Source organism: Accumulibacter sp. (assembly GCF_023806625.1).
In the GTDB taxonomy this organism is placed as follows: domain Bacteria; phylum Pseudomonadota; class Gammaproteobacteria; order Burkholderiales; family Rhodocyclaceae; genus Accumulibacter.
The window spans coordinates 1-54,007 of record NZ_JAMTDX010000114.1 but is presented as its reverse complement, the minus strand read 5'-3'; the positions used below and the strand labels follow the sequence as shown (position 1 = coordinate 54,007).

Sequence of the window (54,007 nt, the reverse complement as noted above, 5' to 3'; positions counted from 1 at the left end):
TGTAGTCCTTGACCTTCAGGATGCCGGGGTGGTCGATGCCTTCGAGGATCTCGAACTCGCGCCGCGCCTGACGTACGCGGGCGGCACGGGCCTCGGGGGTGGAGGCGGAAGCGACGGTGTAGATGCGCACACGGCGATGAACCGTGTCGATGCTGACGTGCCGGGCCTCCCAGTCCTGGAAGCCTTCGCCTTCGCAGAGCAGCTTGCCCAGCCGGTAGTCGCCGACCTGGCGGTGCTTGTTCGACGGGCGGATGCCGGCCTCGGTGAGGCCGCGGGCGATGGCGCGCGCCTGCTGCGAGTCGACGGTGGTCGTCGAGCGGCTGGTGAGGCCATTGGCCAGGGCGCCGACGATTCCCGGGTCGTCCACGGTGCCTGGCCGGCCGCGCTGGAAGGTCGCCGTCCTGGCCAGCCCTTCGAGCCGGCAGGACAGGCTGGTCGACGAGAGAAAGATCGCCGGCTCGACGAAGGGCAGGCGGATCCGGGCCCGGGTGATCGCCGGCTGGCGGCGCAACAGGCTGGCCAGGCGCTTGGCCTTGCGATTGGCGAGGAGGAGCGGGTTGTCGACCGTGGTCGACCGGCCGTCGGTCTTCCAGGTCCAGCTGTGCACGTCGCCGATCAGGTCCCCCGGGCGGCTCTTGATCTCGACGAGGAAGAGGCCCGCCGGCGAGAGCACCAGGGCATCGACCTCGCTGACCCTGCCCTCGTCGTCGATGAATTCGAAGTTGGTCCACACGTGCCAGGGATCGCGGTCGGGCAGCTGGCTGCGGAGCCAGTCGAGCGCCTCGCGTTCCCACGCGAAGCTGGACTCGGCGATGACGTGCCAGCGGGCGGCGCCCAGGCTCATGGACTCACCTGGCTGCCGTCCTTCACGTACTCGAACAGGTCGCCGACCTGGCAGTCGAAGAGACGGCAGAGCTGCTCGATGGCCGGGAGATCGACGCGTGTCGTCGTCTCCCTGTAGAGCGCGGTGATCGTGCTGCGGTTGAGCCCCGTGTGTCGCGAAACGTCGGCGATGCGAAGCTTGTCCCGGCCCATGAGGGTGGATAGGTGGCAGCGGATCATTTTCGGCGGTCCTGGGGTGATGCGCAGGATAGCAGAATCCTTTCCAGCGCATGACCCGGGATCGAAACTTCCGGACCGTCGGCTGCTTCGGCGTGTCCGACGGGTCCGCAACGGGTTGCCTTCCGCCGATCGGTGAGGCGCCGTCGGGCGTCGGCCGGGCCGACTCGGCGAGCGGGAGGCCGAGAACGCTGCCCGCCGATGGGGGCTACCGGGTCCGCTCTTCGTCGTCGTGCCGGTCGCGGCGCGTTCCGTTCACCTGCGCCCAGAAGGCCGTCTTTCGTCCGTGACGCGCACGGATCTCCGCCGCGAATTCCTCGTGCGACGGCAGCGGCAGCAGGCCGACACCGCTGCCCGCGATCTCGCAAAGTCGGGCCCAGTAGCGCGCCGCGTGGCCGTAGGCGCGCGCGTAGGCCCGATCGAGGATGCCCTTCAACAGCGCGCGGTAGACGACGGTCTCGCCGCGCGGGCATTGGTCGGTGCGCAAGGCCTGGGCCAGCGGAACCAGGCTGCCGTAGTGATTGCCGTCGATGCGCCCGGGTTCGGCGAGCAGCCTGGTCTCGGCCGCAGCCGGGTCGCCGAGTTGCAGCAGCAGCGTCGCCGCGGCTGCCAGGTCGTCGTGGCGCAGTGCAAGTTCCCGGGCGTGGGCGAGGGCTTCGCGCCGCGCCGCCTCGGGCAGGTGCTCGAGCCAGCGTTCGAAGTAGTAAAGCGACAGCGTGCGCTCGAACATCCGTTGGCGGATCGGCGAACTCTCCGCGAAGCGGCCGAGTCGCTCCAGGGCATCGGCGAGCAGGTCCTGCCGGCTGTCGTCGAGGTGGCTCCAGGGATCCTGCAGCCAGGCCAGCGCGTCGGCCGGCCGGTCGGCATCGAGGTAGGCCCGCGCGAAGGCCTGTCGCTGCACGGGGTTGGGGTTCGGGCTGTAGCGCAGCGAGGCGCGAACCATGATCTCGGGGTCGCGCAACGATTCGGACAGCAACGACAGCGCACCGGAGAGGCGGAAGACTTCGAGCGGCGGGCCTTCACCAGCCGGGGATGTCTCCAGGGCCTGCGCCAGCTGCGATTCGAACCGGGCGACCAGCCCGCGCTGCGCCCGCTCGTCGAGCAGCAGATCGGCACGCCGCAGCAACTCGTCGCGCGCTCCGTATTGGTCGGCCCGGTAGAGCTTGAGCAGGCGCTCGGGCCAGACGTCCGGCGGGGTCTCGCAGCGCGCGGCGGCCTGCAGCCAGTGGCGACAGGCGGCACGCACGGCGTCGCCGATCACGCCGTCGGAGTCGTCGGCGCGATCGAACCACTTCGCATCCGCCTCGATGAAGGCCTCGAAGAGCGCGAGGGCGGCCGGCGCATCCCTGGGCAGCAACTCGCGCGCCACCTGGTCCAGCCAGCCGTCGAGCAGGCTGCCGAAATCGCCCGCCTCGCGGTAGCCGTAGAACTTGGTCGAGCGCTTCCAGGCGGACAGCGTCTTCTTGAAGCTGGCGGCGAGCTTGTCCGGCCGATCCGCCAGTTGCATGCGCGCAAGGCGTGCCTGAACGGCCTCGTGGTCCTTCGCGAGTTCGAGCAGCACGGCGACCAATTCCCCGGCGTCCTGCCGGCGGAGGAAGCTTTCCAGATCTTCGTTGGGAGGTTTCGCCATGGGGTGTCGTTGTGGACTGCGCTTCAATTCGACGGCCTGCCCTGGCTCAGGTTCCAGCGCGTGCCCTGCCAGTTCGAGATTTGCCGCTCGGTGCCGCAGGCGAGGCAGCGCCAGACGACGTCCTCCTCGGTGAGGCCGGTGTCGACCCGGCGATCGTCGCGCCTGCGGCACCGGAAGCACGCGGGTCCCGGCGTGTCGCCGGGGCGGTCGCAGTCGGAGGCGTGGGTGAGCACCGCGGTCAGGAAGCCGGCCATCCTTCGCGCCCGGCCGCGCTCGGGAGCGATCCTGGCTCTGGCGCAATCTCGCCCCGCAACTCCCGAATGGCTTCGGCCCGCTGCATCAGCTGTTCCCGCAGTTCGGTGTTCTCCACAGCCAGACCTTCGCGGCGCGTTACCAGCGACCGCAACCACCTCGTCCCGTCCTCCGGCAGCGACGACGGCCACTCAGCGGGGACAATCGGTCATGGCGAGATCATGCCGCACCTTCAACCTCGGTTAACAGCGACCTGCACTGAGGACTTCCACCACTTTCTGAGAAGTTGCGACTTGTCGACAGTCCTCGACAGACCCTGAGAGGCGCCGAATCATTCCCACTCGATCGTCGCCGGCGGCTTCCCGGAGATGTCGTAGACGACCCGGTTGATGCCGCGGACTTCGTTGATGATCCGGTTCGAGACCTTGCCGAGCAGGCTGTGCGGCAGTTCGGCCCACTGCGCGGTCATGAAGTCCTGGGTCTCGACGGCGCGCAGCGCGACGACGTGCTCGTACGTCCGGCCGTCGCCCATCACGCCGACCGAACGGATCGGCAGGAAGACGGCGAAGGCCTGGCTGGTCTTGTCGTACCATCCGGCGGCGCGCAGTTCGTCGATGAAGATCGCGTCGGCGCGGCGCAGCAGGTCGGCAAATTCGCGGCGCACCTCGCCGAGGATGCGCACACCGAGGCCCGGCCCGGGAAACGGGTGGCGGTAGACCATCTCGCGGGGCAGGCCGAGGGCGATGCCGAGTTCGCGCACCTCGTCCTTGAACAGTTCGCGCAGCGGTTCGAGAAGCTTGAGCCTGAGCCGTTCCGGGAGACCGCCGACGTTGTGGTGGCTCTTGATCGTGTGCGCCTTCTTCGTCTTGGCTCCGGCAGACTCGATCACGTCGGGATAGATCGTTCCCTGGGCCAGCCAGCTGGCCTTGCCGAGCCGGGTGGCCTGATCCTGGAAGACCTCGACGAACTCGCGGCCGATGATCCTGCGCTTCTGCTCGGGGTCGACGACGCCCTCGAGGTGCTTCAGGAACTGCTCCGAGGCATCGACATGCACGACCCTGACGCCGAGGTTGCGCGCGAAGGTCTGCATCACCTGTTCGGCTTCGTTGAGCCGGAGCAGGCCGTTGTCGACGAAGACGCAGGTCAGCTGGTCGCCGATCGCCCGATGAATCAGCGCCGCCGCGACCGACGAGTCGACGCCTCCGGAAAGGCCGAGGATCACCTCCTCGGTGCCGACCCGGGCACGGATCTGCTCGACGGCTTCGGCGACGTAGTCGGGCATGTTCCAGTCGTGACCGCAGCCGCAGATGTCGCGAACGAAACGGGCGATGATCTCGCGGCCCTTGAGCGTGTGCGTGACTTCGGGGTGGAACTGGACGCCGTAGAAGCACCGGGTCTCGTCGGCCATCGCGGCGATCGGCGTCGATTCGTTGCTGCCGATCACCGCGAACCCGGGTGGCAGCCCGGTGACCTTGTCGCCGTGGCTCATCCAGACGTCGAGGAGCCCGTGCCCGAGCGCGTTGCGTCGGTCCTCGATCCCCGAGAACAGCGCGCTCTGGCTCCGCGCGCGCATCTCGGCGTAGCCGAACTCGCGCTTCGCCGAACTCTCGACCTGCCCGCCGAGCTGGGTCGCCATGGTCTGCATGCCGTAGCAGATGCCGAGGACCGGCACGCCGATTTCGAAGACCGCCTGTGGTGCGCGGAAGTCGGCGGCGTCATAGACCGAGTTCGGGCCGCCCGAGAGGACGATCCCCCGCGGTGCGAAGTCGCGGACGAACTGGTCGCTGACGTCGTAAGGATGCAGCTCACAGTACACCTGCAACTCGCGAATGCGCCGGGCGATCAGCTGGGCGACCTGCGACCCGAAGTCGAGGATGAGGATTTTCTGATGGGACATCGTCAGGTCTCGGATGACCGCGGGCGAGCCCGGCGCCGGCTGGCAGCCGGTGCCTGCTCAGTCGACGTGGTAGTTCGGGGCTTCCTTGGTGATCTGCACGTCGTGGACGTGCGATTCACGCACGCCGGCGGCGGTGACCTCGACGAAGCTCGCCTTCTCGTGCATTTCCTCGATCGTCAGGCAGCCGAGATAGCCCATCGACGAGCGCAAGCCGCCCATCAGCTGATGGATCACCGCGAGCACGGATCCCTTGTACGGCACACGGCCCTCGATTCCTTCGGGAACGAGCTTGTCGAGGTTGGCCGTCCCGTCCTGGAAATAGCGGTCGGCGGCGCCCGCGGCCATCGCTCCGATCGATCCCATGCCGCGATACGACTTGTACGACCGTCCCTGGAACAGTTCGACCTCGCCCGGCGCCTCCTCGGTTCCGGCGAACAGACCGCCGAGCATGACCGCGTCGCCTCCGGCAGCGATGGCCTTCGAGATGTCGCCCGAGTAGCGGATGCCGCCGTCGGCGATCAGCGGCACGCCGCTGCCCTCGAGCGCGTCGCAGACCGACTGGATCGCGGTGATCTGTGGCACGCCGACGCCGGCGACGATCCGCGTCGTGCAGATCGAACCGGGACCGATGCCGACCTTGACCGCGTCTGCGCCGTGATCGAGCATCGCGCGCGCCGCTTCGGCGGTGGCGATGTTGCCGCCGATGACCTCGACCGCCGGGAAGTTCTTCTTGAGCCAGCTGACGCGGTCGAGCACGGTCTGCGAATGTCCGTGCGCGGTGTCGACGACGAGCACGTCGGCTCCGGCCTCGGCGAGCAGTTCGGCGCGCTCCTCGGTGCCCGGACCGACGCCGAGCGCAGCGCCGACGCGCAGGCGTCCGGCGGCGTCCTTGGAGGCGTCGGGATGTTCGGTGGTCTTGATGATGTCCTTGACGGTGATCAGGCCGCGCAGCTCGAAGGCGTCGTTGACCACCAGGACGCGCTCGAGGCGGTGCTTGTGGATCAATGCCTTGCCTTCTTCGACCGTGGCGCCCTCATGGACGGTGACCAGCCGCTCGCGTGGCGTCATGATGTTCCTGACCGGCTGGTCGAGCCGGGTTTCGAAGCGCAGGTCGCGGTTGGTGACGATGCCGACGACCACCTGGCCATCGACCACCGGGACGCCCGAGATCCGGTGCAGCCTGGTCAGCGCGAGGACGTCGCGAACCGACATGTTCGGCGGAACGGTGATCGGATCCTTGAGTACGCCCGACTCGAAGCGCTTGACCCGCGCGACCTCGGCGGCCTGAGCCTTCGGACTGAGGTTCTTGTGGACGATCCCGATGCCGCCTTCCTGGGCCAGGGCGATTGCCAGGCGGCTTTCGGTGACCGTGTCCATCGCCGCCGAGACCAGCGGCAGGTTGAGGCTGATGTTTCGCGTCAGCCGGGTTCGCAGCGAGACGTCGCGCGGGACGATCGTCGAATGTGCGGGGACGAGGAGGACATCGTCGAACGTCAGCGCCTTCTGGACGACACGCATGGCCTTTGATCCGGGGTCACAAAAACGTATTATACCGCCTGACCCTCGGAGGCTGAACGACGATGAAGCCCTTCCTTCCCGCTCTCGTGGCGCTGTCCCTCGCCTCGGCGGCCAGCGCGCAAATCTATCAGTGGCAGGACGAGAACAACCGCACGGTGATCTCCGACCGGCCGCCGTCGGGGCCGGTCAGGCAACAGAAGAAGATCGACGCACCAGCGCCGCCAGCGACCGCCGAAGCCGCGAAGACGACTGCCGATCGCGAACTCGATTTCCGCAAGCGTCAGAAGGAGGCCCGCGACACCGCCGACAAGGCGGAGAAGGAGCAGCAGACGACCGCTCAGCGCAAGGAGAACTGCGATTCGGCGCGCAACTGGCTCCAGGTTCTCGAATCGGGCGAACGGGTGGCGAGACGCGACAGCGCGGGCGAGCGCTACTACCTCGACGACGCGCAGCGCCAGCAGGAGATCGTCAAGGCCCGGCAGGCCGTGCAAGAGACCTGCAAGTGACGATCCAGGCGACCGCGTCGCCCTGGCTATTCGCCTTCACTCTCGCCGGCGCCCTTGCGCATCACCTTGCCGGCTGCCGCGCGCTGGCGGCGAACCTCCTTCGGGTCGGCGATCAGCGGCCGGTAGATCTCGACGCGGTCGAGGTCGCGCAGCGTCGCGTCCGGTTTCGTCAGCTTGGCATAGACGCCGAGACGGTTCTTCGCCAGGTCGATCTCGGGGTATTTCTGGAGCAGGCCAGAGGCTTCGATCGCCTGGCGGACCGTGCTGCCCTGCGGCAGTTTCAGGCTCACCAGCGGCTGTTTCGTGGGCAGGGCGTAAACCACCTCGATGGACAGCAGTTCAGCCATTCGCCGTTCCATAGACTTCGCCGGCGCGCTTGACGAAGGCATCGACGAAGGTGTTGGCAATCTGGCTGAAGACCGGCCCGATGACCTTCTCGAACATCCGGCTCGAGAACTCGTAGGAGAGCTGGAACTCGATCTTGCAGGCCTCGGGGCTGAGCACCCTGAAGCGCCAGAAACCGTCGAGTCGACGGAAAGGACCGTCGATCAGCGTGATTTTCATCGACGTGGGGAACTGCTTGTCGTTCTCGGTGGTGAAGTGCGAGCGGACGCTGCGGTAATTGATGTGCAGTGTGGCGACGGTCTTGCTGTGGTCGCGGAACTGGCAGTGCGTCTGGCTGCACCAGGGCAGGAATTTCGGATAGTCCTCGACCCGGTCGACGAGGTCGAACATCTGCTGCGCAGAACGCTCGATGAGCAGCGACTTGTGGACCCTGGCCATGGCCTGGCAAACCTTCCGCATCCTGTAGAATCCCGGATTCTAGCACCCTGGAGCGCTGATCTTCCCGGAAAGGGCACCATGAGCATCGTCGCCAACAAGAAGGCCTTTCATGATTACTTCATAGAGGAGCGGATCGAAGCGGGAATTGCTCTCGAAGGCTGGGAAGTGAAGGCGATCCGGGCTGGCCGGGCGAGCATCAAGGAGTCCTACGTCGTCCTGCGCGAGGGCGAGGTCTTCCTCTTCGGCATGCACGTCACTCCGCTGCTCGCGGCATCGACGCACGTCCGGCCCGATCCGGTGCGTACGCGCAAGCTGCTGCTGCATGAGCGGCAGATCAGCAAGCTGATCGGCCAGGTGGAACGCGCCGGCTATACGCTGATACCCCTCGATCTGCACTTCCAGCGCGGGCGGATCAAGGTCGACATCGGTCTCGCCCGGGGCAAGAAGCAGCACGACAAGCGGGAGGCCGAGAAGGATCGCGAGTGGGTGCGCGAAAAGGCCCGGCTGATGCGCGTCAAGGCGTAGCGCGGGGGCCGAGCGGCGCGCGCGACGCAACCGGGACAGTGAGGCAGCGCCGGTCGATCGGGCCGACCGGCAGGGTCATCGACTTGGTCGGGAGGTATCGCCATGGCAGAAGCAGGCTCCAGACAATATCCGGCGAAGCCGGCCCGTGTCTATCTTTTCGGCACGTGCCTGATCGACCTGTTCCGGCCTGACGCCGGTCTCGATGCCGTCCGCCTGATCGAGCGCGAGGGCGTCGAAGTGGCCTATCCGGCCGACCAGACGTGCTGCGGCCAGCCAGCGCACAGCAGCGGCTTTCCCGAGCAGGCACGGGCCGTGGCGCTCGCCCAGTTGCGCCTCTTTCCCGAGCCGTGGCCGGTGATCGTTCCTTCCGGTTCGTGCGCAGGGATGATGCGCCACCATTACCCGAAGATCTTCGCCGACGACCCGGCGCTGCTGCGCGAGGCCGAAGCGCTCGCCGAGCGGGTCTTCGAGCTCACCGAGTTCCTCTGTCACGTGCTCAGGGTCAGACTCAGCGATCGCGGGACGCCGACGCGCGTCGCGCTGCACACGTCGTGCGCCGCGCGCCGGGAGATGGGTACACACCTGCACGCGCGGGAACTGCTCGAGCAGCTGGCCGGCGTCGAACTCGCCGTCCACGCGCACGAGGCGGAATGCTGCGGCTTCGGTGGAACGTTCTCGTTGCGTCATCCGGCGATCTCTTCGGCGATGGCCGCCGACAAGGTCGAAGCGCTGCTCGCCAGCGGCGCCGAGTGCTTCGTTTCGGCTGATTGCGGCTGCATGCTGAATCTCGACCACACGCTCGAAAGGCGCGGGGATCGCTTGTGTGGGGAGCATCTGGCCAGTTTCCTGTGGCGGCGGACAACGGCTCATGAGGAGCAGCGATGAGCGCCCGCGAGAGGATTCTCGAGCGCCTGCGCTCGGTGCCGGTGGTGCCCCTGCCGGAGCCCGACCTCGGTGCGTTTCAGGCGGATCCCGCGGCCGTTTCGACGCGCAGCAGCCGGACGGCGCGTATCGAGCGCTTCTGCGAGCGGATGAACTTCTGGCACGGCCAGGTGATTCGCGTCACGCGACGCAACTGGGCTGCCAGCCTGCGCGATCTCTGCGCCGACAGAGGCCTCCGGTCGCTGGTCCATGGCCAGGTCACCGAATTCGCCGACGAACTGCGCGCGGCCGGGCTTCCGGGGCTCAGGGTGTTCGACCGGCCGGTCGACTCGTGGAAGGCAGAGCTGTTCGCCGAGGTCGATGCCGGCCTGACCTCGACGCGCGGCGCGATCGCTGAAACCGGCACGCTGATCATCTGGCCCGACGAACGCGAGCCGAGGCTGCTCTCGCTGGTTCCGCCGATCCATTTCGCGCTGCTCGACGCCGACCGCATCCACGACAGTCTTCCGGAGGCGATGCGCGAGCAGGGCTGGGCCGCGGCGATGCCGGCCAATGCGCTGCTCGTCTCGGGTCCCTCGAAAACCGCCGACATCCAGGTGACCCTGGCTTATGGGGCGCACGGCCCGAAAGAGCTGATCGTCCTGCTGATCGTCGACGAGGAGGAGGCGCGATGAGTGCACGACCGCTGAAATTCGTGCCGGCGAGCGAGTTCAGGGCCCGCGCCGCGGCGGCCGTCGCCGATCCGCAGCTGCGCCAGAGCTTCCGCCGGGCGATGGACTTCCTGATCGAGCGCCGCGCGGCCCAGTTCCCGGACGCGGAGGTGCTCGACCGGCAGCGTCGGCTCGCCGAGCAGATTCGCCAGTACACTCTGGCACGGCTGCCCGACCTGCTCGAGCAACTCGAGCGCAGGCTGGTCGACAACGGCATCCAGGTCCATTGGGCCGAGACCGCCGAGGAAGCCTGCACGGTGATCATCGACATCGCTCGCCGCCACTCGGCGAAGCTGATCGTCAAGGGCAAGTCGATGGTCAGCGAGGAAGTCGAGCTCAACCATGCGCTGGCCGCAGTCGGCATCGACGCGCTGGAAAGCGACATGGGCGAGTACATCGTCCAGCTCGACGGCGAGAAGCCTTCGCACATCATCATGCCGGCGATCCACAAGACCCGCGAGGAAATCGCCCGCTTGTTCGCCGACAAGGTTCCCGGCGCTGCGTACACGGAGTCGGTCGACGAGCTGATCGGCATCGGCCGGGCCGTCCTGCGCGAGAAGTTCATAAGCGCCCGGATCGGCCTTTCGGGAGTGAATTTCGCGGTTGCCGAGACCGGCACCCTGTGCCTCGTCGAGAACGAGGGCAACGGCCGGATGTGCACCACCGTGCCCGACGTACATATCGCGATCACCGGCATCGAGAAAGTCGTCGAGAAGCTGGAGCACGTTCCGCCGCTCTTCGGATTGCTGACCCGCTCGGCGACCGGCCAGGCGATCACCACCTACTTCAACATGATCAGCGGGCCGCGGCGGGCCGGCGAACTCGACGGGCCGCGCGAGGTGCACCTCGTGCTCGTCGACAACGGTCGCACGCAGGCGTACGCCGACGCCCAGTTGCGCGCGACGCTGCAGTGCATCCGCTGTGGCGCATGCATGAACCACTGCCCGGTGTATACGCGGATCGGCGGCCACGCCTACGGGACGACCTATCCCGGCCCGATCGGCGGGATCGTCTCGCCGCATCTGCTCGGCCTCGCCGCGACGCACTTCATGCCGACGGCGTCGAGCCTCTGCGGTGCGTGCAGCGAGGTCTGCCCGGTGCGCATCCCGATTCCGGACCTGCTGATCAGACTGCGCGGCGAAGCCCAGCACGATGCACTGCACGGCCATCAGCCGCTGCTTGGCCAGGGCGCCGCGCGCAACCCTCTGCTCGACCTCGTGTGGACCGCCTGGGCGGTGCTGTACACGCATCCGCAGCTCCATCGCGCGTTTCTCTGGCTGGCGACGCGTCTTCGCTGGCTGACCCCGCCGCGCCAGTCGGGATGGACGGCCAGCCGGACGCCGTTGAAGCCGGCCGCGCGCACGCTGCACGAGCATATGACCAGTCGCCGCCGGTAGCCCCCTCGCCGGGCGGGAAACAGTCGATCAGAGGCCTGCCGAGAGCAGGAACTCGATGGCTTCGGACCACCATCGCTGGTCGAGGCGGTCGAACCAGTCGTTGTGCCCGGCGCCGCGGATGACCACCAGGCGCCTGGGTTCGCTGAGCGCGGCGAACAGGGCCTGGCCGAAGCGGGCGGGAACGATGGCGTCGTCTTCGGCGACGGCGACGAGGATCGGGCGACCGAATCCGGCGAGATGCGCGGTGCTGTCGTACTGGTCGCGGAGGAGCCATTTCACCGGCAGGAGCGGGTAGTGGTGGCGCGCGACGTTCTCCAGACGGTCCCACGGCGTGAACAGCAGCATTCCGGAAACCGCCGCCGCCTGCCTGGCGCTCGCCGCAGCGGCGACGCCCGCGCCGAGCGATTCACCGATGATCAGCAGCGGTCCGGAGAAGGCGCGACGTGCGTCGGCGATCGTCCGTTCGGCGTCGGCAACCAGGCTGCTTTCGCCGAGTTCTCCTCCCCGCGGTCCGTAACCGGGGTATTCGGCGAGGATCACACGCAGCGCGAGGCCATTGAGCACGTCCGAGTAGTACTGGCGATGGGCGGCATGTCCGGCGTTGCCGTGGAAGACGATCACCGTCGCCCGCGCCGGACCCGCCGGTTCGGCGAGCAGGCCGCGGAAGTCGCCGGCACTCGGCCAGGGCGTCAGGCCGCCGCCGGTCATTTCGGCGACCGGCGCCCGATCGGGGAAGTAGAGCAGGTGGTTCTGGAACATGGTCAGTCCGGCGAAGGCGAGAAGACACGCCGCGAGCATACTGATGGCGATCCGCGAGAGCATGGCGGTCATCGTCGCCGCTGGCCAGGCGGATCACGGCGTCCTTCGGGGCAAAGCGGATCGCCGCAGATGCGCCGGGTCATGCCGTGTGCTTCCTGAAGTAGCGGGGCTCCTCGAAGAGTGAGGGGACCTCCACGCGGCCGATCTCCGGCCTGTCGGGGATGACGTAGAGGATCGGGGTGATCAGTTCCTCGAAAATGCCGCGCAGGCTGCGCGCTCCGGTCTTGTATTCGACGGCAATTTCGGCGATCTGCTCGAAGACCCGCGGCTGGATGCTCAGTTCGACGCCTTCGCCGCGAAAGATCTCGAGGTACTGGCGGTAGATCGAGTTGCGCGGCACGCTGATGATGCTGACCAACATCTCCCTGCTCAGCGGGTGCAGGCTGGCGATCACCGGCAGGCGACCGGTGAACTCGGGAATCAGACCATATTCGAAGAGATCGGTCGGCTTGATCCGCCGGTTCAGCCGGTCGAGGATGTTCCGGTTGTCGTCGGCGCTCGTGGCGATGAAGCCGAAACTGTGCGTTCGCGCCATGATGTTCTCGATGCCGACGAACGCACCCCCGCAGATGAACAGGATGTTGCTCGTGTCGATGTACTGGCTGTCGCCGAGCTTGACCGGCGATCCTTCCATGATCTTGAGCAGTGCGTGCTGGACGCTCTCGCCCGAGGTCGCGGTCAGCTGGGCGGGGGTCGCCTTGAGCTTGTCGATTTCGTCGATGAAGACGATCCCGTGCTGGGCTCTGGTGACGTTGCCACCGGCCTTGTCGACCAGCCGCTGCAGGGCGGCCTCGATCTCTTCGTTGACGTACTTCGTCTGCGCCAGAGAGGTGGCATTGGCGGTCACGAAGGGAACACCGAGCATTCGCGAGAGCGTGTCGCAGAGCAGCGTCTTGCCGGTTCCCGAAGGGCCGACGAGCAGGACGTTGCTCTTCGCGAAGGTGCCGGGGTCACCGTGGAAGGTGGCGATCTTGCGGTAGTGCGAGTAGACGGCGACGGCGAGGATCTTCTTCGCCTCGTCCTGGCCGATGACGTACTGGTCGAGAAATTTGACGATCGCGCTGGGCGTGGTCTCTCTGCTGAGCAAGGCCGGCTTCCGTAAGCGGGGAGGGGTCCGGCGGGCAATGACTCACCGGCGACGAGCAAGCGCTATCTTATTCCGAAAAGCGGCTCGTTCGTGCCGTCATCTCGCCGCCGGACGGCCGCCGAGAATTTCGTAGGACAAAGCGGCGAGCAGCGTGCACGCGGCCACGGCGGCGGCGAGTGCGCTGCCGTCGGCCGAGAGCCCCTGGCCGACGGCGACGCCGACGAGCGCGGCCACACCCATCTGCACGACGCCCATCAGCGCCGAGGCCGATCCGGCCATCGCCGGATACGGCGCCAGCGCCCGGGAGATCGCGTTCGGCATGACCAGACCGGTGGCCGCCGTGCACAGGAACATTGGCGCGAGCAGCGCCCAGATTTGGCGAACTCCCGCGAATTCGAGGCCGGCCATGCCGGCTCCGGCGAGCGCACCGAGCCAGGCGCCGTATCTCAGCAGGCAGGTGCTGCCGACTCGCCGGACGAGTCGGCCCGAGGTCACCGAGCCGAGAAGGTAGCCCGCGACGACGAGTCCGAAACACGCGCCGAAAGCCTGCGGGCTCAGGCCGTGGCGGTCGGCGAGAACGAAGGACGAGCCGGAGATGAAGGCGAACAGTGCGCTGTACGAGAAGGCGAGGCAGAGCAGGCAGGCGAGATACCCGCGATCACCGAGCAGGCGGGCGAAGCCGGCGATCATCCGGTCTGGTCGGGTGGCTTCGGGATCGCGATGGACGTTGCTCTCGGCGAGCATTCGGCCGACGGCAACGAGTTGGACCAATCCGATCAGCAGCAGCACGACGAAGTTCGACTGCCATCCCAGCCAGACGGTCAATAGACCGCCGATCGTCGGGCCGAAAAGCGGCGCGAGGGCCATCGCTGCGCCGATGTAGGCGATGATTCGCGCCGACTCGCTGGCTCCCCAGACGTCGCGGACGACCGCGCGGCCGATCACCGGGCCGGCACACGCGCCGAGCGCCTGGACGAAACGGGCGAAGACGAGCCTTTCGATACTCGTCGACAGCACGCAGCCGAGCGAGCCGAGACAGTAGAGAACCAGTCCGGCGAGCAGCACCGGCCGCCGTCCGAAGCGATCGGAGAGCGGTCCGTAGATGATCTGCCCGCAGGCGAATCCGGCGAGAAAGACCGAGAGCGTCAGTTGCACCTCGGCCGCTCCGCTGGCGAACGCGCGGGCCAGTGTCGGCAATGCCGGCAGATACAGATCGGTCGACAGCGGACCCAGCGCGACCAGCGTGGTCAGCAGTGCCGCGAGCGCAATCGAGGGGCAGGGGCGGTTCATCCGGCGCACACTGCACGCAGTCGCCGGTCAGCGCGGGACCGCGGGTGATCGGCCCGGAAGATCAGCTCCTCGCGGCGTCCTCGCCCGGCAGGGTGGCTAGCGGTTCTTGAAGTCGAAAAACATCTTGAAGCAGCGGGCGAAGGCGAGCGGTGTCTCGCAGTGCTGAGCCCACAATTCGGCGGTGATCGAGAAAGCGACGTCGCCCTCGGCCTCGCGGTCCTTGACCCAGACCAGCCGGCGATCGCTGAACACTCCGGTCGGCAGCCGGCTGCGGATGAACTCCCAGACCTCGTCCAGAGTGTCGAAATTGCCGAGATCGCCGGCTCCGTCGCCGCCTTCCTCCTCTTCCACGAACACCTGATAGCGCATAGACACCTCGCCACAAAAGAGTCGCTTCGCCGGGCTTTCCTTCTCGCCGGCGATCAGCCTGCCATTATCGCCGAATCACCCCGGCACAGGGCGACGGCGCGGGCTTCCCGGTGGTGCCCGGTCACCGCTTCGATCCGCTCGCTCGCCAGCCGCCGCCACGCGTGCCGGGACCCCGCGAGATCGCTCGACGCCGGCGTGGCGGGTTCACCCCGCCTGCAGGGCGGCGAGTTCCTCATCGCTGAAGCCGGCAGCCCGGCGCGCAGCGAGGTTGAACGGCCCGCGCGGCCTCGGCGCCTGGAAACGCTCGGCGAGGTCGGCGTAGCAGCCGATCGGGTCGAGACCGCGCGCCCGGCAAAGCCACCCGAACCAGCGGTTGCCGATCGCCACATGACCGATTTCATCGTCGAGGATGACTTCGAGAATCGCCGCACCTGCTTCGTCGCCGGCGCTTCGCAGCTTGTCGCGAATCAGCGGGGCCGCGTCGAGGCCGCGTGCCTCGAGTGTCCTTGGCACCAGAGCCAGTCGGGCGAGCAGGTCGCCGCTGGTCTTGCGGGCCATTTCCCAAAGACCGTCGTGGGCGGCGAAGTCGCCATAGGCAAAACCCAGCGTCTGCAGGTGGCGGCCCAGCAGCCCGAAGTGCGCGGCTTCGTCCCGGGCGACACCCAGCCAGTCGCGGTAGAAGTCCTCGGGCAGACCGTCGAAGCGCCAGGTGATGTCGAGAGCGAGGTTGACCGCGTTCAGCTCGATGTGGGCCAGCGAATGGATCAGTGCGCCGCGCCCCGCGGTCGTGTGCACCGAACGCTGCGGGACCAGCGCCGGCGGCACGAGGCGTGGCCGTGCGCACCGTCCGGGGATTTCTCCGGGAGTCAGGCCGGTGGCCTCGGGACTGGCGAATCGGGCGTCCGGGGCGTCGAGATCGATCGCCTCGACGGACGCGCACTTGACCCACGGATCGGCTTCACGGAGCCCGTCGAGGGCGAGCTGGCGGAGGTTCATCCGGCCGTTTCCGCGCACGGAGCGGCGACGAAGCCGTAAAGCGTGGCCACGTCAACGCGGCGCAGCCGGATCAGCGGCAGGCAGTGGCCCTGCCAGCAGAGATGAAGGGGCTGGCTCTTCGCGGCGGGCGGTCGCTCGATGAAGCCGAGCAGACTCGCCTCGTCGGCGCTCTCGCCGTCCGCCGAGCGGATCAGGCGGACGATCGACGGCAGATCACGGTCACAGACCAGCCCGATGCCCTGCGGGATTTCGAGCAGCAGGCTGCCCTCGTCGTCGAGCGCCGCGCCACGAATCTCGCTGACCACCGTTCCGACGTGCGTCTCGAGACAGGTCTCCGAGGCGAGGTGGACAACCCATGGCGTGTACTCGAGGTCGACGAAGACTCTCTGGGGACCGTTCTCGACGAAGTAATTCCCAGACTCGTCGTGTGTGTATCGGCGGTTCAGGAAGTCGATCAGGCCGGCGTGGCTGACCGGCTCGCTGCGCAGTCGCCAACGGCCTCGGCGATCGAGGGAGAGCCAGCCGTAGCACGCCGGCACGGCCGGCCAGCGCCGCCCCGCTCCAGCATGCTCTGGCGGGCTGTCGCCGCGGTGCAGCGGGTTCACCGACTGCCCCGATCGACCGTCATCGTTCAGAGCAGTTCCTCGACGTCGCCGCCGATCACCCCGGGCGTGACCGCCGGGGCGTAACGCCGGACGACCTGTCCCTGGCGGTCGATCAGGAACTTGGTGAAGTTCCACTTGATCGCCTCGCTGCCGAGCAGTCCGGGTGCTGCCTTCTTCAGGTGACGGTACAGCGGATGGGCATCGTCACCGTTGACGTCGACCTTGGCGAACATCGGGAAACTGACCCCGTAGTTCTTGCGGCAGAAGCTGGCGATTTCTTCGGAGCCGCCCGGTTCCTGTCCGCCGAACTGATTGCACGGAAAGCCGAGCACGACGAATCCGCGTTCGGCGTAGCGCCGGTAGAGCGCCTCGAGGCCTTCATACTGTGGCGTGAAGCCGCAGTGGCTGGCGGTATTGACGATCAGCAGGACCTTGCCGGCGTACTCGCCAAGGGACTGGCTGCCCCCTGCGAGGCGCTCGGCGGTGAATTGATGGATGCTTGCTTCGCTCATTTTCAAAGTGGTCTCCACGCGGCGCACAGTCGGTCGGCGAGCGACGCGCGAGCGCGCGCCAGCACCGGGAATCACTCGTCCAGTTCATCGAGCGGCACGCAGGCGCAGAACAGGTGGCGATCCCCATAGACGTCGTCGATGCGATTGACACTCGGCCAGAACTTGTTCGCGGCAACCCAGGGCAGGGGGAATGCCGCTTCCTTGCGGCTGTACGGCCGGTTCCAGTCGCTTGCCGCGAGATCGGCCTGGGTGTGGGGCGAATGCTTCAGCGGGTTGTCGTCTGCCGGCCACTCGCCTGATTCGATCCGCCGGATCTCGTCGCGAATGCCGATCATCGCGGCGACGAAACGGTCGAGTTCGGCCTTCGACTCGGACTCGGTCGGTTCGACCATCATCGTTCCCGGCACCGGGAAGCTGACTGTCGGTGCATGGAAGCCGTAGTCCATCAGGCGCTTGGCGATGTCGATCTCCGAGACGCCGGTCTGTGCCTTGATCGGTCGGATGTCGAGAATGCATTCGTGGGCCACGCGGCCGTTCCTGCCCCGGTAGAGAACGGGGTAATCGGCGTCGAGGCGGCTGGCGATATAGTTGGCGTTGAGGATCGCGACTTCGGTGGACCGGGTCAGGCCCTTGCCGCCCATCATCGCGATGTACATCCACGAGATCGGCAGGATCGACGCCGAGCCCCAGGGTGCCGCGGCGACCGCTCCCTGTCCTGCATGCGGGCCGCTCACCGGCTGCACGCAGTGGTTGGGCATGAACGGCGCGAGATGCGCCTTGAGACCGATCGGCCCCATTCCGGGGCCACCGCCGCCGTGGGGGATGCAGAAGGTCTTGTGCAGATTGAGGTGGCTGACGTCGGCGCCGATCAGCGCCGGTGAGGTCAGCCCGACCTGCGCGTTGAGGTTCGCCCCGTCCAGATAGACCTGCGCGCCGTGACGATGGACGAGTTCGCAGGCTTCGCGGATCGATTCCTCGAAGACGCCGTGTGTCGAAGGGTAGGTGACCATCAGGCAGGCGAGGTTCGTCGCGTGCTCGTCGGCCTTCGCGGCGAGGTCGGCGAGATCGACGTTGCCCGATTCGTCGCAATCGACGACGACGACCTGCAGACCGCACATCTGCGCGCTCGCCGGATTCGTGCCGTGCGCCGAACGGGGGATCAAGCAGACGCGGCGATGCGCTTCGCCGCGGCTCGCGTGATAGCGCGAGATGGCCACCAGCCCCGCGTACTCGCCCTGCGCGCCGGAGTTCGGCTGCATGCAGATGGCGTCGAAACCGGTGATCACCTTGAGCCAGGTCTCGAGTTCGGTGATCATCTGCAGGTAGCCCTGCGCCTGGTCGATCGGGACGAAGGGGTGAAGGTCGGCAAACTCCGGCCAGGTGACGGGGATCATCTCGCTGGTCGCATTGAGCTTCATGGTGCACGATCCGAGCGAGATCATCGAATGATCGAGCGCCAGGTCGCGATTCTGCAGCTTTCTGAGATAGCGCAGCAGCGCGTGCTCGGTGTGGTGCGTGTTGAACACCGGCTGAGCGAGGATCGCGTCGCCGCGCAGAAATTCTGCCGGCAGGCTGGCGTCGCGGTCGCGGACGCGCTCGTCGAGCGCGTCGATGTCGACCATTGTCGCTCCAGAGATCAGCTCGATCAGGCGCGCGACGTCGGCCCGCGTCGTTCTCTCGTTGATCGAGATTCCCAGGACGTCGGGCGAGACCAGCCGCAGGTTGTAACCCGCTTCTCGCGCCGCCTGCCACGCCTGCGCAGCGCGATTGCCGAGGGTGACGCGGAAGGTGTCGAAGAAATGTCGCGTCTCGACGCAGAGCCCGCCGGCTCGCAGGCCCTCGGCGAGGATCGCCGCCAGGCGGTGGATCCGCCCGGCGATCCCGCGCAACCCGTGCGGACCGTGGTAAACGGCGTACATCCCGGCGATGTTGGCCAGCAGGACTTGCGAAGTGCAGATGTTCGAGTTGGCCTTCTCGCGACGGATGTGCTGCTCGCGCGTCTGCAGGGCCATGCGCAACGCCTTGTGGCCGCGTGCGTCGACTGAGACGCCGATGATCCGTCCAGGCACCGAACGCCGGTAGGCGTCGCGAGTCGCGAAGAACGCCGCGTGTGGTCCGCCGAAGCCGAGCGGGACACCGAAGCGTTGAGCCGACCCCACGGCGATGTCGGCACCGAGTTCTCCGGGCGAGCGCAGCACGACCAGAGCCATCAGGTCGGCGGCGACGACGGTGATCGCTCCACGCGCGCGGACTGCCGCGATCGGCCCGCTGAGATCGCTCACTTCGCCGCGGTCATCGGGATACTGGAACAGGGCACCGAAGACCTCGTGCTGCGCAGCCTCGGCGGGCTCGCCGAAAACCAGCTCGAAGCCGAAGAAGGCGGCGCGCGTGCGCAACACGTCGATGGTTTGCGGGAAGCAGTCGCGATCGACGAAGAAGCGGTTCGCCCGAACCTTGCTCAGCCGGCGGGCCATGGTCATCGCTTCTGCGGCTGCCGTCGCCTCGTCGAGCAGCGACGCGTTGGCCAGATCGAGGCCGGCGAGGTCCATGACCATCTGCTGGTAGTTGAGCAGCGCCTCGAGTCGTCCCTGGGCGATTTCTGCCTGGTATGGCGTGTAGGCGGTGTACCAGCCGGGATTCTCGAGCACGTTGCGCAGGATCACCGCGGGGGTCAGCGTGTCCGCGTAGCCCATGCCGATCAGCGAGTGGTGGACGCGGTTGCGTCCGGCGATCTTCCTCAGCGCGGCGAGCGCTTCGGCCTCGCCGCGCGGTTCGGGGAGGATCAGCGAACCGGCGAGCCGGATCGCCGCAGGTATCGTCTCGGCGATCAGCTGTTCGAGGCTGCCGGCGCCGATCGCCGCGAGCATCGCGGTCGTCTCTTCGGCATCGGGTCCGATGTGTCGGTTGACGAACTCGTCGCGCAGTTCGAGGGCGGCGAGACACGGCGGGGGAGGGTCGGGATCGTGCGTCTGGGCGTGCATCTTCGGTTTCCGTAACCGCGGTCGGTGGTCAGGCGGCGTCGATCAACTGCGCGTAGCCGGCCGCGTCGAGCAGGCCGTGCAGATCGCTGGACGCAGCCGGGGCGATCCGGAACAGCCAGGCGCCGTAGGCGTCCTGATTGACCAGTTCCGGAGCTTCGGCAAGCGCCGCGTTGACTTCGACGATCGTACCGGCGACCGGCGCATAGACGTCGGCTGCAGCCTTGACGGACTCGACGACGGCCGCCTCCTGTTCGGCGGCGAGTTCGCTGCCGACCTCGGGCAACTCGATGAACACCAGGTCGCCAAGCAACTCCTGCGCATGATCGGTGATGCCGACGCTGATCGTTCCGTCAGGCTCGACACGAATCCACTCGTGGCTCCTGGTATACCTGAGATCGGCAGGAATGTTCATCTCTTCTCCTGAGCAGTGAGGTCCGCCTTGCGGACCAGGGACAGAAATCGAATTAGACGAGGATGTGGCCGTTCCTCACGAAACACGGCTTGACCACTCGGGCAGCCAATAGCCTGTCGCGAATCAGCACCTGCACCCGGTCTCCGGGAGTGCTGGCGAGTGGTAAACGGGCGAGGGCGATCGACTGCGCCATCGTCGGCGAGAAGCTGCCGCTGGTGACTTCTCCTTCGCCGTGCTCGGTGCGCACCGCCTGATGGGCGCGCAGCACGCCGCGGTCGAGCAGCACCAGACCGAGGAACTGGTGCCGCTGGCCGCGAGCCACAAGGCTGCTCCGGCCGACGAAGTCGCGCGGTGACTCGAGGTCGACGGTCCAGCCGAGGCCGGCGTCGAATGGCGAAACGCTCTCGTCCATGTCCTGGCCGTAGAGGTTCATCCCTGCCTCGAGGCGCAGCGTGTCGCGCGCACCCAGACCGCAGGGAGACACTCCCGCGGCGACCAGCGCAGCCCACAAGCTCTCGGCCTGCGCGGCTGGCAGCGAGATCTCGAAGCCGTCCTCGCCGGTGTAGCCCGTGCGGGCGATCATCAGCTGGCCTGAAGTGGCGGCGAAGAACGGTTTCAACGCCTCGCAGGTCGCGCGCTGTTCGGGCAGGACTTCGGCCACCTTCCCTCGGGCCAGTGGTCCCTGGACGGCGATCATCGCCAGGGCGTCGTTGCCGTTGCGGCGCTGGGCGATCGACACGGCGAGTTGCCAGTCTTCGGTGCGGCCGACCATCCACGCGAGATCCCGGTCGGCAGTGGCGGCGTTGACCACGACGCGGTAGCTCTGTTCGCCGAGGTGGTAGACGATCAGATCGTCGATCACTCCGCCCGACTCGTTGAGCATCGTGCTGTACAGGGCCTTGCCCGGGAGCTGGAGCCGGGCGACGTCGTTGGCCAGCAGGCGGCGCAGGAAGGCTCTCGCGTCGCGACCGCCGATATCGACCGCGCACATGTGCGAGACGTCGAAGACACCCGCTTCACGTCGTACCGCGTGGTGTTCGTCGATCTGCGAACCGTAGTGCAGCGGCATCTCCCACCCGCCGAAGTCGACCATTCGGGCGCCGTGCCGGCGATGCCAGTCGTTGAGAACGGTTTTTCTCATCTGATCAACCCTTAGGCACGAGTTTCTCGAGTCGATTCCTGAAAAAGAAAAGGGGCGAACTCGCGAGGAGTTCACCCCCCTGTCCAGGTACCTGAGAGATTGTCGGGCCGAAACCGAAGGTCTCGGCCGTCCTTGCCCCGTCGGTGGGCGCCAGGGCCGGAGCCTGCGCCGCTCTCCAGAGTTTGCCGCACGAACGGTCCGTGTGCCTGAGCGTTTGCGGGTGGTGTGCGCCTTCGGCGGCGGCGTCGCCGCTCTCTCCCGTTCGCCGCGCCACTATAGCGCGGGCCATGCTCTGCCCGCAAGTGGAAGGCGGGGAAAGCTGGGCGCCCGGGGAGCAGCACGCCGATCAAGAGTGCGTTGAGCCTTGGGGTGACAGTTGGCGGAGTCTTTTGTGAAGGCCTGCACCGCTGCCTGACGGGGGGTCGGTCGCATTACTCCCGCATCGGGTCGGGTGCGCATCAGGAACCAGGTGGCGCGCACCGCAGTCAATGCTTCACAGAATCGCCAAGGAGGTGCTATAATTTTTATAGTGGGCCTGGAAAGGCCCGTCGGATCGCTGGCTGCGGAGGCTGCTTCCTCGCTCTGTTGCCGGCGCCAGCTGGGGTGCGAGGGAGCGAAACTGTCAGTTTTTTTTACATGGCGTGTTTTCCAGCCAACAAGGAACTTTTTAACAGTTTGCTTTCAAAAGGTATTGTCGGTTTGGCACGGGTTTTGCTTAAGATTCTCGTGAGTCAGGTGTTCTCGATGGGGGGGACGGTGGTCGTAGCACGTTCCCCAAAGACCAGGACTTGCAGGGACTTTTTGAAACCCTCATCAGCCGGTTCTCGCCACAGACTGGTGATTGAAACGAAGGAGTTGTCGATGAATGTATCTCAAAGCAAAAAAAGAATAGCTCTCGCCGTGTTGGCCCTGGGGGCTTCGGGGGTGGTTCCGGCAGCTGCGTGGGCAACGGGAATCACCGGTGTCAGCATCAGCGGTCCTTATGTGCTCTGGAGTGACATCGGGGGGGTGCTGTACCCGACGGTCAAGGCCCCGGGCGGTCCGGTCGGCCAAGCCGAGATCGATGCTCTGGCGGGGAGCCGCTCGGCGCCGGGCGGCAACGTCGAACTGAACAAGTTCGGCGGCGGATATCTTCAAGGTGCTGGCTTCACGACGCTGAGCGGCGATGACGGCAGCGGGCATAGCGTCACGTTGAGGAGTCTGCAGCAGGGGGATTGGGGCAGTAGCAGTGCGCCGACGCCGCTGACGCTGAGCTACATCAATGGCGCGGCACAGTCGATCGGCATGACGCTGGATCAGAACGGGCTGGACGAAGCAGTGCGCCGCTTTTTCATCGCGTCGATCCCCTGTCCGGCAGCCTTGGAAGGGTGCGCACCCTGGCAGCTGGTCAGTGACCCAAACATCTCGTACGTCGACATCTTTCCGACGAAGGTTCATGTCGGTCTGGCCGGCTTCCTGAACGCTGGCCCGATTCTCCAGGCGATGTTTCCGAACTCTCCTGTTCCTGTTCCGGCTGAGGCGCAGGTGAGCGAAGTGGTCGGGGTCACGTTTGCGGGAGTAAGCGAGTTTCTGTTTGGATTCTCGGGGACAAATTCCGGGGTCTATGCCGCAGGCGACACTGGAAGACCTTTCGAGTTGCGGTCGTATTCGGGCAACTACGATGTCGCGATCCCCGAGCCGGAGTCGCTGGCGCTGCTCGGTCTCGGCCTGGTGGGGCTGTTCCTGGGTCGCCGTCGCCAATCCTGACTGCGGCTGGTGGGGCCCGGTAACCTCGAGCGTCGGGGTGCCGGCCGGGTGACCTGCCGGAACCTGGGAAGGTTCCGGCAGGTCGGCGGTTGCGGTCGGACGGAGACCGTGGTCAATCGATATCGGGCCGGACCTCGGGTGACGGCTGTATGAGGGAGGTGGCCGTGGAGTTCGCGGTCCTTTTCGGCGCCTGTCTGCTGATTTCGGCGGCGGTCATCGCTGTGGCGGCGGCCCTGGCTCGTCAGTTAGGGATCGTGGATCGGCCGGGCGGGCACAAGTTGCACGTCGCGGTGACTCCCTTCGTGGGCGGCTTCGGGGTTTTCGCCGTACTGGTCTGCGCCATGCCGGTCGCCCGGTTCCTGTCGGGTGGCGTCGCGGGCGGCCTTGACGTCCCGGCCATACACGGCATTCTTCTGGCCGCGGGGTTGGTTTTCGTCACCGGGTTGGCCGACGACGTCTGGCTGATCGGGTTCAAGCCGCGTCTCGTCGTCCACGCGCTCGCCGCGCTGTGGATGGTCTATGTCGGCGATGTCCAGCTGCGTTCCCTCGGCGAGCTTTTCCCTGACGTGGACGTCGATCTCGGCGTCTGGGGACTGCCGCTCACGGTCTTCGCGACGATCGGTCTGATCAACGCGATGAACATGATCGACGGCATCGACGGTCTGGCGGGGTCGGTCGGCCTCGTCAGCCTGGCGCTCCTCGGGCTGGTCACCGGTCTCGGAGGCGGCGGACCGTATCTGGTCCTGATCGTCGCTCTGATCGGCGGACTGGCCGGGTTCCTGTTCTTCAACCTGCGTTATCCGGGCAACCCGCGGGCAAGGGTCTTCCTTGGCGACAATGGCAGCATGCTGATTGGCTTCCTTTTGGCTTGGCTGTTCATCGCCCTTTCGCAGGGGGAAGAGCGCGCGGTGATGACTCCGGTGACCGCTCTGTGGCTTTTCGCGGTCCCGCTGCTGGACACGGTGGCGGTGATGCTGCGCCGCCTGTGGATGGGTAGGTCGCCGTTCCGCGCCGACCGGCACCATCTCCATCATCTCTTCGCTCGCGCCGGCTTTCGGGTGTGCGACATCGTCGCCTTCGCCGCCTTCATGCAGCTGGTGTTCGGTTTCGTGGGGATCGCCGGACTGCTCCTGGGCGTACCGGAATCGGTGATGTTCGGACTGTTCCTCGGCGTCTTCGCGGCTTATACGCTGGTCATCCTCAGGCCCTGGCGCCTGGTCCCCTGGCTGCGCCGGGTCAACCGTCGCTTCGGCTGGCCGTCGGTTCAGGTTCGCGGCATTTTCGTCGGGTACCTGCGCAAGGACCACTGCCCGGAACTGGTCAGGGCCATTGCCGCCGGTCTCGGCAACCGCTACGACTACCAGTTGAGCGTCTATGAGCTGGATCGTTCTGCGTCCGACGGTCGCAATGCCTACTGTGTCGTGCACATCCGAGCCGAAGGCGACGAGCAACTCATCGGCCGGATTCGCCGGGATGCGCAGCGGCTGAAGGAAGGCATCGGTCGTCGGCACGGTGTCGACGTCCGGTTGTACATGGGACGGAACAAGGAGAACGACTCGCGCAGGGTCTATGCGCCGATTGCTGGGGGTGGCAGCCGGATCGGCGATCGCCGGGGCCTCAGGGCGAGCCCGATCTATTGCATCGAACGTGGTGGCTGTGCCGTGTTCAGTGACCGCCAGGGTTTCGAGCTCAGCGTCCCACCTGCGGGAAGGTGAACGGAAGATGTTTACGAGGATTCTCACCGTGTGCACCGGCAACATCTGCCGGAGTCCTGCTGCGCAGTTTCTGCTCAGACAGCGGATCGAGAAAGCCGGCCGACGGGTCGAGGCGCGTTCGGCAGGCACCGGCGCGCTGGTCAATCATCCGGCCGAAGAAGCGACTTCGGCGATGCTCGGTGCCCGAGGAATCGACCTCAGCAGTCACCGGGCCAGTCAGCTCACCCCCGAGCGCCTTCGCTGGGCCGAGCTGGTGCTGGTGATGGAGAAGCATCATCGGGACGCCGTGGTGACCATGGACCCGACGGCTCGGGGCAAGACCTTTCTCCTGGGTCACTGGACGAAAACCGAAATCCCGGACCCCTATCTCCGTGACGACGCAGCGCACGCCAAAGCGCTCGACCTCATCGAAGAGGCGATAGAGCCCTGGGTCAGCAAGCTGCGCTGAACGGTACAGGACTGCACTCTCGGGGAATTCCCCCGGCCGTGAAATAGGACACTGACCGGGGCGGTTCGCTGCGCTATCCTCCTTTCGTGCTCCCGGAAGGCTTCACCGCCGGGCCTTGGCGGCGCTGGCGCGCGAGGGCTCGCTCAAACCGGCTCCCCCACGCGTTCGTTGGTCGCTCGTTGGCACGGTCGGCCGGCCGTCCGTCGGACAGGGCCGGGGGCGCTTGGCGCGATCGCGATCGCCGAGGTACACTTCGCCGCTTCGGCGATCAGGCATTCTCTGAAACTGGAAGGACGGGAACGACAGATGAGGAATTCGGCATGACGCTGCTGTGGGCTTTGCCTCCGGCGAACCGGAGCCTGCTGCTCGGTCTGGTCGCGGGGGCTCTGGCCGGGTGCACGATCATTCCAGGCAACCAGAACTACTGGAACCGCGAGGAGTCGGACGTCCGCCTTCCGGTCCAGCAGGCCGACGAACTCGTGCCCGCCAACGTCAGGATCAGGCCGATCACCGCCGAGCTGATCATCGATCTGTTCAAGGCCGCCCGGCCGCCGGTGGGCGACGGGACGAGTTCGGCGAAGGCGGCCGGTCGCGACAACCCGCGCTTCGTCGGCGACAACCCGGGTTCGGTACCCGAATACCGACTCGGGCCTGGCGACATCATCTCGATCATCGTCTGGGACCATCCGGAACTGACGATCCCGGCCGGAAGCTTCCGGACGGCCGAGCAGGCGGGCACGGTGATCGCCGAGGACGGGACGATCTTCTATCCCTACATCGGGGTGATCAAGGCCGGCGGCAAGACGACCAGCGAGCTGCGGGCGATCCTCGCCGCCAAGCTCGCCAAGTATATCGAGCGCGTGCAACTCGACGTACGGATGGTCGCGTTCCGCAGCCAGCAGGTCTATGTCGTCGGCGAGGTGTTCAAACCGGGGATTCAGCCGGTGAACGACGTGCCGATGCGCGTTCTCGACGCGGTCAACCGTGCCGGAGGCTTCACACCCGAGGCCGATTTCAGTCGTGTCCTGCTCACCCGGCGCGGCACGACCTACCTGGTCGACGTCCAGTCGATGTACGACTACGGAACCAGCGAGCAGAACGTGCTGCTCGAAGACGGCGACATCGTGAATGTCGCTGACCGCAGCTACAACAAGATCTTCGTCCTCGGGGAGGTCACCAAGCCTGGTTCGCTGGTCATGAACAAGAAGCGGTCCACGCTTGCCGAGGCGCTCAGCGACGCCGGCTACATCAACCAGACGACGGCCGATCCACGGTACATCTACGTGATGCGCGGGGATACCGACCAGCCCGAACTGTTCCACCTCAATGCCACCATGGCCGACGCGATGTTGCTTGCCGACCGTTTTCCGCTTCGTCCTCGTGACATCATTTACGTCGATGCGGCCGCGGTTGTGCGCTGGCAGCGCGTGATCAGCAATATTCTGCCGACCGCGCTGATGCTCAACTACACCAGCCAGACGTATTACCCACTGTTTGGCGGAAGGCAGCCCAACCGCTGATGGCCCGGACTGACCGGAACGCGAACGGTCTCGCGCCCCGCGGTCAGACACGGCACGCTGCTGACGGCGCCATGTCTCGAGAGCGCCCGTACGGCCAGTCAGTCGCAGGAACGGAAGACCCATGGACAACGACCTTCTGAAAGGCAATTTCACACCCGCCGGCGTCCCGGCAGCGACCGGCACGCCGATGGCTATGCAGCCGGCGCCGATAGAGCAGGAGGAGGAAGGTCTGGCGCTTGGCGAGATCATCGCCGTGCTCATGGACTATCGCTGGTTGATCGCCGCGATCTGCCTGGTTTCTCTGCTCGCCGGCGTCGCCTGGGTGCTCGTCGCCAGACCGGTGTTCAAGGCCGACGGTCTGCTCCAGGTCGAGGAGAAGAGTGCCGGGCTCGGCTCGCTGAAGGCGCTGCAGCCGCTCCTCGGGGACGATACGACGGTTACCGCCGAGATCGAGATCCTCGGTTCGCGGATGGTTCTCGGCCGGGTGGTGAGCAAACTGAAGCTCGACATCGTTGCCGTTCCGCGGACGCTGCCGCTGATCGGCGGAGCGATTGCCCGCCGCTACCAGGGTGAAGGGCTCAACTCCCCGTGGCCGGGCCTGTCGCGTTTCGCCTGGGGCGGGGAAAGGATCCAGGTCGATTCCTTCGACGTGCCACCGGCGCAGCTCGACGAGAAGCACAAGCTCGTTGCCGGAGAGGGAGGGGCCTTCGAGGTGTTCGACGACGACAACGAACGCGTGCTCGAGGGAAAGGTCGGTATGCGCGCGAGCGGGCAGGGTTACTCGATTTTCGTCGCTGAGCTCGTTGCCCGGCCGGGCACGCAGTTCAGGCTGATGCGGCTCGCGCCGGAGACGGCGGTCGATGCGTTGCGCCGCGATTACTCGGTCAAGGAACGCGGCAAGAAGTCGGGCGTACTCGAACTCAGTCTGCTCGGCTACGAGCCCGAGCGGATCGCCCGCGTACTCGACGACGTCCTCAACACCTACGTCCGCCAGAACGTCGAGCGGCGCTCGGCGGAAGCGGAAAAGACGCTGAAGTTCCTCGACAACCAGTTGCCGGCACTGAAGACGCAGCTGGACAGCGCCGAAGCCGCATACAACAACTACCGGCAGAGCCGGGGTTCGCTCGACCTCAGTCTCGAGACGCAGGGCATCCTCAAGTCGCTCGTAGACGTCGAGAACGCGGCCGTTCTGCTCAAGCAGGAGCGCGACGAACTGCGCCAGAGCTTCACACCCGAGCACCCGAGAATCCAGGCCGTCGAAAGCAAGCTGCAACGGCTCAACGACCGCCGCAAGCAGTTCGAGGCCGACGTCGCCCGCCTGCCCGACACGCAGCAGACGATCCTGCGCCTGGCGCGCGACGTCGAGGTCTCGAATCGCTTGTACACCGAACTGCTCAACACCGCGCAGCAGTTGCGTGTGGCAAAGGAAGGAACCGTTGGCGACGTCCGGGTGATCGACAGCGCGGCGGTGGGTCGAAAGCCGGTCGGCGTGCCGCCGCTTGGCATCCTGGCGATTTCTCTGCTGCTCGGCCTGCTGCTCAGTCTGGTCGTGATCTGGGTGCTGCGCGCGCTGCGAGTCGTCGTCGAGGATCCGGAGACGATCGAGACGCAACTCGGACTTCCCGTCTACGCGACCGTGCCGCACAGCAAGATGGAGATCGACCTGCACCGGAAGGCGCAGGGCGGCCGTGGCGGCGAACTGCTCGCCGTATCGTATCCGCAGGAGGACGCCGTCGAGAGCCTGCGCGGCCTGCGCACGACGCTGCATTTCGCCCTGCTCGACGCGCAGCGGAATTCGCTGCTGATCACCGGTTCGAGCCCCAGCCTTGGCAAGAGCTTCATCTCGAAGAATCTCGGCGCCGTTCTGGCGCAGGTCGACAAGGACGTGGTACTCGTCGATGCCGACCTGCGGCGTGGACACCTGCACAAGGAACTCGGCATCGAGCGGGCCGTCGGGTTGTCCGAGTATGTCGCCGGCCAGGCTTCGCTCGACGAGATCCTCAAAGCGACAGCCGTTCCAAGGCTCTGGGTGGTGACCACCGGGCAGATTCCGCCCAACCCGTCCGAACTGCTCATGCATTCACGGTTCGAGACGCTGCTCGCTGAACTCGGTGCCCGCTTCGACACGGTGATCGTCGATGCGCCGCCGGTCCTCGCGGTTTCCGATGCGGCGATCATTGGGCGTCATGTCGGGGCGACACTGATGGTGGCGCGCGCCGGGAAGCACCCGATCCGCGAACTCGATCAGGCGGTCAGGCGCCTCGCCCAGGCGGGGGTGCAGGTCAAGGGCTTCGTCTTCAATGACCTCAATGTCAGCCGTCAGGCTTACCGCTACGGCTACAAGGGCTACGTGTATCGCTACTCATACCGGAACTAGCGGTGATCCGGTCGACCGGGTGATCCGACGGCGAGTCGTCGCCGGGCTTCGTAGAGGCAGATCCCGGCGGCAACCGAAACATTGAGACTGGCCACCGAGCCGTGTAGCGGAATGCGCAGCAGTTGGTCGCAGGTCTCGCGGGTCAGCCGGCGCAGCCCGCTCCCTTCGGCGCCAACGACCCAGGCGCTGGCGGCGGGCCACTGGGCGGAGTGGATGTCCTCGCCAGCGTCGCCGTCGGTTCCGATCACCCAGATGCCGCGTTCCTTGAGTTCGCGCAGGCAGCGAGCGAGGTTCGTCACCGTCAGGTAAGGTACCGACTCCGCCGCTCCGCTGGCTACCTTGATCGCCGCCTGGGTCAGGCCGACCGCGCGATCGCGCGGAGCGACGAGCGCGTGGACGCCGAAGGCGTCGGCGACGCGCAGGCAGGCGCCGAGGTTGTGCGGATCCTGGACCCCGTCGAGGACGAGCAGGAATGCGGGTTCGTCGATCGCTGCGAGCACGTCGTCGAGGCTCACTGGCTGGCGCGTCGGGTCGACCGTTGCCACGACTCCCTGGTGTCTCGCTCCGGGCAGCATCGCGTCGAGGCGCTGACCGTGCACCGCCAGGACACGCACCGCGGCGAGTTGCGCCTGGGCGACGAGGTCGCGCAGGCGTTGATCGTTGCGCGCCTGATCGATCTGGATTTCGCGTACTGACGCAGGGTCGTGACGCAGGCGGGCGAGGACGGCGTGAAAGCCGAAGATCAGGCGGGAAGGCGAAGGCATCGGTCGGGAACGGGGCTGGAGGAAAGGGTTGGCGCAAGGCCAGCGGAGAAGCGGGTGATTCGCCAGGGAAGTCGCGGCGCGGAGTCCGCGGCCCGACTCACGAGGCGATGGCGATCGTTTCGAGCGTTCTCGATCGCCAGTCGAGAACCGCAGTACGCATGGTCATCTGGCCGGCGAGGCGCGGAAACTCGGCGCGGATGACCTCGGCGGCGAAAGTCGACAGGAAGCGTGACTTGAGCTCGGCGCGCGCCCGATCGATACCGATTTCGTCGTAGGGTACCGAGGCCAGGAGCAGGAAGCCATCGTCGGGAATCCTGCCGGCCTGCATGTTCGCTTCGATGATTCCGGCGGCGCGGCGGATCGGAACGTCGAGGTGGGGGCTGTACGGACCGATGATCAGTGCGATGTTGGGGGTGTGCAGGAAGTCGAACCCCCTTCCCAGACAGATCATCCACTCGCGGTGCTCGATGTCGAGCAGGCGCTCGTTGCGACGGATCTGTGCGCGGACGGTCTCGATGTGCTCGAGATTCCCGTGAAGCAGCGGCAGCAGGTCTGCGCGCATCCGCGCGGGCATGTCCGGGAGCAGCGCAGCGAGCCGCAGTTCGAGCGTCGCGCGGTCGGCGGAGGTCAGCGTCGAAAGGTCGAGCCGGTCTCCGGCCGTCCCATGGATCACCAGAGCGTCTTCGTCGGTCTCGAAGCCGCAGACGAGCGGATAGACCGTGCCGTGGTCGGCACCGAAGATGTGCTCGATCTGGTGCCGGACCTCGTAGGTGTGGGCGATCGCCGCTCCCGTGTCGTACTGGAAGCCGGCGCAGCCTCGCCGCGGATCGCCCTGCGAGTAATGGTAGGTGACCAGGAAGACGACGTGCCGTCCGCTGCTGACCATCCGCTGCACGTGATGAGCGAGGACCTCGCCGAGATGAGGCCAGCCGAGGTCGAAGATCCCGCCGAGGTTCCGGAACGGCATCAGGATGCCCACCGGGGTGTTGGTGGCCACGGGAATGTTGATCCGGCCGTCCATGCACTTGAGTACGGCGATGGCGGTCGGGTGCTCGGCGAGATAGCGTTCGCGCGCCAGCCACGCTTCCGGGCTGCGGAAGATCGCGCCGTGCCGGTCGGCCAGGCCGAACAGCCAGTCGATGCGCTCCTCGATCGGCTTGCCGTGGATGTCCATATCGCGCGAGTCTCCTGACGGACCGACGATCGGCCGCTCGCAGGCGACAGGAGTCGCCGCCAGCGGGCGCGTCGGATCGCCGTCAGTATCCCCGGCGATGGCGTCGAGGTCAAATGCCGCGATGCCCGCCGGTCGCTGCCCGAGCCGCTCGAGCGCCTAGAGGATCATCCCTGCGGCGACCGTGTTGTTCGACGACTCATCGATGACGATGAACGCTCCGGTGCTCCGGCTCTCGGCGTAGGGGTCGACAAAGATCGGCTGTGCGAGCTTGAAGCTGACGCGCGCGATGTCGTTCATCACCAGCCTCTCGGCCGCCTGCTGCGCCATCGTGTTGACGTCCACGCGGTAGGCGACGCCGGCGAGCATCGCTTTGCTCTCGCGAGTCGTGTGCCGGATCAGATAGCGGCGGCGCGGTTCGAGCGGAGTCTCCGAGAGCCAGCAGAGCATCGCGTCGATCTGTCTGTTCACCTCGGGAAGCTCGGCGCTGCCGACGATCATGTCACCGCGCGACACATCGAGCTCGTCCTCGAGCAGCAGGGTCACCGATTGCTCGGCGATCGCCAGGGGAAGCGATTCGCCGCAGACCTGGATGTCGCGGACGCGAGTCTCGATCCCTGAAGGCAAGACCGTGACGCTGTCGCCGACGCGTATCTCGCCCGATTCGACACGGCCCATGAAGCCGCGGAAGTCGTGCAGCTCGCGGTTCGTCGAGTCCTGGGGACGGCAGACGTACTGGACCGGGAAGCGGAATTTTTCGACGTGCTCTCCGTGTATCGCCGGGACGCTCTCGAGGATCTCGAGCAGCGTCGGTCCTTCGTACCAGTCGAGGTTCTCTCCGCGATCGACGATCATGTCCCCGTGCAAGGCCGAAATCGGCACGAAGCGCACGTCGGCGAGGCCAAGCTGGCGCGCGAAGCCGCGATAGTCGTCACGGATTTGCCCGAAGGTCTGTCGCGAGTGGCCGACCAGGTCCATCTTGTTGATGGCGACGACGATGTGCGGGATGCCGAGCAGTTGCGCGATGTACGAATGACGGCGGGTTTGGGTCAGCATGCCCTTGCGCGCGTCGATCAGGATGATCGCCAGATCGGCGGTCGACGCGCCGGTGACCATGTTGCGCGTGTACTGCTCGTGCCCCGGCGCATCGGCGATGATGTACTTGCGCGTTCCGGTGCTGAAGTAGCGGTAGGCGACGTCGATGGTGATCCCCTGCTCGCGTTCGGCCTGCAAGCCGTCGGTGAGCAGCGATAGGTCGACGATCTCGAGGCCGCGCCTGGCCGAACTGCGCTGGATCGCCTGCAGCGTGTCGACGAGGATCGTCTTGGTGTCGAAGAGCAGGCGGCCGATCAGCGTGCTCTTGCCATCATCGACGCTGCCGCAGGTCAGGAAGCGCAGCAGGCCGTGGTCGGCAACGGCGCCAAAGGGGATCTTCTCGATCGCCGACATCAGAAATAGCCCTCCTTCTTGCGCTGCTCCATCGATGCCTCGGACGTCTGGTCATCGAGGCGCGTCGCGCCGCGCTCGGTGATCTTCGTGCTTGCCGTTTCGGCGATGATCTGCGCGACCGTGTCCGCCTCCGATTCGACGGGGGCGGTGCAGGTGATGTCACCGACGGTCCGGAAGCGCACCATCAGTTGCTCGATGGTCTCGCCGGCACGCGCCGGGGTCAGCCCGGTAATCGGCAGCAGCGCGCCGTGGCGGCGAACGACCGGCCGGCGATGCGCGAAATAGATCGACGGCAGCGCCAGCCTTTCGCGCTCGATGTACTGCCAGACGTCGAGTTCGGTCCAGTTCGAGATCGGAAAGACGCGCATGTTCTCGCCCTTGAAGCTGCGCGCGTTGTACAGGTCCCAGAGCTCGGGCCGCTGATTCTTCGGATCCCACTGGCCGAACTCGTCACGAAAGGAGAAGATGCGCTCCTTGGCCCGCGCCTTCTCTTCGTCGCGGCGCGCACCGCCGATGCACGCGTCGAAAGCGAATTCCTCGATCGCTTCGAGCAGGGTCACCGACTGATGCTTGTTCCGCGGCTCGTCCGGGGTCTTCAGGACGACCGTTCCACGGGCCATCGAATCCTCGACCGAGCGGACGATCAGCCGCTCGCCGAGTTCGGCGGCTCGGCGATCGCGGAACTCGATGACTTCGGGGTAGTTGTGCCCGGTGTCGATGTGCAGCAGCGGGAAGGGGAAGCGCCCCGGGCGAAACGCCTTTTCGGCAAGGCGCAGCATGCAGATCGAGTCCTTGCCGCCGGAGAAGAGGAGCGCCGGACTCGCGCATTGTCCGGCGACCTCGCGCATGATGTGAATCGCCTCAGACTCGAGCCAGTCGAGGTGGGAGAGGGTGATCCGGGGCAGCGTTGCTGGACTCATCGATGGACCGTCGTTCAGGAATTTCGGGGGCGTGCGACGTGCAGGCCGCACTCCTTGAGCTCGGGGTTTTCCCACCACCAGCGGCCGGCGCGGGTGTCTTCACCGGGAGTGACCGGACGCGTGCAGGGTGCGCAGCCGATGCTCGGGTAGAACCTGTCGTGCAGGGCGTTGTACGGTACCGAGCGGCTCCTGAGATACGCCCAGATTTCGCTCTCGCTCCACTCGCCGAGCGGGTTGAACTTGATCAGGCCGCCGTGAGCTTCGTCGACACTGCGCAGCGGCAGTCCCTCGCGGGTCGCCGACTGGCTGGCGCGCATCCCGGTGATCCACGCCTTGAGTCCCCCGAGCGCACGCTCGAGCGGCTCGACCTTGCGCAGGTAACAGCACTGCCGGCGCAGGTCGACCGACTCGTAGAAGGCGTTGACGCCGTGCTCGAGCGCGTACGCCTCGACGAGATCGTGACGCGGGAAGTAGACGCGCAGGGTGAGGCCGTAGTGTTTCCTGATCCGGGCGATCAGGTCATAGGTTTCCGCTGGAAGCCGGCCAGTGTCGATCGAGAAGATGCCGATCGGCAGCCCCGCGCGGACGATCAGATCGGTGAGCACCATGTCTTCGGCCCCGAGGCTGCTGGCCAGCGCTGCCGGGGAGAAGTCGTCGGCGATTTCCTGGAGCAGTGCGCTTGCGGCCTCGACGCGGGCGGCGAGAGTCTCGGGCAATGGCCGGTCGGCTGTTTGTCGCGCCGTGCTCATCCCGGTTCCCCGGCCAGACGGCGACGAAACAGCGGTCTTGGCTCGTCCGCGGCGGCCTGGTAGCTGTCGCTGAAGGTCTTCAGTGCGGGCAGAGCCTGCTCGAGACTGCGGTCGGCGCGCAAGGCGAAGGCGTTGATGCCGCAGCGGCGCATGGCGAACAGCTGGTCCTGCAGCACGTCGCCGATGGCCCTGATCTCGCCGACGAAGCGATGGCGTTCGCGCAACAGCCGGGCAGTCGAGCAGCCGCGGCCGTCGGTGAACCTGGGGAAATGAATGCCGATGACGCTGAACCGGCTGATGTCGCCGACGAGCGCTTCAGGTGCCTCGTCGCTGCGCAGCCAGACGCCGATCGGCTGGTTACGGGCGATGATCTCCTCGCGACGCTGCAGCCAGACGTTCAGCGGGAAGAGCACCAGTCCTTCGGGCAGCGTGATGTCCAAGGCGCTCTGTCCTTCGCCGAGGTCGGCGACCTGCCAGTCGTCCTCGACGATCGTCGCGTCGCGGATGATCCTAGGCATTGACCACCTCTCTTTCGTCCACCGGGGCCGGTGCGCTGCGCTGGCGGTCTCGCCGGGCGTAGGCACGGGTCTTGAACGGTTCGATCCCGATGCGCTGGAAGGTGTCGATGAACCGCTCTTCGGGTGTGCGCTGATCGAGGTAGACGGCGATCAGTGCCTCGATGATCCCGGGGATCTCACCGGCGCAGAACGACGGGCCGATCACCTTGCCGATCGTCGCGGCGTTTCCCTGCTGGCCGCCGATGGTGATCTGGTACCATTCCTCGCCATTCTTGTCGACGCCGAGAATCCCGATGTTCGCGACATGATGGTGGCCGCACGAGTTCATGCAGCCGGAGATGTTCAGCGATATGTCGCCAATGTCGTGGAGATAATCGAGATTGTCGAAGGTCTCGTGAACCGCTGCGGCGATCGGTACCGACCGGGCGTTGGCCAGCGCACAGAGGTCGCCGCCCGGGCAGCAGATCATGTCGGTGAGCAGTCCGATGTTCGGTGTCGCCAGGCCGTTCTGCCGGGCAATCTGCCAGACTTCATACAGATCGCGCTGCCTGACGTCGGCGAGAACGAGATTCTGTTCGTGCGTCACGCGCAACTCGCCGAGACTGAAGCAGTCGGCGAGATCGGCCACGGCGATCATCTGGACGTCGGTGATGTCGCCGGGAGGCTTTCCGGGCGCCTTCAGCGACAGGGTCACCGCCGCGTAACCCGGCATACGGTGTCGCTGGACGCAGCGTCCGAGCCAGTTGGCGAACGCGCGGTTGCTCTTGGCCTGCGCCGTGGGCCACGGGTCGTCGGCGGGCAGCACCTCCCATGCTGGCGGAGCGAAATGCCCGGCAAGGCGCTCGAACTCCTCGTCAGGCACGGTCGTCGGCCCATCCCTGAAATGTGACCATTCGTCGTCGACCTGTCTTCTGAACTCGTCGATGCCGAGAGCCTGGACGAGGATCTTGATGCGCGCCTTGTACAGGTTGTCACGGCGGCCATAGCGATTGTAGAGGCGAAGGATTGCTTCGACGTAGGAGAGCAGGTGGCGACGTGGCAGAAATTCATTGACCACCTTGCCGAGCATCGGCGTCCGCCCGAGACCTCCGCCGACGAAGACGCGGAAGCCTGTCTCGCCGTGCTCGTCGCGGACCAGGTCGAGACCGATGTCGTGGACGCGGATGACCGCCCGGTCGCTCGCCGCGGCGTTGACGGCGATCTTGAACTTCCGCGGCAGGAAAGCAAACTCCGGGTGGAAAGTCGACCACTGGCGGAGGATCTCGCAGTAGGGGCGCGGATCAGCCAGTTCGTCGGGGGCGACGCCGGCGAGGGCGTCGGTGGTGATGTTGCGCACGCAGTTGCCGGAAGTCTGCACCGCGTGCATCTGCACGCTCGCCAGTTCGCCGAGGATCTCGGGAGTCTGCTCGAGCTGCGGCCAGTTCAGCTGCAGGTTCTGGCGCGTCGTGAAGTGCCCGACACCGCGGTCGTAGCGCTGCGAGATCTCGGCGAGCTTGCGCAACTGCTTCGACGACAGCAGGCCGTAGGGAATCGCGATGCGCAGCATCGGGCCGTGGCGCTGGATGTACAGCCCGTTCTGGAGCCGGAGCGGCCTCAGCTCGTCGGCCGAAAGCTCGCCGGCGAGATGGCGGGAAATCTGATCCCGATACTGGGCGACACGCTCGTCGATCATCCGTTGATCAGTCGGGTCGTAGCGGTACATGCTTCGCTCCATGAACAGTTCGGCTGCGCCAGCCGCGTTTCCCGTGGCTGGTTCGAGGCGTCATCCGGACCGTTCAGGGATTTTCGAAGGACCGCTCCGGAGAGACGGATGACGCGGCGCAGCAATCAAGGCCGGCGCATGGTAGCAGCTGCCGTTTGATCCAAAAAGACGATTCGGTTAGATTGTTATAACCTTTGGAGCTTTTCGATCATGAAACTTCAGCAGCTTCGTTATCTAGTCGAAGTGGCCCGCCGAGGTCTCAACGTGTCCGAGGCCGCGGAGACTCTGTACACCTCACAGCCCGGCATCTCGAAGCAGATCAGGTTGCTCGAGGACGAACTCGGGGTCACGGTCTTCGAGCGCGGAGGAAAGCGACTGACCGCGATCACCCAGCCGGGGCGGGTGGTGCTCGAAATCGCCGAGCGGATCCTCCGCGACGCCGAGAACATCCGCCGGGTGGGCGAGGAGTACGCTGCCGGCGACTCGGGCAGCCTGATCATCGCCACGACGCATACCCAGGCGCGCTATGCGTTACCGGCGGTCGTCAAGAGCTTCGTCGACCGGCATCCGAAGGTCCGTCTGTCGTTGCATCAGGGACACCCGGTTCAGATCGCCGAACTGACTTCCAAAGGCGAGGCCGACATCGCCATCGCCACCGAGGCGCTCGACCAGTACCCGCAACTGGTCATGCTGCCCTGCTACCAGTGGGCGCATTGCGTCATCGCGCCCGACGGCCATCCGATCCTTGTCGAAAGACCGCTCTCGCTCCACGCCCTTTCGCGCTGGCCGCTGATCACCTACGACCCCGCGTTCGCCGGTCGCTCCAGGATCAACCGGGCCTTCGAACTCGCTCAATTGACGCCGAACGTGGTGCTCACCGCGATCGACGCCGACGTGATCAAGACTTACGTCGGTCTCGGCCTCGGGCTCGGGATCATTGCCCGAATGGCTTTCGATCCGACACGCGACGCCGGTCTGCAGGCGATCGACGCCGAGACGCTGTTCGGGTTGAACACGACCCGAATCGGACTGCGCCGCGGCATGCACATCCGCCGCTATGAGTACGATTTCATTGAGCTTTTCGCCCCCCATCTGACGCGGAAGGCGGTCGACATGGCGATGTCCGGTGCGCGACCGGCCGACGAATACGAGCTCTGAAGGCTGGTGACGCAGGGCGCCGGGGCGGGGAGACGGAGGCGCGCTTCCTGTGCCGTTCGCCGGTCGCCGCGGAGATCCTCCCGGAAGGAGCCAGTCGATCTACTTGACGACCAGCACCGGCAGATCGGTCAGATGGATGACCCGGCTGGTCACCGAGCCGAGCAGGATGCCGGCGACGGAGCCGCGTCCGCGAGCTCCGAGGACGATCAGATTGCATTTCTGCTCGCGGGCGAACTGGACGATCGTCTGCGCCGGCTCGCCGACGAGGACATGATGCGAGCAGGCGAGCCCCGCCGCTTCAACCCGGGTGATCGCTTCGGCCAGCGCCGCGTCGCCGGCGTCGCTGTGGTAGTCCCGGATCACCGAGCTGTCCAGGAAACGGGAGACGTCCGATGGCAGCGGCGCCTGGACATTGACGAGCTGGATCTTCGGACGGACGACGTTGCTGCCCAGTTCACGAATGACGTGGTCGACGGCGCGCAATGCGTGCGCCGATCCGTCGACGGCGATCAGCCATGTTGCACTCACTTGACCTCTCCTTCGCTGGCCGGCTCGGGCGCGGGCGCAGACAGCTCGATCGCCGGATGCGGGGCGCGTTGGCGGCTGGCCAGCCATTTGCCGATCAACACGACGAGCAGCGCGCCGGCTGCCGATACCAGCAACGTCGTGTGCGGGATCAGATTGCGCCAGTCCTGCGGAAAACCTGGGTCGGTGACCAGCATTCCCCCGCCGATCCAGCCGAGCAGGGCGCCGCCGGCCGTGATGACGACCGGAAAGCGGTCCATCAGGGCCAGGACGAGCTTGCTCCCCCAGACGACGATCGGGATCGACACGACGATGCCGAAGACGACCACGACGATCGAGCCGTGGGCCGCAGCCGCCACGGCGATCACGTTGTCCAGACTCATCACCGCGTCGGCGATGATGATCGTCCGGATCGCCCCGAGCAGCGTGCTGCTCTGCTGTAGGCTGCCGTGGGCGTCCTCGTGTTCGGGGAGGACGAGCTTGACGCCGATCCAGACCAGCAGCAGTCCGCCGACGATCTTGAGATAGGGGATCGCGAGAAGCTGCAGCGCGAAGTAGATCAGCACGACGCGCAGCGCGATCGCACCGAACACGCCCCAGGTGATGGCCTGGTTGCGCTGGGTGTCGGGCAGCTTGCGGCAGGCGAGCGCGATGACAACGGCGTTGTCGCCGCCGAGCAGGATGTCGATGGTGATGATCTGGAGTACGGAGATCCAGAAGACCGGAGAAGCGAGATCAGGCGTCAAGACCGTTCCTCCGTGTGAGACGGGCCAAAGGCCTGTTCTTGTCCAGTGGCCTCGCCGGGCGTCGCTGGCGTTCTCTGCCGACGCTCAGCGCCTCATCCCGCCCACGCCCTGTCGGGGATGACGCCGGATTATCGCACAACCCGGCGAAGAAGCGGCGCAACGGCGACGCAGTGGATCGTCGTACCCAGATCGGCGGGTCGCCGGCCTAGAGCAGTTCGAGTGGCGGCGTCAGGCCCTGGCCAGTCAGCGACTGGCTGCCCTGGACCGCAGTCTGGCCGAGCTTGGCGAGCACTCTGTTCGCCTCGCGCAGACGGTCGAGTACGCGGCTTAGCAGGACCCGGTGGAAACGCTCGCGGAGTTCGTCGGAGCTCAGCTCGAGTGCGGCGCTGTTGACCTCCAGGAAAAGCGTCGCTTCGAGGGTCACGACGGTCGCCTGGCGCTTGGTGTCGGTCGGATGGAGGAAGGCCATTTCCCCGACCACCTCGCTCGGCCCGAGGCGGCAGATCACTCGTCCATTGGTCGACACCTCGACGAAGCCGTCTACGATCACCCCAAACTTGCGGTGACTGTCTCCCTCGCGGATCAGGGTCATTTTCTCGGACAGTTCGCGCCAGACGCTGATGCGCAGGACTTCCCACAGCTCGACGTCCTCGAAGGCGGCGAAGAACTCGAGCTTGCGGAGGCGCTCGAAGTGGTTCTGGTCGCGCTCGACCTGATTCTCGTCGACCATCTGGTAGCGCACCGCCGAAAGATCCTTGGCGAACTCGGCGCCGTTGCGGTAACGGCTGTAGAGGTCCTTTTCGAGAGCCTTCCTGATGATCGGGTCGAGTCCGGGGGGGAGGTTCGGGTTCAGCGCGCAGACCGATGGCGAGTCCATATTGACGATCTTGTAGACCAGTGTTGCCGGGTTGGTCGCGCGGAAAGGCAGTCGCCCGGTGAGCAACTGGAAGAGCAGTACGCCGAGCGAATAGAGGTCGGTCTTGTGGTTCAGCGGGTAATTCTTCACCTGCTCGGGCGACATGTAAGCTGGCGAGCCGACCCCCATCACGAAGGTCGAGTCCGTGCCCATGTCCTTTCGCAGGTTGAGGCCCAGTCCGAAGTCGGTGATTTTCGGGTTGTCGTTGGCGTCGATCAGGATATTGGCCGGCTTGATGTCACGATGCACGATCCCCTGGCGGAAGGCATGGTCGAGTGCCAGGCAGCACTTGAAGATGATCCCGATGACCCGGTGCATCGGCAACAGGCGATTGATCGCGCAGTACTTGTCGAGACCGGTGCCGTCGACGAACTCCATGACCAGATACGCCTGATCGGCTTCGACGACCGCATCGTAGATCCTGACGATGTTCGGGTGGTCGAGGCGCCTGCCGATCGCGCCTTCGGTCTGAAAGAGCTTGCGCAGGCGGCGGGACATCGCCGCGTTTTCCTCGCTGAAGCGGATCAGCTTGATGGCCACCTGTCGGTCGAGGTCCGGATCGTGGGCGAGGTAGACCATCGCCGTCGCGCCCTTGCCCAGGGAGCGGATCACTTCATACTTGCCGATCTTGTCCACCATTCGTAGACGACTTCCGTTGACCCACAGCCAAAGCATGGATGCTAGCAGCAGAAGGCCGCAGCGGGCAGAAAAATTGGTCTCGCCTGATACAGCGTTCGCCCAGAGGCACTCAACCGGTCCTTGAAATGGCCGAACGTGCCCCAAACTCTAAGCCGTTTTTGAGGAGAACCGATCCATGCACGCAAACGACACTTCGCCAGACCGACAGAATGCTCCAGCGCACGAACCCGAGATCGGTGCAGCTCCCGCCGATAGGCAATCCAGCGAGGCCCCTGAGGCGGCCGTTGCTGCCGCACCCGTTGCCGAACAGGCTCCTCGTGGCGAGGACCTCCTGCGCGAGGCGCAAGCCAAGGCCGACGAGTATCGTGATCTCTGGCTGCGCGCCCGGGCCGAAACCGAGAACGTGCGGCGGCGGGCTCAGGAGGACATCGCCAAGACCTCGAAGTTCGCGATTGACCGGTTTGCCGGTGATCTCCTGCCGGTCAAGGACAGTCTCGAAGCGGCGCTGGCGGCCGATGCGCCGAGTATCGACAGCCTACGCGCGGGGACGGAGCTGACCCTGAAGCAGCTGATTGCGGCATTCGAGAAGTCGGCGCTGACGGAGGTCAATCCGCTCGGTGCGAAGTTCGACCCGCATCAGCACCAGGCAATCAGCGTCGTCGCGTCGGAACAGGAGCCGAATACCGTGGTGACCGTGCTGCAGAAGGGCTACCTGCTCGCTGGCCGCGTGCTGCGTCCAGCACTCGTGATCGTCGCCAGGGCGGGCGCTTGAAATCGCTGTTCGAGCCCCAAGCTAGGCTTCATTCACAGGCCTGCCGCCCAGCGCGGAACTGACCGAAGACAACGACACACTGAAAGGATCACGAGATGGGAAAAATCATCGGCATCGACCTCGGGACGACCAACTCCTGCGTGGCGATCATGGAGAACGCGAAGCCAAAGGTCATCGAGAACTCCGAGGGGGCGCGGACGACGCCTTCGATCGTCGCCTACGCCGACGACGGTGAAATCCTCTGCGGTGCGCCGGCCAAGCGTCAGGCAGTAACCAACCCGAAGAACACCTTGTATGCGATCAAGCGACTGATCGGTCGCCGCTTCCAGGAAAAGGAGGTGCAGAAGGACATCTCGCTGATGCCCTTCCGGATCATCAAGGCGGACAACGGCGACGCGTGGGTCGAAGTGCGTGGCAAGAAGATCGCGCCGCCGCAGGTTTCTGCCGAGGTTCTGCGCAAGATGAAGAAGACCGCCGAGGACTACCTGGGTGAGGAAGTGACCGAGGCGGTGATCACCGTTCCGGCGTACTTCAACGACAGTCAGCGCCAGGCAACCAAGGACGCGGGGCGGATCGCCGGTCTCGAGGTCAAGCGGATCATTAACGAGCCGACCGCTGCCGCCTTGGCTTTCGGCATGGACAAGAAGCAGGGTGACAAGAAGATCGCCGTCTACGATCTCGGTGGCGGCACCTTCGACATCTCGATCATCGAGATCGCCGAGGTCGAGGGCGAGCACCAGTTCGAAGTGCTGTCGACCAATGGCGATACCTTCCTCGGTGGGGAGGACTTCGACCAGCGCCTGATCGACTACATCATCGACGAATTCCGCAAAGAGTCGGGAGTCAATCTCAAGGCCGACGTTCTCGCGCTGCAGCGACTCAAGGACGCTGCCGAGAAGGCCAAGATCGAGCTCTCCTCGAGTCAGCAGACCGAGATCAATCTGCCCTACATCACCGCCGACGCATCGGGTCCGAAACACCTGACGCTGAAGATCACCCGCGCGAAGTTCGAGTCGCTGGTCGACGACCTGATCGAACGGACGATCGAACCGTGCCGGATCGCACTCAAGGATGCAGGCTGCCGGGTCGGCGACATCAACGACGTAATCCTTGTCGGTGGTCAGACGCGGATGCCGAAGGTGCAGGACAAGGTCAGGGAGTTTTTCGCTCGCGAACCTCGTCGCGACGTCAATCCCGACGAAGCCGTCGCCGTCGGAGCGGCCATTCAGGGCGGTGTCCTCCAGGGTGAGGTCAAGGACGTCCTGCTGCTCGACGTGACGCCGTTGTCGCTGGGGATCGAGACGCTCGGCGGCGTGATGACCAAACTGATCAAGAAGAATACGACGATCCCGACCAAGGCGACGCAGGTTTTTTCGACGGCCGACGACAATCAGTCGGCGGTGACGATCCACGTGCTGCAGGGCGAGCGCGAGATGGCTTCGGGTAACAAGAGCCTCGGCCAGTTCAACCTGGCCGACATCCCGCCGGCGCCGCGCGGCATGCCGCAGATCGAAGTGACCTTCGACATCGACGCGAACGGGATTCTGCACGTCTCGGCGAAGGACAAGGCGACCGGCAAGGAGAACCGCATCCGGATCCAGGCGTCGTCAGGTCTTTCCGAAGCCGAGGTCCAGCGGATGGTTCAGGACGCCGAAGTGCACGCCGAGGAGGACCGCAAGGCACACGAACTGGCCGAAGCGCGCAACCAGTGCGACGCGACGATCCACACGGTGAGGAAGTCGCTCACCGAGTACGGCAAGGAACTCTCCGACGGCGAGAAGGCGAAGATCGAGAAGGCGATCAAGGAAGCCGAGGAATCGATCCGCGGCAACGACCTCGAGGCGATCCGGGCAAAAAGCGAGGCGCTCGGCACGGCTGCGCAGAAACTCGGCGAGAAGATGTACGCGCAGCACCAGGAGCACTCCGCGCACTCGGGTCCGGGAGGCGGAGCCGGGGGGGGCGAGGCGAAGAAGGACGACAGCGACGTCGTCGACGCCGAGTTCACCGAGGTCAAGGACAAGAAGTAGGCATTCTCCGGTGGGGGCGGAGCGTATAATCGCGCCTCGCTTCCGCCCTTCCAGTTGCTCGAGAACCGATGGCCAAACGAGACTTCTACGACGTTCTGGGTGTCAATCGCGATGCCTCGGACGACGACATCAAGAAAGCCTACCGCAAGCTGGCGATGAAGTACCATCCGGACCGCAATCCGGACAACCCGAGAGCCGAGGAACACTTCAAGGAAGTCAAGGAAGCGTACGAGATCCTGTCCGACGAGGACAAGCGTGCGGCCTATGACCAGTACGGTCACGCGGGAGTCGATCCGCAAGCCGGCATGGGGGCTGGCGGCGCAAGCAGCTTCTCGGATGCCTTCGGGGGTATCTTCGACGAGATCTTCGGTGGGCGGCGGGGCGGACGGTCGAATGTCTATCGTGGCGCCGACCTGCGCTACAACCTCGAGATCACGCTCGAACAAGCGGCCTTCGGTACCGAAACCAAGATCCGCATCCCGACGATGGATGTCTGCGATGCCTGCCATGGCAGCGGCGCGAAGGCCGGGACGCAGCCGAAGAATTGCCCGACGTGTCAGGGCAGTGGTCAGGTTCGCCTGCAGCAGGGCTTCTTCTCGATCCAGCAGACCTGCCCCAAGTGCCACGGAACCGGGCGCTTCATCGCCGATCCATGCACTACCTGCCACGGGGCGGGGCGCGTCAAGCAGCACAAGACGCTGGCCGTCAAGATCCCGGCGGGCGTAGACGAGGGCGATCGGATACGGCTTTCGGGCGAGGGCGAACACGGCGTCAATGGCGGCCCGCCGGGGGACCTCTACGTGCAGGTCCATCTGAAGCCGCATGCGGTCTTCCAGCGCGAGCAGAACGATCTGCACTGCGAGATGCCGATCAGCTTCGCCACCGCTGCCCTTGGCGGTGAAATCGACATTCCGACCCTCGACGGTGTGGCCAAGATCCGCGTTCCCGCCGAAACCCAGTCGGGCAAGGTCTTCCGTTTGCGTGGCAAGGGCATCAAGGGGGTGCGCAGTCAGGCGCACGGCGACCTGCTCTGTCATGTGGTCGTCGAGACGCCGGTGCATCTGACCGAGCGGCAGAAGGAACTGCTCCGCGAGTTCGAGGAATCGAGTCGCGAAAACGCAGCTCAGCACAATCCGCGCGCCAAGTCCTGGATGGACCGGGTGCGCGAGTTCTTCGCCGCAACCTGAGAGGTTGTCGAGAAATCGTCGCGAGCAGGCCGGGATGTCCGGCGCGAGCGAGCGAACGACCGGACCTGTCCGATAGATGGGCGAGAAGTGAGCGAGTGAGCAACGCCGCAGATCGGTAGCACAGCAGATTCATGCCCAACCCCTGAAGACAAGCCCGCCGTCACCGGTGTCCCTGCAGCGCCGGAATGCTTTCGCCGACTGACGGCTGTAAGGCGAGCGTCAGCATCCCCGGCGATCATCATCGCTCTCGGCCTCCGGTCGTTGACCGCTGGGGCGCTGCTGACAGGGGGAGTTCGGATGAGGCGTGCGAAGGTCTGTCTGCTTGCTTTCCTATGCTGGGTGACCATGGTGCTCGCCGGAGAGGTTGGCGTTACCGACAACAGCGTGCTGATCGGGATGAGCGCACCGTTTTCGGGTCCGAACGGCGCCTATGGTCTGGACATGAAGTCGGTGATCAACGGCTATTTCCGGCAGATCAACGACTCCGGCGGCATTCACGGGAGGCGTCTCGAACTGCGCGCGCTCGACGACGGTTACGAGACCGAGCGAACGGTGGCCAACGCCCGTGCGCTGATCGCGCAGGAAAAGGTTTTCGCGTTGCTCGCCTTCTATGGATCGAGTCCGACGACGATGGCGATGAACGAGGTGTTCGGTCCGGCCAGGGTGCCTCTGGTCGGAACGATCTCGGGCGCCGACAGTCTGCGTCAGTCGCCGAAGGAGAACCCCAACAACCGCTACATGTTCAATGTTCGGGCGAGCTACGCAAACGAGACCGAAGCGATCGTCAATCAGCTCGTCTCGCTGGGCTTCCGGAACATCGCGGTGCTCTATCAGAACGATGGGTTCGGCAAGTCGGGTCTCGATGGCGTCGTCGCCGCGCTCAGGAAACACAACCAGGCTCCCTCGGCGGTAGCCACCGTCGAACGGAATTCGGTCGACGTCAGTCAGGCCGTCCGGACCATCGCCGCGGCCAATCCCCAGGCGGTGATCATGGTGACGCTGTACAAGCCGACCGCGGCCTTCGTGCGCGCGATGCGCAAGGCCAATCAGAAGCCGCAGTTCATGACCCTCTCGCCGGTCGGTGCCGATCTGCTCGTCCAGGAACTCGGCGATGAGGCTCGCGGAATCGGCATCTCGCAAGTGATGCCTTACCCGTGGAACGACACCACGCCGCTGGTCCGCGACTACCAGAAACTCCTCGGCAAACAGGGCAGGGCCTCGTACTACGGCCTCGAGGCGTACGTGATGGCCAGGATCTTCGTCGATGCCCTGCGCAAGTCGGGCAAGGAGCCGACGCGAGAGAAGCTGGTGAGCAGTCTCGAAGCGATGCAGAACCACGACCTCGGCGGCTACCGGATCAGCTTCTCGCCGACCGACCGCCTCGGCTCGCGCTTCGTCGACCTGACGGTGATCGGCAGCGGCGGACGCGTGCTGCGCTGAACGGCGGGAGGCCCGGCCCAAGCCGCCGAGTTCAAATCGTCCGGGAGTGCTTCACGCGCGACGCCAACTCGTGCCCCGGGCGCTGTCTTCGAGGACGACCCCGGCGGCGAGCAGCGCGGCGCGAATCCGGTCTGCTTCGCCGTAGTCCTTGCGCCGTTTGGCTGCGCTCCGCTCGTCGATCAGCGCCTCGATGCGTTCGGCGGACCATTCGCCGGCATCCGGCGAGGCGGCCTGGAAGAAATCCTGGGGATCCCGGGCGAGTAGGCCGAGCAGACCGGCGAGCCAGCGCAACCGGCCAGCGAGCGTTGCCGAACGGCTGCGGTTGACCACTCCGGCGAGGTCGAAGAGGACCGCGGCGGCTTCCGGGGTATTGAAATCGTCGTCCATTGCCTGGCGGAAGCGCTCAGCATACGGGTCGTCCCAGTCCGGCCGGACTTCTTCGGGCGGCACGCTGCGCAAGGCGTTGTAGAGCCGGCTCAGCGCCTGTCGCGAGTCGTCGAGATGGGCGTCCGAGTAGTTGAGCGGGCTCCGGTAATGTGCGCGGAGGATGAAGAAGCGCAGCACTTCGGGGTCGTATCGCTTGAGAATCTCCCGGATCGTGAAGAAGTTGCCGAGAGACTTGGACATCTTCTCGTCGTCGACGCGGACGAAGCCGTTGTGCATCCAGTAGTTGACGAACGGGCCGCGGTTCGCTCCTTCGGACTGGGCGATCTCGTTCTCGTGGTGCGGGAACTGCAGGTCCTGCCCCCCACCGTGGATGTCGAAGTGCGCGCCGAGCAGGTGCGAACTCATCGCCGAGCACTCGATGTGCCAGCCGGGGCGCCCGTCGCCCCACGGTGAAGGCCAACTCGGCTCCCCCTCACGAGCCCGCTTCCAGAGCACGAAGTCGAGCGGATCGTGCTTGGCTTCGTCGACCTCGACGCGCTCGCCAGCGCGCAGGTCGTCGAGTGACTTGCCCGAGAGTTTCCCATACCCAGCAAACTTGCGCACCGCGAAGTTCACGTCGCCGCCGGCGGCTGGGTAAGCGAGGCCATTCTGCTCCAGACGTCCGATCAGTTCGAGCATCTGCGGAACGTATTCGGTTGCCCTGGGTTCGTGGTCCGGCTTCTCGACCCCAAGTGCGGCGGCGTCCTCGTCCATGAAGCGGATGAAGCGCCCGGTCAGCGCGCTGAGGCTCTCGCCGTTCTCCCGGGCACGCCGGATGATCTTGTCGTCGATGTCGGTGATGTTCCGGACGTAACAGACCTGCAGGCCGCTGGCTCGCAACCAGCGCTGGACGATGTCGAAAACGACCAGCACGCGCGCATGGCCGAGATGGCAGTAGTCGTAGACGGTCATCCCGCAGACGTACATGCGCGCGCTGCCGGGAGTGATCGGAATGAAGGGTCGCTTCTCCCGGGTCAGGGAGTCGTAGATCTTGAGCATGGGCGGGCGAACGGCGAAGCCGCTCCAACAGGGGTGCCGCGGAGTTTCACGGCGTGCAGGTCCTTCCTGCTAGAATCGCACTCTTTCGTGACGTTGAGTGCCGTTCGGCCGAGTATATCATGATGCGCTCGATCTCTCTGGCGCCCTGGCCGGGGCGCGCGGCTGCGCTGTTTGCCGGCTTCTTTCTCGGCTGCTCGTCGCCGCTGCTCCTGGCCGACGATCTGAGCGATGCGCAGCGCCTGAGCCGACAGGGCCACCCGGCGCTTGCCCTCGAAAAGATCGACACCTTCCTCGCCGGCAAGCCCGATGATGCCCAGGCGAGGTTCGCGCGCGCTTTGCTACTCATCGAACTCGGCCGCTCGCCCGAGGCGATCGAGGTGTTCAGCAAACTGATCGAGGATTATCCCGAACTTCCAGAACCGTACAACAACCTGGCCGTCCTCTACGCGCAGCAGAGGCAGTACGACAAGGCACGCACGGCGCTCGAGATGGCCATCCGCGTCCAGCCGCGCTACGCGACGGCGCACGAGAACCTTGGTGACGTCTATGTGCGGCTCGCCGGCCAGGCCTACGACAAGGCCATCCAGATCGACCCGGCGCGCAGGCAGACCCAGACGAAACTCGCCAGACTCCGCGAAATCGGCAGTGCTGCCGCGGGCGGCGGGCTGCGTACGGCTGGCGAGACGGGCCTGGCCGGCGGTCCGCAGGCGGCGGCTTCCACGGCGCGCGGGCCGGAGGTCGACGCTGCGGCGGCCCCTGCTTCACCGGCGGATGAGTCCGCCGTTCTCAAGGCGCTCGAGGGCTGGGCCAACGCCTGGTCGCGCAAGGACACGCGGGCCTACTTCGCGTACTATTCGGCCGACTTCCGGCCGCCGCGCGGGCTTTCGCGCAAGGCGTGGGAGACGGAGCGGACGCGTCCGATGCACAAGCCGGGCAAGATCTCGGTCGAAGTCGAGGAGGTTCGGGTATCGTTCTCCGGTGACAAGGCGACGGTCCGCTTCAGGCAGAATTTCTCGTCACCCGCGCTCAAGTCGTCGGTGATCAAGACGCTGGTTTTCGGGAAGTCGAGGGGTCGCTGGCTGATCGAGCAGGAGCGGATCGGTTGACCGTGCGGCAGCGGCGGGCCCTGGCGGCCCTGGGGAAGCGTTATCGGCCTGTGCAGCGGCCGTTGTTTCATGGAGGAGTGGTCTGATGGACTGGAAGGAATTCGTCCTCACCGCCGGCGTGTTGCTTCCGCTTGCCGGCATCGCCGCGCCGAGCGTCGAACTGCAGACGAGTATGGGGCGGATCGTCATCGAACTCGATTCGCAGAAGGCCCCGAAGACCGTCCAGAACTTCGTCCAGTACGTCAATGAAGGATTTTACAGCGGTACGGTCTTCCATCGCGTGATCCCGGGTTTCATGATCCAGGGCGGCGGCTTCACCGTCGACCTGCAGCAGAAGTCGACCACGCGGCGCGTCGAGAACGAGGCCAGGAACGGCCTCAAGAACCAGCGGGGTACGGTGGCCATGGCGCGCACCGCCGATCCGAATTCGGCGAGTTCGCAGTTCTTCATCAACCACCGCGACAACGCGTCGCTCGATTACCCGTCGCCCGATGGCTGGGGCTACGCAGTGTTCGGCAAGGTCAGCGAAGGAATGGACGTCGTCGACCGGATCGCCAGGGTGAGTACCGGCAGCCGCGCGATGCTCGAAAACGTTCCGGTCGAAGCCGTGGTCATCCAGTCGGCAAGAATTCTCCCCGAGAAAGGCAAACCATGATCAGGCTGCACACCACCTTCGGCGTCATCGGCATCGAACTCGACGCCGCCAGGGCGCCGCTGACCGTTCGCAACTTCCTCGATTACGTCGAGGCCGGGCACTACGACAACACGATCTTCCACCGCGTGATTCCCGGATTCATGGTCCAGGGCGGCGGCTTCGAGCCGGGCATGAAACAGAAACCGTGCGGTCAGCCGATCCACAATGAGGCCGACAACGGCCTGAAGAACGACGCCTATACGATCGCCATGGCGCGGACAGCTGACCCGCATTCGGCGACCGCACAGTTCTTCATCAACGTCGTGAACAACGACTTCCTCAACTACCGGGCGGCCAACGCGCAGGGCTGGGGCTATTGCGTCTTCGGCAAGGTCGTCGAAGGGACCGAGGTTGTTGACCGGATCAAGTCGGTCAGAACCAGGACCGCGGGGTTCCATGGCGACGTCCCGGTCGAGGATGTGCTGATCACTCGTGCCGAAGTCTGCTGAAGCCCGTCGATCGGGCTGCCCGGGCGACCTTTGATCCTCTTCGTATCCGACCTGCACCTGTCGCCAGCGACGCCAGCGGTCACCCACCTGTTCGTCGACTTCCTCGCCGGACGGGCACGAGCCGCCGAGCGGCTGTTCATCCTCGGCGATCTCTTCGAAGCGTGGCCCGGTGACGACTGTCTCGAAGACGGCGAGGATTTGTTGGCCGCGACGGTCGTCGGCGCGCTGCGCGAAGTCGTCGGCAGCGGCGTCGAGGTGTCGCTCCTCCACGGCAACCGCGATTTTCTGCTTGGTGAAGGTTTTGCGGCGCGTAGCGGCGTCCGACTGTTGCCTGACCCGTTCGTCCTCTCGCTGCCCACCTGGCAGTTCGTCCTCTCGCACGGCGATGCGCTGTGCATCGATGACACCGATTACCAGACCTTCCGGGCGATGGTCCGCCAGGAGGCGTGGCAGAAGGCTTTCCTGGCCAGACCCCTGGCCGAACGGCGGGCGATCGCGATGGCCGTGCGCGAGCAGAGCGAAGTGGCCAAGCGTGGGAAGGCCGGCTATCTGATGGACGTCAATCTCGGTGCGACCGAGGACTTCCTCCGCGCCAACGGTTACGCGACGCTGATCCACGGTCACACGCATCGCCCGGCGATGCACGAGCACATCGTCGACGGCATCGCCGTCGAGCGCTGGGTGCTCGCCGATTGGAGCCACACGCGCGGCGAGTGCCTTTGCTGGGACGGCGAGCAACTCCTCCGCGAGTCGCTCGTCCCGCAGCCGGCGACCTGACGGCGGCCCGGGCGGGGTCAGGCGCCTGCCGCGGGGTAGGGGTGGAGCACGTTCAGCGCGATGCTCTGCCCCGACGGCTGGACGATGCGCACGTGTTCGCGGCGAAGCTCGCGCGCGTGGTGTAGCCCACACGAATGGGCGATCATCTCGACCTCGCGATTCATGTTCCGGCAATACGCCGCGACTCGTCCGGCCTTGTCCTCGACGACCAGGCCGCGCTGCAGGCGCGGGTCGTGCGTCGTAATGCCGGTCGGACAGGTGTTCGCATGGCAGCGCAGTGCCTGAATACAGCCGAGCGAAAACATGAAGCCGCGCGCCGTATTCACGAAGTCTGCGCCCGCGGCCAGGGCCCAGGCGACTCGCGCCGGGGTGACCAGTTTGCCCGAGGCGATCAGCCTGACCCGCTCCCTGAGCCCGCTGGCGATCAGCGCGTCGGCGACCAGCGGCAGCGCCTCGTCGATCGACAGCGCCATGTGGTCGGCGAGCGCCTGAGGCGCCGCGCCGCTCCCGCCCTCGCCGCCGTCGATAGTCAGGAAGTCCGGCGCGGCGGCGATGCCGCGGCGGCGGATCGCGGCGGTCAGCTCCTCCATGAAGCGCTCGCCGCCGATCGCCGTCTTCACGCCGACCGGCTTGCCGGTGATCTCGCGGATGTGCGCGACTCGGTCGAGCAGTTGGTCGGCGTCGGCGATGTCACGGTGGCGGTTCGGGCTCAGCGAATCCTGCCCCTGGGCTATTCCGCGGATCGCGGCGATTTCTGCAGTGACCTTGTTGCCGAGCAGCACACCGCCCTTGCCGGGTTTGGCTCCCTGGGAAAGCTTGATCTCGAAGGCACGGACCGTCTCGTGCGCGGCGAGCTCACGCAGGCGCTCGTCCGAGAGGAGCCCATTGGCGTCGCGCACGCCGTACTTGGCGGTGCCAATCTGGAAGATGATGTCGCAGGCACCCTCGAGATGGTAGGGCGAGAGACCGCCTTCGCCGGTATCCATCCAGCAGCCGGCAGCCGCCGCGCCCTTCGACAACGCGCGCACGGCCGGGCGCGAAATCGCCCCGAAGCTCATCGCGCTGACATTGACCAGCGAGCGGCCGACGAACGGGGTCCGACAGAAGCCTTCGCCGATGACCACCGGCGGGGTCACCTGCTGCTCCTCATCGAGCACCGGAAACGGCGCATTGGCGAAGACCAGTGCACCTGTTTCGTGGATGCGGTAGGTCGAGCCGAAGCCGATGATCCCGCCTTCGTTCTTGGCCATCCGGTAGACCCAGCTGCGCGTCGCCCGGTCGAAGGGCATTTCGTCGCGGTCACCGAGGAAGAAATACTGCCGGAAGTACTCGCCGAGGCGCTCGAACCAATAGCGCAGGTGACCGACCAGCGGGAAGTTGCGCAGGACTGCGTGCTTCTCCTGGGTGACGTCCTGGACGTAGAGATAGATCAGGGAGCCGATGAACGCCGCAGCGACGAGGACGCCGAGGGTAGTCAGGAGGAGGTCGGGCATGGCTGGCTTCCGGTAGTGCTAGAATGAATTGGTTGCTAGTGTACGGGAATTGCCATGAGCTTTGCAGCGATGCTCCAGGCCGAGATCGAGCGCAACGTCGCCAGTGCGCTCGCCGAAGACATCGGCAGCGGCGACCTGACCGCGCAGCTCGTCCCAGCCGACCAGGTCGGTCGGGCGAGGGTGATCGCCCGCGAGGAGGCGATTCTCTGCGGTTGCGCCTGGTTCGAGCGTTGCTTCGCGCGAATCGACCCGACGATCGCCGTCGTCTGGAAAGCTCTGGATGGGCAGCGTGTGGCCGCGGATCAACTGCTCTGCGAGATCGAAGGCCCGGCACGCGGACTGCTGACCGGCGAACGCACGGCGCTCAATTTCCTGCAACTGCTTTCCGGCGTCGCCACGAAAGCGGCGCAGTACGCCGAACGGGTCGCCGGAACGCGCGCCAGCGTCGTCGACACCAGGAAGACGATCCCGGGTCTGCGCCTCGCCCAGAAGTACGCCGTGCGTTGCGGCGGTGGCAGCAACCACCGCCTCGGTCTCTACGACGGCATCCTGATCAAGGAGAACCACATTCTCGCTGCCGGTGGAATCCCCGGCGCGCTCGCCGAAGCCAGGCGGGTCGCCGAGGCCGCCGAAGACCGCTGCGAGTTCGTGCAGATCGAGGTCGAGAACCTCGCCGAGCTGCAGCAGGCGCTCGGCGCGGGGGCTCAAATGGTCCTGCTCGACAACATGAGCCTCGCCGAGTTGCGCGAGGCGGTCGCCCTCAATGCCGGGCGGGCGATCCTCGAGGCCTCGGGGAACGTCAGTCTCGACACCGTACGGGCGATTGCCGAAACCGGCGTCGACCGCATCTCGGTGGGTGGTCTGACCAAGGACGTCCGCGCGCTCGATCTGTCGATGCGCTTCGGCGCCGGCTGATCACCGTCTTCCCGATCGTCCGCGCCGGCGTCATCGGGTCGGCCGCCTGACGCAAGCGCCGGCGGCTGATTCGCTGGCCTGGACATTCCGACGAAGCCGGCGGCGACTACTGGAGAAGTCGTATAATCAGTAGCACAATGCGCGCCGAAGACGCATCGGTCGTGACCGAGGCAGGTGGAGAGAGGGTGTCTGGATGTTATTTGCGCTGTTCTACGTACTGGCGATCACGATTCTGGTGATGCACTTCACCGGTTTTCTAGAGAGATACAATCTCGAGTGGCTGATCTACTTGCTCGCTGCAGCGGTCTTCCCGGCAGTCATCTTCCTCTAGGGGCCACTGAGCGGTCGACCTCGAAGTTCAACCGGGCCGTGCCTCGGCGCTGAGGGTGCCCGTGGCTGTTCGGGGATCGGGGCCCCAAACTTCGGGCAAGCCATCGGTGTGCAGACGGGGACGAACAGGCGCGGCAAGCTGCGGCTCGGCGACGATGAATCCGGCACGCTGCAGTCGAGAGGGTCCAGGTTTCCCGGAACGCGGCACCAGGCCGCTGAAGTGGCTTCGCCCACCGATCGAGTGGTCTCCATCGGGCGTGGCCAAACGACCGCGCAGCGCCTGCGTCCGTGCTCGACTCGCTGGGTAATCAGCAAGACAAATGCCTGATCTTCACGGGGTTGGCGGCACGGGTTGACCATCCTTCAGACGATCGCGCAGGCTCTCGAGGACTCCACAGGGACGCGCGCCGACGTGTTCTTCCCCGAGATGGTTTGGCGGGGCATTGGCAGTTGCACGAAAGGTCTCCAGCGGAGCGTCGTAACAGACGAGCGGCTCGAACCGTTCCACGATCCGTGCCGGCGGGCCATGCCGGGCATCGTCGAGGCTGGCTCTCGCGGCCAAGCCTGACGACGCTCGCGCGAGCTGGCACCGCCTCAACGCTGGCCAACGCCCACTGCCGAGCACTCCGGATCTCACTCGAGTCCGGCGCAACGCAGGACGCGAACAGCCTCCCGATATCCAGGCGCTTGGGGGGCGTTGACGCGCTCGCCCCGGACAGCTACAATTCGAATTCTTGCAGGAACGGAGCCGCGTCGATGTCAGCCTGGCTGTCAGCGTCGCCGGCCTCGGCTGGCGGTTCAGCAAGTCGCCGTCCGGTCCTGTCTTGCCGCGGGGTGGAGCAGTCTGGCAGCTCGTCGGGCTCATAACCCGAAGGTCACAGGTTCAAATCCTGTCCCCGCAACCAGTTCTTTAACAAGTAGGCGACCGATAGGTGTGGGTTTTTGGTCTGGTGGTGGG

At 65.9% G+C, this 54,007-nt stretch carries 51 protein-coding genes, 1 tRNA gene and 2 riboswitches; of the genes, 22 read left to right on the top strand and 30 right to left on the bottom strand.

Going from position 1 to position 54,007, the window contains the following annotated elements; translation table 11 throughout:
- From NFW05_RS18505 to guaB, 6 genes are all read right to left on the bottom strand, one after another.
- A partial coding sequence (locus tag NFW05_RS18505; protein WP_295310285.1) for an NERD domain-containing protein occupies positions 1-844 on the bottom strand: 844 nt, incomplete at its 3' end.
- Positions 841-1,062 carry a helix-turn-helix transcriptional regulator gene (locus tag NFW05_RS18500; RefSeq protein ID WP_295310283.1) on the bottom strand — a complete coding sequence of 74 codons (222 nt, stop codon included), beginning with the start codon at positions 1,060-1,062 and terminating at the stop codon, positions 841-843. The genes NFW05_RS18500 and NFW05_RS18505, both read right to left, overlap by 4 nt.
- Before the next feature lie 205 nt (positions 1,063-1,267).
- Complete coding sequence (locus tag NFW05_RS18495; RefSeq protein WP_295310281.1) at positions 1,268-2,689, bottom strand: DUF6880 family protein; 1,422 nt, start codon at positions 2,687-2,689, stop codon at positions 1,268-1,270.
- 23 nt (positions 2,690-2,712) lie between these two features.
- A complete protein-coding gene (locus NFW05_RS18490) occupies positions 2,713-2,943 on the bottom strand; it encodes a hypothetical protein (protein WP_295310279.1) in 231 nt (76 codons plus the stop codon).
- Between the two features lie 329 nt (positions 2,944-3,272).
- Positions 3,273-4,838, bottom strand: coding sequence for a glutamine-hydrolyzing GMP synthase (gene guaA / locus NFW05_RS18485; RefSeq protein ID WP_295310277.1), 1,566 nt, complete (start codon positions 4,836-4,838; stop codon positions 3,273-3,275).
- 57 nt (positions 4,839-4,895) lie between these two features.
- Positions 4,896-6,356 (bottom strand): IMP dehydrogenase, encoded by a 1,461-nt coding sequence (gene guaB / locus NFW05_RS18480; RefSeq protein ID WP_295310275.1) that lies wholly within the window; start codon positions 6,354-6,356, stop codon positions 4,896-4,898.
- A 62-nt stretch (positions 6,357-6,418) separates the two neighbouring features.
- Between guaB and NFW05_RS18475 the strand changes: the two genes are divergently transcribed.
- Positions 6,419-6,862 carry a DUF4124 domain-containing protein gene (locus tag NFW05_RS18475; RefSeq protein WP_295310273.1) on the top strand — a complete coding sequence of 148 codons (444 nt, stop codon included), beginning with the start codon at positions 6,419-6,421 and terminating at the stop codon, positions 6,860-6,862.
- 26 nt (positions 6,863-6,888) lie between these two features.
- On the opposite strand, the gene NFW05_RS18470 is transcribed toward NFW05_RS18475, so the two are convergent.
- Together NFW05_RS18470 and NFW05_RS18465 are read right to left on the bottom strand one after the other, a co-directional pair.
- Positions 6,889-7,209: an RnfH family protein gene (locus NFW05_RS18470; protein WP_295310271.1), complete on the bottom strand. Its 321-nt coding sequence runs from the start codon at positions 7,207-7,209 to the stop codon at positions 6,889-6,891.
- Positions 7,202-7,645: a type II toxin-antitoxin system RatA family toxin gene (locus NFW05_RS18465; protein WP_295310269.1), complete on the bottom strand. Its 444-nt coding sequence runs from the start codon at positions 7,643-7,645 to the stop codon at positions 7,202-7,204. Before NFW05_RS18465 ends, NFW05_RS18470 begins: the two co-directional genes overlap by 8 nt.
- Positions 7,646-7,723: 78 nt before the next feature.
- Between NFW05_RS18465 and smpB the strand changes: the two genes are divergently transcribed.
- The 4 genes from smpB to NFW05_RS18445 all read left to right on the top strand — a co-directional run bounded on the left by smpB (position 7,724) and on the right by NFW05_RS18445 (position 11,159).
- Positions 7,724-8,170, top strand: a complete 447-nt coding sequence (gene smpB / locus NFW05_RS18460; RefSeq protein WP_295310268.1) for an SsrA-binding protein SmpB — start codon at positions 7,724-7,726, stop codon at positions 8,168-8,170.
- Positions 8,171-8,272: 102 nt separating this feature from the next.
- A complete protein-coding gene (locus NFW05_RS18455; RefSeq protein ID WP_295310266.1) occupies positions 8,273-9,055 on the top strand; it encodes a (Fe-S)-binding protein in 783 nt (260 codons plus the stop codon).
- Complete coding sequence (locus NFW05_RS18450) at positions 9,052-9,726, top strand: lactate utilization protein (protein ID WP_295310264.1); 675 nt, start codon at positions 9,052-9,054, stop codon at positions 9,724-9,726. Before NFW05_RS18455 ends, NFW05_RS18450 begins: the two co-directional genes overlap by 4 nt.
- Positions 9,723-11,159 (top strand): LutB/LldF family L-lactate oxidation iron-sulfur protein, encoded by a 1,437-nt coding sequence (locus NFW05_RS18445; RefSeq protein ID WP_295310262.1) that lies wholly within the window; start codon positions 9,723-9,725, stop codon positions 11,157-11,159. Before NFW05_RS18450 ends, NFW05_RS18445 begins: the two co-directional genes overlap by 4 nt.
- Positions 11,160-11,186: 27 nt before the next feature.
- Here NFW05_RS18445 and NFW05_RS18440 read toward each other — a convergent pair whose 3' ends face one another.
- The 10 genes from NFW05_RS18440 to gcvT form a co-directional block, all read right to left on the bottom strand.
- A complete protein-coding gene (locus tag NFW05_RS18440) occupies positions 11,187-11,981 on the bottom strand; it encodes an alpha/beta hydrolase (RefSeq protein WP_295310260.1) in 795 nt (264 codons plus the stop codon).
- A gap of 76 nt (positions 11,982-12,057) precedes the next feature.
- Positions 12,058-13,065 (bottom strand): AAA family ATPase, encoded by a 1,008-nt coding sequence (locus NFW05_RS18435; protein ID WP_295310258.1) that lies wholly within the window; start codon positions 13,063-13,065, stop codon positions 12,058-12,060.
- A gap of 96 nt (positions 13,066-13,161) precedes the next feature.
- Positions 13,162-14,355 (bottom strand): multidrug effflux MFS transporter, encoded by a 1,194-nt coding sequence (locus tag NFW05_RS18430; protein WP_295310256.1) that lies wholly within the window; start codon positions 14,353-14,355, stop codon positions 13,162-13,164.
- A 96-nt stretch (positions 14,356-14,451) separates the two neighbouring features.
- Positions 14,452-14,724 carry a hypothetical protein gene (locus NFW05_RS18425; RefSeq protein WP_295310254.1) on the bottom strand — a complete coding sequence of 91 codons (273 nt, stop codon included), beginning with the start codon at positions 14,722-14,724 and terminating at the stop codon, positions 14,452-14,454.
- Between the two features lie 204 nt (positions 14,725-14,928).
- The gene (locus NFW05_RS18420; protein ID WP_295310252.1) at positions 14,929-15,720 is read right to left on the bottom strand and encodes a ferritin-like domain-containing protein; all 792 of its coding nucleotides are present in this window, start codon (positions 15,718-15,720) and stop codon (positions 14,929-14,931) included.
- The gene (locus NFW05_RS18415) at positions 15,717-16,325 is read right to left on the bottom strand and encodes a DUF2946 family protein (protein ID WP_295310250.1); all 609 of its coding nucleotides are present in this window, start codon (positions 16,323-16,325) and stop codon (positions 15,717-15,719) included. Before NFW05_RS18415 ends, NFW05_RS18420 begins: the two co-directional genes overlap by 4 nt.
- A 26-nt stretch (positions 16,326-16,351) precedes the next feature.
- Positions 16,352-16,837 (bottom strand): glutathione peroxidase, encoded by a 486-nt coding sequence (locus tag NFW05_RS18410; RefSeq protein WP_295310249.1) that lies wholly within the window; start codon positions 16,835-16,837, stop codon positions 16,352-16,354.
- A 71-nt stretch (positions 16,838-16,908) separates the two neighbouring features.
- Positions 16,909-19,818, bottom strand: a complete 2,910-nt coding sequence (gene gcvP / locus NFW05_RS18405) for an aminomethyl-transferring glycine dehydrogenase (protein WP_295310247.1) — start codon at positions 19,816-19,818, stop codon at positions 16,909-16,911.
- 28 nt (positions 19,819-19,846) lie between these two features.
- Positions 19,847-20,230, bottom strand: a complete 384-nt coding sequence (gene gcvH / locus NFW05_RS18400; protein ID WP_295310245.1) for a glycine cleavage system protein GcvH — start codon at positions 20,228-20,230, stop codon at positions 19,847-19,849.
- A gap of 52 nt (positions 20,231-20,282) precedes the next feature.
- On the bottom strand, positions 20,283-21,371 hold the full coding sequence (gene gcvT / locus NFW05_RS18395; RefSeq protein WP_295310243.1) for a glycine cleavage system aminomethyltransferase GcvT: 1,089 nt from the start codon (positions 21,369-21,371) through the stop codon (positions 20,283-20,285).
- Positions 21,372-21,440: 69 nt separating this feature from the next.
- Positions 21,441-21,559: riboswitch (glycine riboswitch) on the bottom strand.
- Positions 21,560-21,642: riboswitch (glycine riboswitch) on the bottom strand.
- A 590-nt stretch (positions 21,643-22,232) separates the two neighbouring features.
- Between gcvT and NFW05_RS18390 the strand changes: the two genes are divergently transcribed.
- The 5 genes from NFW05_RS18390 (at position 22,233) to NFW05_RS18370 (ending at position 29,177) form a co-directional block, all read left to right on the top strand.
- Entirely contained in the window at positions 22,233-23,117 is an 885-nt protein-coding gene (locus NFW05_RS18390) for an NF038130 family PEP-CTERM protein (RefSeq protein WP_295310241.1), read from the top strand.
- 164 nt (positions 23,118-23,281) lie between these two features.
- Positions 23,282-24,832, top strand: coding sequence for an MraY family glycosyltransferase (locus tag NFW05_RS18385; RefSeq protein ID WP_295310239.1), 1,551 nt, complete (start codon positions 23,282-23,284; stop codon positions 24,830-24,832).
- A gap of 7 nt (positions 24,833-24,839) precedes the next feature.
- A complete protein-coding gene (locus NFW05_RS18380; protein WP_295310237.1) occupies positions 24,840-25,280 on the top strand; it encodes a low molecular weight protein-tyrosine-phosphatase in 441 nt (146 codons plus the stop codon).
- 320 nt (positions 25,281-25,600) lie between these two features.
- Positions 25,601-26,800, top strand: a complete 1,200-nt coding sequence (locus NFW05_RS18375) for a polysaccharide biosynthesis/export family protein (protein WP_295310235.1) — start codon at positions 25,601-25,603, stop codon at positions 26,798-26,800.
- Between the two features lie 121 nt (positions 26,801-26,921).
- On the top strand, positions 26,922-29,177 hold the full coding sequence (locus tag NFW05_RS18370; RefSeq protein WP_295310233.1) for a polysaccharide biosynthesis tyrosine autokinase: 2,256 nt from the start codon (positions 26,922-26,924) through the stop codon (positions 29,175-29,177).
- On the opposite strand, the gene rlmB is transcribed toward NFW05_RS18370, so the two are convergent.
- The 7 genes from rlmB to NFW05_RS18335 form a co-directional block, all read right to left on the bottom strand.
- Positions 29,174-29,941, bottom strand: coding sequence for a 23S rRNA (guanosine(2251)-2'-O)-methyltransferase RlmB (gene rlmB / locus NFW05_RS18365; RefSeq protein ID WP_295310231.1), 768 nt, complete (start codon positions 29,939-29,941; stop codon positions 29,174-29,176). The genes NFW05_RS18370 and rlmB overlap by 4 nt on opposite strands.
- A gap of 97 nt (positions 29,942-30,038) precedes the next feature.
- Positions 30,039-31,115, bottom strand: coding sequence for a carboxysome shell carbonic anhydrase domain-containg protein (locus tag NFW05_RS18360; protein WP_295310229.1), 1,077 nt, complete (start codon positions 31,113-31,115; stop codon positions 30,039-30,041).
- 156 nt (positions 31,116-31,271) lie between these two features.
- Positions 31,272-32,561, bottom strand: a complete 1,290-nt coding sequence (cysN, locus tag NFW05_RS18355; RefSeq protein ID WP_295310227.1) for a sulfate adenylyltransferase subunit CysN — start codon at positions 32,559-32,561, stop codon at positions 31,272-31,274.
- A complete protein-coding gene (gene cysD, locus NFW05_RS18350; RefSeq protein WP_295310225.1) occupies positions 32,561-33,481 on the bottom strand; it encodes a sulfate adenylyltransferase subunit CysD in 921 nt (306 codons plus the stop codon). Before cysD ends, cysN begins: the two co-directional genes overlap by 1 nt.
- Positions 33,482-33,495: 14 nt before the next feature.
- Positions 33,496-34,230: a phosphoadenylyl-sulfate reductase gene (locus NFW05_RS18345; protein ID WP_295310223.1), complete on the bottom strand. Its 735-nt coding sequence runs from the start codon at positions 34,228-34,230 to the stop codon at positions 33,496-33,498.
- Positions 34,227-34,748 carry a DUF934 domain-containing protein gene (locus tag NFW05_RS18340; RefSeq protein ID WP_295310221.1) on the bottom strand — a complete coding sequence of 174 codons (522 nt, stop codon included), beginning with the start codon at positions 34,746-34,748 and terminating at the stop codon, positions 34,227-34,229. Before NFW05_RS18340 ends, NFW05_RS18345 begins: the two co-directional genes overlap by 4 nt.
- Positions 34,741-36,450, bottom strand: coding sequence for a nitrite/sulfite reductase (locus NFW05_RS18335; protein ID WP_295310219.1), 1,710 nt, complete (start codon positions 36,448-36,450; stop codon positions 34,741-34,743). Before NFW05_RS18335 ends, NFW05_RS18340 begins: the two co-directional genes overlap by 8 nt.
- A gap of 210 nt (positions 36,451-36,660) precedes the next feature.
- Between NFW05_RS18335 and cysB the strand changes: the two genes are divergently transcribed.
- Positions 36,661-37,608, top strand: a complete 948-nt coding sequence (gene cysB / locus NFW05_RS18330; protein ID WP_295310217.1) for an HTH-type transcriptional regulator CysB — start codon at positions 36,661-36,663, stop codon at positions 37,606-37,608.
- A gap of 99 nt (positions 37,609-37,707) precedes the next feature.
- On the opposite strand, the gene NFW05_RS18325 is transcribed toward cysB, so the two are convergent.
- The 3 genes from NFW05_RS18325 to NFW05_RS18315 form a co-directional block, all read right to left on the bottom strand.
- The gene (locus NFW05_RS18325) at positions 37,708-38,136 is read right to left on the bottom strand and encodes a universal stress protein (RefSeq protein ID WP_295310215.1); all 429 of its coding nucleotides are present in this window, start codon (positions 38,134-38,136) and stop codon (positions 37,708-37,710) included.
- The gene (locus NFW05_RS18320; protein ID WP_295310213.1) at positions 38,133-38,879 is read right to left on the bottom strand and encodes a TerC family protein; all 747 of its coding nucleotides are present in this window, start codon (positions 38,877-38,879) and stop codon (positions 38,133-38,135) included. Before NFW05_RS18320 ends, NFW05_RS18325 begins: the two co-directional genes overlap by 4 nt.
- 205 nt (positions 38,880-39,084) lie before the next feature.
- On the bottom strand, positions 39,085-40,434 hold the full coding sequence (locus NFW05_RS18315; RefSeq protein ID WP_295310211.1) for a serine/threonine-protein kinase: 1,350 nt from the start codon (positions 40,432-40,434) through the stop codon (positions 39,085-39,087).
- 175 nt (positions 40,435-40,609) lie between these two features.
- Here NFW05_RS18315 and grpE point away from each other — a divergent pair, with 175 nt between their 5' ends.
- From grpE to NFW05_RS18295, 4 genes are all read left to right on the top strand, one after another.
- A complete protein-coding gene (gene grpE / locus NFW05_RS18310) occupies positions 40,610-41,206 on the top strand; it encodes a nucleotide exchange factor GrpE (protein ID WP_295310209.1) in 597 nt (198 codons plus the stop codon).
- 95 nt (positions 41,207-41,301) lie between these two features.
- Entirely contained in the window at positions 41,302-43,233 is a 1,932-nt protein-coding gene (gene dnaK / locus NFW05_RS18305) for a molecular chaperone DnaK (RefSeq protein WP_295310207.1), read from the top strand.
- A 68-nt stretch (positions 43,234-43,301) separates the two neighbouring features.
- On the top strand, positions 43,302-44,420 hold the full coding sequence (gene dnaJ / locus NFW05_RS18300; protein WP_295310205.1) for a molecular chaperone DnaJ: 1,119 nt from the start codon (positions 43,302-43,304) through the stop codon (positions 44,418-44,420).
- Positions 44,421-44,717: 297 nt separating this feature from the next.
- The gene (locus NFW05_RS18295) at positions 44,718-45,860 is read left to right on the top strand and encodes an ABC transporter substrate-binding protein (protein WP_295310204.1); all 1,143 of its coding nucleotides are present in this window, start codon (positions 44,718-44,720) and stop codon (positions 45,858-45,860) included.
- A gap of 51 nt (positions 45,861-45,911) precedes the next feature.
- Here the strand turns inward: NFW05_RS18295 and cysS are convergent, their stop codons facing one another.
- Positions 45,912-47,285: a cysteine--tRNA ligase gene (gene cysS / locus NFW05_RS18290; RefSeq protein WP_295310202.1), complete on the bottom strand. Its 1,374-nt coding sequence runs from the start codon at positions 47,283-47,285 to the stop codon at positions 45,912-45,914.
- 119 nt (positions 47,286-47,404) lie between these two features.
- Here cysS and NFW05_RS18285 point away from each other — a divergent pair, with 119 nt between their 5' ends.
- The 4 genes from NFW05_RS18285 to NFW05_RS18270 all read left to right on the top strand — a co-directional run bounded on the left by NFW05_RS18285 (position 47,405) and on the right by NFW05_RS18270 (position 50,311).
- Positions 47,405-48,391: a tetratricopeptide repeat protein gene (locus NFW05_RS18285; protein WP_295310200.1), complete on the top strand. Its 987-nt coding sequence runs from the start codon at positions 47,405-47,407 to the stop codon at positions 48,389-48,391.
- A gap of 85 nt (positions 48,392-48,476) precedes the next feature.
- Positions 48,477-49,046, top strand: a complete 570-nt coding sequence (locus NFW05_RS18280) for a peptidylprolyl isomerase (RefSeq protein ID WP_295310198.1) — start codon at positions 48,477-48,479, stop codon at positions 49,044-49,046.
- The gene (locus tag NFW05_RS18275) at positions 49,043-49,534 is read left to right on the top strand and encodes a peptidylprolyl isomerase (protein WP_295310196.1); all 492 of its coding nucleotides are present in this window, start codon (positions 49,043-49,045) and stop codon (positions 49,532-49,534) included. Before NFW05_RS18280 ends, NFW05_RS18275 begins: the two co-directional genes overlap by 4 nt.
- Before the next feature lie 30 nt (positions 49,535-49,564).
- Positions 49,565-50,311: a UDP-2,3-diacylglucosamine diphosphatase gene (locus NFW05_RS18270; protein WP_295310194.1), complete on the top strand. Its 747-nt coding sequence runs from the start codon at positions 49,565-49,567 to the stop codon at positions 50,309-50,311.
- A gap of 17 nt (positions 50,312-50,328) precedes the next feature.
- On the opposite strand, the gene NFW05_RS18265 is transcribed toward NFW05_RS18270, so the two are convergent.
- Complete coding sequence (locus NFW05_RS18265) at positions 50,329-51,804, bottom strand: FMN-binding glutamate synthase family protein (protein ID WP_295310192.1); 1,476 nt, start codon at positions 51,802-51,804, stop codon at positions 50,329-50,331.
- 54 nt (positions 51,805-51,858) lie between these two features.
- Between NFW05_RS18265 and nadC the strand changes: the two genes are divergently transcribed.
- The 3 genes from nadC to NFW05_RS18250 all read left to right on the top strand — a co-directional run bounded on the left by nadC (position 51,859) and on the right by NFW05_RS18250 (position 53,954).
- Positions 51,859-52,719: a carboxylating nicotinate-nucleotide diphosphorylase gene (nadC, locus tag NFW05_RS18260; RefSeq protein WP_295310190.1), complete on the top strand. Its 861-nt coding sequence runs from the start codon at positions 51,859-51,861 to the stop codon at positions 52,717-52,719.
- 193 nt (positions 52,720-52,912) lie between these two features.
- Positions 52,913-53,050, top strand: coding sequence for a hypothetical protein (locus NFW05_RS18255; RefSeq protein WP_295310188.1), 138 nt, complete (start codon positions 52,913-52,915; stop codon positions 53,048-53,050).
- 827 nt (positions 53,051-53,877) lie between these two features.
- Positions 53,878-53,954, top strand: a tRNA-Met gene (locus tag NFW05_RS18250).
- Positions 53,955-54,007: the final 53 nt, after the last annotated feature.

What these genes read in the sequence shown, in the direction of transcription:
- NFW05_RS18500 (WP_295310283.1), bottom strand. Translation starts at nt 1,062, where the DNA reads ATGATCCGCTGCCACCTATCCACCCTCATGGGCCGGGACAAGCTTCGC.
- NFW05_RS18495 (WP_295310281.1), bottom strand. Translation starts at nt 2,689, where the DNA reads ATGGCGAAACCTCCCAACGAAGATCTGGAAAGCTTCCTCCGCCGGCAG.
- NFW05_RS18490 (WP_295310279.1), bottom strand. Translation starts at nt 2,943, where the DNA reads ATGGCCGGCTTCCTGACCGCGGTGCTCACCCACGCCTCCGACTGCGAC.
- guaA (WP_295310277.1), bottom strand. Translation starts at nt 4,838, where the DNA reads ATGTCCCATCAGAAAATCCTCATCCTCGACTTCGGGTCGCAGGTCGCC.
- guaB (WP_295310275.1), bottom strand. Translation starts at nt 6,356, where the DNA reads ATGCGTGTCGTCCAGAAGGCGCTGACGTTCGACGATGTCCTCCTCGTC.
- NFW05_RS18475 (WP_295310273.1), top strand. Translation starts at nt 6,419, where the DNA reads ATGAAGCCCTTCCTTCCCGCTCTCGTGGCGCTGTCCCTCGCCTCGGCG.
- NFW05_RS18470 (WP_295310271.1), bottom strand. Translation starts at nt 7,209, where the DNA reads ATGGCTGAACTGCTGTCCATCGAGGTGGTTTACGCCCTGCCCACGAAA.
- NFW05_RS18465 (WP_295310269.1), bottom strand. Translation starts at nt 7,645, where the DNA reads ATGGCCAGGGTCCACAAGTCGCTGCTCATCGAGCGTTCTGCGCAGCAG.
- smpB (WP_295310268.1), top strand. Translation starts at nt 7,724, where the DNA reads ATGAGCATCGTCGCCAACAAGAAGGCCTTTCATGATTACTTCATAGAG.
- NFW05_RS18455 (WP_295310266.1), top strand. Translation starts at nt 8,273, where the DNA reads ATGGCAGAAGCAGGCTCCAGACAATATCCGGCGAAGCCGGCCCGTGTC.
- NFW05_RS18450 (WP_295310264.1), top strand. Translation starts at nt 9,052, where the DNA reads ATGAGCGCCCGCGAGAGGATTCTCGAGCGCCTGCGCTCGGTGCCGGTG.
- NFW05_RS18445 (WP_295310262.1), top strand. Translation starts at nt 9,723, where the DNA reads ATGAGTGCACGACCGCTGAAATTCGTGCCGGCGAGCGAGTTCAGGGCC.
- NFW05_RS18440 (WP_295310260.1), bottom strand. Translation starts at nt 11,981, where the DNA reads ATGCTCTCGCGGATCGCCATCAGTATGCTCGCGGCGTGTCTTCTCGCC.
- NFW05_RS18430 (WP_295310256.1), bottom strand. Translation starts at nt 14,355, where the DNA reads ATGAACCGCCCCTGCCCCTCGATTGCGCTCGCGGCACTGCTGACCACG.
- NFW05_RS18425 (WP_295310254.1), bottom strand. Translation starts at nt 14,724, where the DNA reads ATGCGCTATCAGGTGTTCGTGGAAGAGGAGGAAGGCGGCGACGGAGCC.
- NFW05_RS18420 (WP_295310252.1), bottom strand. Translation starts at nt 15,720, where the DNA reads ATGAACCTCCGCCAGCTCGCCCTCGACGGGCTCCGTGAAGCCGATCCG.
- NFW05_RS18410 (WP_295310249.1), bottom strand. Translation starts at nt 16,837, where the DNA reads ATGAGCGAAGCAAGCATCCATCAATTCACCGCCGAGCGCCTCGCAGGG.
- gcvP (WP_295310247.1), bottom strand. Translation starts at nt 19,818, where the DNA reads ATGCACGCCCAGACGCACGATCCCGACCCTCCCCCGCCGTGTCTCGCC.
- gcvH (WP_295310245.1), bottom strand. Translation starts at nt 20,230, where the DNA reads ATGAACATTCCTGCCGATCTCAGGTATACCAGGAGCCACGAGTGGATT.
- gcvT (WP_295310243.1), bottom strand. Translation starts at nt 21,371, where the DNA reads ATGAGAAAAACCGTTCTCAACGACTGGCATCGCCGGCACGGCGCCCGA.
- NFW05_RS18390 (WP_295310241.1), top strand. Translation starts at nt 22,233, where the DNA reads ATGAATGTATCTCAAAGCAAAAAAAGAATAGCTCTCGCCGTGTTGGCC.
- NFW05_RS18380 (WP_295310237.1), top strand. Translation starts at nt 24,840, where the DNA reads ATGTTTACGAGGATTCTCACCGTGTGCACCGGCAACATCTGCCGGAGT.
- NFW05_RS18375 (WP_295310235.1), top strand. Translation starts at nt 25,601, where the DNA reads ATGACGCTGCTGTGGGCTTTGCCTCCGGCGAACCGGAGCCTGCTGCTC.
- NFW05_RS18370 (WP_295310233.1), top strand. Translation starts at nt 26,922, where the DNA reads ATGGACAACGACCTTCTGAAAGGCAATTTCACACCCGCCGGCGTCCCG.
- rlmB (WP_295310231.1), bottom strand. Translation starts at nt 29,941, where the DNA reads ATGCCTTCGCCTTCCCGCCTGATCTTCGGCTTTCACGCCGTCCTCGCC.
- NFW05_RS18360 (WP_295310229.1), bottom strand. Translation starts at nt 31,115, where the DNA reads ATGGACATCCACGGCAAGCCGATCGAGGAGCGCATCGACTGGCTGTTC.
- cysN (WP_295310227.1), bottom strand. Translation starts at nt 32,561, where the DNA reads ATGTCGGCGATCGAGAAGATCCCCTTTGGCGCCGTTGCCGACCACGGC.
- cysD (WP_295310225.1), bottom strand. Translation starts at nt 33,481, where the DNA reads ATGAGTCCAGCAACGCTGCCCCGGATCACCCTCTCCCACCTCGACTGG.
- NFW05_RS18345 (WP_295310223.1), bottom strand. Translation starts at nt 34,230, where the DNA reads ATGAGCACGGCGCGACAAACAGCCGACCGGCCATTGCCCGAGACTCTC.
- NFW05_RS18340 (WP_295310221.1), bottom strand. Translation starts at nt 34,748, where the DNA reads ATGCCTAGGATCATCCGCGACGCGACGATCGTCGAGGACGACTGGCAG.
- NFW05_RS18335 (WP_295310219.1), bottom strand. Translation starts at nt 36,450, where the DNA reads ATGTACCGCTACGACCCGACTGATCAACGGATGATCGACGAGCGTGTC.
- cysB (WP_295310217.1), top strand. Translation starts at nt 36,661, where the DNA reads ATGAAACTTCAGCAGCTTCGTTATCTAGTCGAAGTGGCCCGCCGAGGT.
- NFW05_RS18315 (WP_295310211.1), bottom strand. Translation starts at nt 40,434, where the DNA reads ATGGTGGACAAGATCGGCAAGTATGAAGTGATCCGCTCCCTGGGCAAG.
- grpE (WP_295310209.1), top strand. Translation starts at nt 40,610, where the DNA reads ATGCACGCAAACGACACTTCGCCAGACCGACAGAATGCTCCAGCGCAC.
- dnaK (WP_295310207.1), top strand. Translation starts at nt 41,302, where the DNA reads ATGGGAAAAATCATCGGCATCGACCTCGGGACGACCAACTCCTGCGTG.
- dnaJ (WP_295310205.1), top strand. Translation starts at nt 43,302, where the DNA reads ATGGCCAAACGAGACTTCTACGACGTTCTGGGTGTCAATCGCGATGCC.
- NFW05_RS18295 (WP_295310204.1), top strand. Translation starts at nt 44,718, where the DNA reads ATGAGGCGTGCGAAGGTCTGTCTGCTTGCTTTCCTATGCTGGGTGACC.
- cysS (WP_295310202.1), bottom strand. Translation starts at nt 47,285, where the DNA reads ATGCTCAAGATCTACGACTCCCTGACCCGGGAGAAGCGACCCTTCATT.
- NFW05_RS18285 (WP_295310200.1), top strand. Translation starts at nt 47,405, where the DNA reads ATGATGCGCTCGATCTCTCTGGCGCCCTGGCCGGGGCGCGCGGCTGCG.
- NFW05_RS18280 (WP_295310198.1), top strand. Translation starts at nt 48,477, where the DNA reads ATGGACTGGAAGGAATTCGTCCTCACCGCCGGCGTGTTGCTTCCGCTT.
- NFW05_RS18275 (WP_295310196.1), top strand. Translation starts at nt 49,043, where the DNA reads ATGATCAGGCTGCACACCACCTTCGGCGTCATCGGCATCGAACTCGAC.
- NFW05_RS18265 (WP_295310192.1), bottom strand. Translation starts at nt 51,804, where the DNA reads ATGCCCGACCTCCTCCTGACTACCCTCGGCGTCCTCGTCGCTGCGGCG.
- nadC (WP_295310190.1), top strand. Translation starts at nt 51,859, where the DNA reads ATGAGCTTTGCAGCGATGCTCCAGGCCGAGATCGAGCGCAACGTCGCC.
- NFW05_RS18255 (WP_295310188.1), top strand. Translation starts at nt 52,913, where the DNA reads ATGTTATTTGCGCTGTTCTACGTACTGGCGATCACGATTCTGGTGATG.